General features: G+C 66.2%; 51 protein-coding genes and 1 riboswitch (2 of these 52 only partly in view). Of the genes, 30 read left to right on the top strand and 21 right to left on the bottom strand.

Annotated features, from left to right (window positions below; genetic code table 11):
- From SCA01S_RS13570 to SCA01S_RS13540, 7 genes are all read right to left on the bottom strand, one after another.
- On the bottom strand, window positions 1–206 hold the 5' portion of the coding sequence (locus tag SCA01S_RS13570; RefSeq protein WP_062786364.1) for a division/cell wall cluster transcriptional repressor MraZ. It extends 295 nt beyond the left edge of the window; 206 of the gene's 501 nt are visible here — the first part of the coding sequence; its start codon is at window positions 204–206; its stop codon lies off the left edge, out of view.
- A gap of 401 nt (window positions 207–607) precedes the next feature.
- Window positions 608–958 carry a hypothetical protein gene (locus tag SCA01S_RS13565; protein ID WP_022676167.1) on the bottom strand — a complete coding sequence of 117 codons (351 nt, stop codon included), beginning with the start codon at window positions 956–958 and terminating at the stop codon, window positions 608–610.
- A gap of 14 nt (window positions 959–972) precedes the next feature.
- On the bottom strand, window positions 973–1,971 hold the full coding sequence (locus SCA01S_RS13560) for a cysteine synthase A (RefSeq protein ID WP_062786361.1): 999 nt from the start codon (window positions 1,969–1,971) through the stop codon (window positions 973–975).
- A 62-nt stretch (window positions 1,972–2,033) separates the two neighbouring features.
- Window positions 2,034–2,696 carry a heme exporter protein CcmB gene (ccmB, locus tag SCA01S_RS13555; protein WP_062786358.1) on the bottom strand — a complete coding sequence of 221 codons (663 nt, stop codon included), beginning with the start codon at window positions 2,694–2,696 and terminating at the stop codon, window positions 2,034–2,036.
- Window positions 2,693–3,307: a heme ABC exporter ATP-binding protein CcmA gene (gene ccmA / locus SCA01S_RS13550; RefSeq protein WP_062786355.1), complete on the bottom strand. Its 615-nt coding sequence runs from the start codon at window positions 3,305–3,307 to the stop codon at window positions 2,693–2,695. The genes ccmB and ccmA overlap by 4 nt, the downstream gene beginning before the upstream one ends.
- 4 nt (window positions 3,308–3,311) lie before the next feature.
- A complete protein-coding gene (locus tag SCA01S_RS13545; RefSeq protein ID WP_062786353.1) occupies window positions 3,312–4,115 on the bottom strand; it encodes an SDR family oxidoreductase in 804 nt (267 codons plus the stop codon).
- Window positions 4,112–4,729, bottom strand: coding sequence for a DNA-3-methyladenine glycosylase family protein (locus SCA01S_RS13540; protein WP_022674666.1), 618 nt, complete (start codon window positions 4,727–4,729; stop codon window positions 4,112–4,114). Before SCA01S_RS13540 ends, SCA01S_RS13545 begins: the two co-directional genes overlap by 4 nt.
- Before the next feature lie 127 nt (window positions 4,730–4,856).
- Between SCA01S_RS13540 and SCA01S_RS13535 the strand changes: the two genes are divergently transcribed.
- Window positions 4,857–5,162 carry a 2Fe-2S iron-sulfur cluster-binding protein gene (locus tag SCA01S_RS13535; RefSeq protein WP_022674665.1) on the top strand — a complete coding sequence of 102 codons (306 nt, stop codon included), beginning with the start codon at window positions 4,857–4,859 and terminating at the stop codon, window positions 5,160–5,162.
- A gap of 74 nt (window positions 5,163–5,236) precedes the next feature.
- Here the strand turns inward: SCA01S_RS13535 and argC are convergent, their stop codons facing one another.
- The 3 genes from argC to SCA01S_RS13520 form a co-directional block, all read right to left on the bottom strand.
- Window positions 5,237–6,166 carry an N-acetyl-gamma-glutamyl-phosphate reductase gene (gene argC / locus SCA01S_RS13530; protein ID WP_062786350.1) on the bottom strand — a complete coding sequence of 310 codons (930 nt, stop codon included), beginning with the start codon at window positions 6,164–6,166 and terminating at the stop codon, window positions 5,237–5,239.
- Window positions 6,163–6,531, bottom strand: coding sequence for an SH3 domain-containing protein (locus tag SCA01S_RS13525; protein WP_054130598.1), 369 nt, complete (start codon window positions 6,529–6,531; stop codon window positions 6,163–6,165). The genes argC and SCA01S_RS13525 overlap by 4 nt, the downstream gene beginning before the upstream one ends.
- Window positions 6,532–6,613: 82 nt before the next feature.
- Window positions 6,614–8,011, bottom strand: coding sequence for a leucyl aminopeptidase family protein (locus SCA01S_RS13520; RefSeq protein WP_062786452.1), 1,398 nt, complete (start codon window positions 8,009–8,011; stop codon window positions 6,614–6,616).
- A 56-nt stretch (window positions 8,012–8,067) separates the two neighbouring features.
- On the opposite strand from SCA01S_RS13520, the gene SCA01S_RS13515 reads away from it, so the two are divergent.
- The 5 genes from SCA01S_RS13515 (at window position 8,068) to SCA01S_RS13495 (ending at window position 12,980) form a co-directional block, all read left to right on the top strand.
- Window positions 8,068–8,934 carry a PdaC/SigV domain-containing protein gene (locus tag SCA01S_RS13515; RefSeq protein WP_245652609.1) on the top strand — a complete coding sequence of 289 codons (867 nt, stop codon included), beginning with the start codon at window positions 8,068–8,070 and terminating at the stop codon, window positions 8,932–8,934.
- Window positions 8,935–9,224: 290 nt separating this feature from the next.
- Window positions 9,225–10,055 (top strand): type I methionyl aminopeptidase, encoded by an 831-nt coding sequence (gene map / locus SCA01S_RS13510; RefSeq protein ID WP_062786344.1) that lies wholly within the window; start codon window positions 9,225–9,227, stop codon window positions 10,053–10,055.
- 292 nt (window positions 10,056–10,347) lie between these two features.
- Window positions 10,348–10,686: a P-II family nitrogen regulator gene (locus SCA01S_RS13505; protein WP_022676151.1), complete on the top strand. Its 339-nt coding sequence runs from the start codon at window positions 10,348–10,350 to the stop codon at window positions 10,684–10,686.
- A 160-nt stretch (window positions 10,687–10,846) separates the two neighbouring features.
- Window positions 10,847–12,256, top strand: coding sequence for a type I glutamate--ammonia ligase (gene glnA, locus SCA01S_RS13500; protein WP_022676152.1), 1,410 nt, complete (start codon window positions 10,847–10,849; stop codon window positions 12,254–12,256).
- A gap of 205 nt (window positions 12,257–12,461) precedes the next feature.
- Entirely contained in the window at window positions 12,462–12,980 is a 519-nt protein-coding gene (locus tag SCA01S_RS13495) for a CHAP domain-containing protein (RefSeq protein WP_022676153.1), read from the top strand.
- A 263-nt stretch (window positions 12,981–13,243) separates the two neighbouring features.
- On the opposite strand, the gene SCA01S_RS13490 is transcribed toward SCA01S_RS13495, so the two are convergent.
- A complete protein-coding gene (locus SCA01S_RS13490; RefSeq protein WP_062786341.1) occupies window positions 13,244–15,535 on the bottom strand; it encodes a putative bifunctional diguanylate cyclase/phosphodiesterase in 2,292 nt (763 codons plus the stop codon).
- A gap of 199 nt (window positions 15,536–15,734) precedes the next feature.
- Between SCA01S_RS13490 and SCA01S_RS22290 the strand changes: the two genes are divergently transcribed.
- Together SCA01S_RS22290 and SCA01S_RS13485 are read left to right on the top strand one after the other, a co-directional pair.
- Window positions 15,735–15,884 carry a lmo0937 family membrane protein gene (locus SCA01S_RS22290; protein WP_022676155.1) on the top strand — a complete coding sequence of 50 codons (150 nt, stop codon included), beginning with the start codon at window positions 15,735–15,737 and terminating at the stop codon, window positions 15,882–15,884.
- A gap of 150 nt (window positions 15,885–16,034) precedes the next feature.
- On the top strand, window positions 16,035–17,459 hold the full coding sequence (locus SCA01S_RS13485; protein ID WP_054130603.1) for an aldehyde dehydrogenase family protein: 1,425 nt from the start codon (window positions 16,035–16,037) through the stop codon (window positions 17,457–17,459).
- A 66-nt stretch (window positions 17,460–17,525) separates the two neighbouring features.
- On the opposite strand, the gene SCA01S_RS13480 is transcribed toward SCA01S_RS13485, so the two are convergent.
- Window positions 17,526–17,993: a MarR family winged helix-turn-helix transcriptional regulator gene (locus SCA01S_RS13480; protein WP_062786449.1), complete on the bottom strand. Its 468-nt coding sequence runs from the start codon at window positions 17,991–17,993 to the stop codon at window positions 17,526–17,528.
- A 196-nt stretch (window positions 17,994–18,189) separates the two neighbouring features.
- Between SCA01S_RS13480 and SCA01S_RS13475 the strand changes: the two genes are divergently transcribed.
- The gene (locus SCA01S_RS13475; RefSeq protein ID WP_062786338.1) at window positions 18,190–18,630 is read left to right on the top strand and encodes an organic hydroperoxide resistance protein; all 441 of its coding nucleotides are present in this window, start codon (window positions 18,190–18,192) and stop codon (window positions 18,628–18,630) included.
- Between the two features lie 21 nt (window positions 18,631–18,651).
- Here SCA01S_RS13475 and SCA01S_RS13470 read toward each other — a convergent pair whose 3' ends face one another.
- Window positions 18,652–20,757, bottom strand: coding sequence for a tetratricopeptide repeat-containing sulfotransferase family protein (locus SCA01S_RS13470; protein WP_084390994.1), 2,106 nt, complete (start codon window positions 20,755–20,757; stop codon window positions 18,652–18,654).
- Between the two features lie 497 nt (window positions 20,758–21,254).
- On the opposite strand from SCA01S_RS13470, the gene SCA01S_RS13465 reads away from it, so the two are divergent.
- The 7 genes from SCA01S_RS13465 to SCA01S_RS13435 all read left to right on the top strand — a co-directional run bounded on the left by SCA01S_RS13465 (window position 21,255) and on the right by SCA01S_RS13435 (window position 28,480).
- Window positions 21,255–23,678 (top strand): TonB-dependent receptor, encoded by a 2,424-nt coding sequence (locus SCA01S_RS13465; protein ID WP_157088974.1) that lies wholly within the window; start codon window positions 21,255–21,257, stop codon window positions 23,676–23,678.
- A gap of 407 nt (window positions 23,679–24,085) precedes the next feature.
- Window positions 24,086–24,772, top strand: a complete 687-nt coding sequence (locus tag SCA01S_RS13460) for a TetR/AcrR family transcriptional regulator (protein WP_054130605.1) — start codon at window positions 24,086–24,088, stop codon at window positions 24,770–24,772.
- A gap of 178 nt (window positions 24,773–24,950) precedes the next feature.
- Window positions 24,951–26,153 carry an amine dehydrogenase large subunit gene (locus SCA01S_RS13455; RefSeq protein WP_062786333.1) on the top strand — a complete coding sequence of 401 codons (1,203 nt, stop codon included), beginning with the start codon at window positions 24,951–24,953 and terminating at the stop codon, window positions 26,151–26,153.
- Entirely contained in the window at window positions 26,150–26,728 is a 579-nt protein-coding gene (locus SCA01S_RS13450; RefSeq protein ID WP_245652608.1) for a MauE/DoxX family redox-associated membrane protein, read from the top strand. Before SCA01S_RS13455 ends, SCA01S_RS13450 begins: the two co-directional genes overlap by 4 nt.
- A gap of 6 nt (window positions 26,729–26,734) precedes the next feature.
- The gene (locus tag SCA01S_RS13445; RefSeq protein WP_062786331.1) at window positions 26,735–27,337 is read left to right on the top strand and encodes a thioredoxin domain-containing protein; all 603 of its coding nucleotides are present in this window, start codon (window positions 26,735–26,737) and stop codon (window positions 27,335–27,337) included.
- A gap of 37 nt (window positions 27,338–27,374) precedes the next feature.
- Window positions 27,375–27,923 carry a methylamine dehydrogenase light chain gene (locus tag SCA01S_RS13440; protein WP_022676185.1) on the top strand — a complete coding sequence of 183 codons (549 nt, stop codon included), beginning with the start codon at window positions 27,375–27,377 and terminating at the stop codon, window positions 27,921–27,923.
- 11 nt (window positions 27,924–27,934) lie between these two features.
- Window positions 27,935–28,480: a hypothetical protein gene (locus tag SCA01S_RS13435; RefSeq protein WP_062786328.1), complete on the top strand. Its 546-nt coding sequence runs from the start codon at window positions 27,935–27,937 to the stop codon at window positions 28,478–28,480.
- Between the two features lie 31 nt (window positions 28,481–28,511).
- On the opposite strand, the gene SCA01S_RS13430 is transcribed toward SCA01S_RS13435, so the two are convergent.
- Window positions 28,512–30,257, bottom strand: a complete 1,746-nt coding sequence (locus SCA01S_RS13430) for an amidohydrolase (protein WP_062786325.1) — start codon at window positions 30,255–30,257, stop codon at window positions 28,512–28,514.
- A 94-nt stretch (window positions 30,258–30,351) separates the two neighbouring features.
- On the opposite strand from SCA01S_RS13430, the gene SCA01S_RS13425 reads away from it, so the two are divergent.
- The 3 genes from SCA01S_RS13425 (at window position 30,352) to SCA01S_RS13415 (ending at window position 32,926) form a co-directional block, all read left to right on the top strand.
- Window positions 30,352–31,518, top strand: a complete 1,167-nt coding sequence (locus tag SCA01S_RS13425) for an aminotransferase class I/II-fold pyridoxal phosphate-dependent enzyme (protein ID WP_062786322.1) — start codon at window positions 30,352–30,354, stop codon at window positions 31,516–31,518.
- A gap of 890 nt (window positions 31,519–32,408) precedes the next feature.
- Entirely contained in the window at window positions 32,409–32,588 is a 180-nt protein-coding gene (locus tag SCA01S_RS13420; protein WP_054130888.1) for an SANT/Myb-like DNA-binding domain-containing protein, read from the top strand.
- A 74-nt stretch (window positions 32,589–32,662) separates the two neighbouring features.
- Window positions 32,663–32,926, top strand: coding sequence for a hypothetical protein (locus SCA01S_RS13415; protein WP_028657822.1), 264 nt, complete (start codon window positions 32,663–32,665; stop codon window positions 32,924–32,926).
- Here the strand turns inward: SCA01S_RS13415 and SCA01S_RS13410 are convergent.
- A complete protein-coding gene (locus tag SCA01S_RS13410; RefSeq protein ID WP_062786319.1) occupies window positions 32,916–33,419 on the bottom strand; it encodes an isoprenylcysteine carboxyl methyltransferase family protein in 504 nt (167 codons plus the stop codon). The two genes, SCA01S_RS13415 and SCA01S_RS13410, sit on opposite strands and share 11 nt — an antisense overlap.
- A complete protein-coding gene (locus tag SCA01S_RS13405) occupies window positions 33,416–34,465 on the bottom strand; it encodes a type III polyketide synthase (RefSeq protein ID WP_062786317.1) in 1,050 nt (349 codons plus the stop codon). The genes SCA01S_RS13410 and SCA01S_RS13405 overlap by 4 nt, the downstream gene beginning before the upstream one ends.
- 118 nt (window positions 34,466–34,583) lie before the next feature.
- Between SCA01S_RS13405 and SCA01S_RS13400 the strand changes: the two genes are divergently transcribed.
- Window positions 34,584–36,152: a DHA2 family efflux MFS transporter permease subunit gene (locus tag SCA01S_RS13400; protein WP_084390992.1), complete on the top strand. Its 1,569-nt coding sequence runs from the start codon at window positions 34,584–34,586 to the stop codon at window positions 36,150–36,152.
- A gap of 118 nt (window positions 36,153–36,270) precedes the next feature.
- Entirely contained in the window at window positions 36,271–37,101 is an 831-nt protein-coding gene (locus SCA01S_RS13395) for a 23S rRNA (adenine(2030)-N(6))-methyltransferase RlmJ (protein WP_062786311.1), read from the top strand.
- A gap of 53 nt (window positions 37,102–37,154) precedes the next feature.
- Here the strand turns inward: SCA01S_RS13395 and uvrA are convergent, their stop codons facing one another.
- From uvrA to SCA01S_RS13370, 5 genes are all read right to left on the bottom strand, one after another.
- Complete coding sequence (gene uvrA, locus SCA01S_RS13390; protein WP_062786308.1) at window positions 37,155–40,115, bottom strand: excinuclease ABC subunit UvrA; 2,961 nt, start codon at window positions 40,113–40,115, stop codon at window positions 37,155–37,157.
- A gap of 113 nt (window positions 40,116–40,228) precedes the next feature.
- Window positions 40,229–40,966: an ABC transporter ATP-binding protein gene (locus tag SCA01S_RS13385; RefSeq protein WP_062786306.1), complete on the bottom strand. Its 738-nt coding sequence runs from the start codon at window positions 40,964–40,966 to the stop codon at window positions 40,229–40,231.
- A 13-nt stretch (window positions 40,967–40,979) separates the two neighbouring features.
- A complete protein-coding gene (locus SCA01S_RS13380; RefSeq protein ID WP_062786304.1) occupies window positions 40,980–41,963 on the bottom strand; it encodes a FecCD family ABC transporter permease in 984 nt (327 codons plus the stop codon).
- Window positions 41,960–42,874 (bottom strand): ABC transporter substrate-binding protein, encoded by a 915-nt coding sequence (locus tag SCA01S_RS13375; protein ID WP_054130618.1) that lies wholly within the window; start codon window positions 42,872–42,874, stop codon window positions 41,960–41,962. Before SCA01S_RS13375 ends, SCA01S_RS13380 begins: the two co-directional genes overlap by 4 nt.
- A 33-nt stretch (window positions 42,875–42,907) precedes the next feature.
- Entirely contained in the window at window positions 42,908–44,788 is a 1,881-nt protein-coding gene (locus SCA01S_RS13370) for a TonB-dependent receptor plug domain-containing protein (protein WP_157088973.1), read from the bottom strand.
- A 123-nt stretch (window positions 44,789–44,911) separates the two neighbouring features.
- Window positions 44,912–45,081: riboswitch (cobalamin riboswitch) on the bottom strand.
- 175 nt (window positions 45,082–45,256) lie between these two features.
- On the opposite strand from SCA01S_RS13370, the gene SCA01S_RS13365 reads away from it, so the two are divergent.
- The 9 genes from SCA01S_RS13365 to SCA01S_RS13325 all read left to right on the top strand — a co-directional run.
- On the top strand, window positions 45,257–46,564 hold the full coding sequence (locus tag SCA01S_RS13365; protein ID WP_062786298.1) for a cell wall hydrolase: 1,308 nt from the start codon (window positions 45,257–45,259) through the stop codon (window positions 46,562–46,564).
- A 190-nt stretch (window positions 46,565–46,754) separates the two neighbouring features.
- Complete coding sequence (locus SCA01S_RS13360; protein WP_231627520.1) at window positions 46,755–47,144, top strand: hypothetical protein; 390 nt, start codon at window positions 46,755–46,757, stop codon at window positions 47,142–47,144.
- Between the two features lie 335 nt (window positions 47,145–47,479).
- A complete protein-coding gene (gene mdh / locus SCA01S_RS13355) occupies window positions 47,480–48,442 on the top strand; it encodes a malate dehydrogenase (protein ID WP_022675965.1) in 963 nt (320 codons plus the stop codon).
- Between the two features lie 283 nt (window positions 48,443–48,725).
- Window positions 48,726–51,563, top strand: coding sequence for a 2-oxoglutarate dehydrogenase E1 component (locus SCA01S_RS13350; RefSeq protein WP_062786295.1), 2,838 nt, complete (start codon window positions 48,726–48,728; stop codon window positions 51,561–51,563).
- A 45-nt stretch (window positions 51,564–51,608) separates the two neighbouring features.
- A complete protein-coding gene (gene odhB, locus SCA01S_RS13345) occupies window positions 51,609–52,880 on the top strand; it encodes a 2-oxoglutarate dehydrogenase complex dihydrolipoyllysine-residue succinyltransferase (RefSeq protein ID WP_054130621.1) in 1,272 nt (423 codons plus the stop codon).
- A gap of 124 nt (window positions 52,881–53,004) precedes the next feature.
- Window positions 53,005–54,420: a dihydrolipoyl dehydrogenase gene (gene lpdA, locus SCA01S_RS13340; RefSeq protein WP_062786293.1), complete on the top strand. Its 1,416-nt coding sequence runs from the start codon at window positions 53,005–53,007 to the stop codon at window positions 54,418–54,420.
- A gap of 142 nt (window positions 54,421–54,562) precedes the next feature.
- Entirely contained in the window at window positions 54,563–56,035 is a 1,473-nt protein-coding gene (locus SCA01S_RS13335) for a DUF4403 family protein (RefSeq protein WP_062786290.1), read from the top strand.
- Between the two features lie 22 nt (window positions 56,036–56,057).
- Window positions 56,058–56,768, top strand: coding sequence for a trimeric intracellular cation channel family protein (locus SCA01S_RS13330; RefSeq protein WP_157088972.1), 711 nt, complete (start codon window positions 56,058–56,060; stop codon window positions 56,766–56,768).
- A gap of 128 nt (window positions 56,769–56,896) precedes the next feature.
- Window positions 56,897–56,986, top strand: the beginning of a protein-coding gene (locus tag SCA01S_RS13325) for a transglutaminase family protein (protein ID WP_062786287.1). It continues 3,324 nt past the right edge of the window; only the first 90 of its 3,414 coding nucleotides appear in the window; its start codon is at window positions 56,897–56,899; its stop codon lies beyond the right edge, outside the window.

Below are 56,986 nucleotides of genomic sequence, written 5' to 3'. Positions count from 1 at the left end.
GCAATGCGGGCGGGAAAGGTTTCCACGCGGGACAGCCCGAAACCGGTGAGGCAGGGGAACTTGTGATGGCGATCGAGGCAAAGCAGGCGCTGGCCCTGCGAAGCGTCTTTCACGGTGGCGCGGAAGTCTGCGGGCAGGACGAAGCGGTTCTTCTCGCCACGCGGCGAGAAGCCCTGCCCCCAATAGTTTGACGGTGCTCCCGCCACGTCCCGTCACCACCTTGCCCGCCGGACAAAAGCTCCCCGTCGACGGCTGATGTGCGCACACCAGCCGAACCATCCCCCACGGATGCGACATGAAAGTTTGTCCCGATGGCGCCATGCTATCGCGGGACGCCCCGGGCGAAAAGGGGAAATTGCGGGAAAGAACGGTCAGAAGCTGATTCGATTGAGGTTTTTTATGGTATTTTACGCTTAACCATAGATATGTTCACTTTATGTTTCACATTGAAGCCCTTGGAATCCCGCCAGTTTCCGAATCACGCCCGTAATGGAGATGGTTTTTCGCGCGCTTTCCCGTGAACGAACGGGAATGATCGGCGGTTTGGCCCGTGCTTTCCCCGAACAGGGCGGATTTGCCACCTGGGGGCAATCCGCAGTGCGGCGGATCAGTGCTGCTGGCTGGGGTTCTGTTGCGCGGGGGCGGCGCCCACCGGCAGTTCGGGGGCCACGCCCATGTCGACCAGCGGGTCGTTGGCGGCCGTGGCGCTCGCTTCCACCGTGGGATCGAGTGCGGCCGCGCGGTTGGCCAGGGTCACCCGCTCCATGACAACATTGGCCAGGCTGATCAGCAGGATGATCCCGCCCAGGCCAAACAGCCCCACTTGCAGGCGATAGACCGCCTGCGCGCGCAGTTCGCGGGGCGAAAGCGGGACATGATGCACCGGCGCGATCGGCGCAGCCGATGCGGCCCCGAACGGGGTCAACTTGCGTTCGCGATGCAATCGGAACAGCGCCATCGCGCGGCTATAGCTTATTGCTCAAGCCACGGGAAGATGGGCAGCCCCTTGGCGCGCAGCCATTCGGGATTGTAGAGCGACGAGAGATAGCGGAAGCCGGTATCGCACAGGATCGTGGCGACGCGCGCGCCAGGGCCGAGCTGCTTGGCCAGCGCCACTGCGCCTGCCACGTTAATCCCGCTCGACAGGCCCAGGCACAGCCCTTCCTCGGCCAAGAGGCGCTCGACCCAATAAAGCCCTTCCTGGTCGGAAATGCGGAACTGGGTATCGATCGGCGCGCCTTCGAGGTTGGCAGTGATGCGCCCCTGGCCAATGCCTTCAGCGACCGAAGACCCTTCGGCCTTGAGTTCGCCATGGGCGTAATAGTTGTAGAGCGCGGCGCCGTGGGGATCAGCCAGGCCCACGGTGATCTTTTCGTCAAAGGCCTTGAGGCCCATGCCGGTGCCGGCGATCGTGCCACCGGTGCCGGCCGCGCAGATGAAGCCATCGACGCGGCCATCCATCTGCGCCCAGATTTCGGGCGCAGTGCTTTCAATATGGGCGCGGCGGTTGGCAATGTTGTCGAACTGGTTGGCCCAGATCGCGCCTTCGGTTTCCTCGGCAATGCGGCGCGAGGTGTGGACGAAGTGGTTGGGATTGGAAAAGGGCGCGGCCGGCACCAGCACAAGCTCGGCCCGCAGCGCGCGCAGCGTATCCATCTTTTCGCGCGACTGCGTCTCGGGCATGACGATCACGCTTTTGTAGCCCAGCGCATTGGCGACCAGCGCCAGGCCGATGCCGGTGTTGCCCGCCGTACCTTCCACGATCGTGCCGCCCGGCTGCAGCGCGCCGCGTTCCTCGGCATCGCGCACGATCCACAGCGCGGCGCGATCCTTGACCGAGGCACCGGGGTTGGCAAATTCGCACTTGCCATAGATTTCGGCGCCGGCGGCCTCGCTCGGGCCGGCCAGGCGCACGAGCGGGGTATTGCCGATCAGGGAGAGGCTGTCAGGGACGATCGCAGAACCAGTCATGCCTTGCGAGGTAAGGGGCCATGACGCAAACGGCAACCCAATTGCGCTTGGGGCAGGCAAAGCTATTCGCGTGCCGCCCGGATCGCTGCCGCCCCGGCAAACGGCGCCACGGCCAAGGCCACCAGGCTGCACGCCGCCAACAGGCCCAGGCCGCCCTCGCCCCCCGGTTGCAGCGAACCGGCCCCGAAAATCAGCAGCGGCACGGTCAGCGGAATGGCCAGCAGCCCGCCCAGCGCCGCACCGGCGCGCAGGCCGGCAGTGAGCGCGGCGATCGTCACGCCAATCGCCGCAAGCCCCGGCGTGCCGAGCAGCAGACCCCATTCGACCAAGGCCAGTTGCCCGGCATCGAGCGAGAGCAGCCCGGCTGCCACGGGCGCGGCGAGCAGCAGCGGCACGCCAAAGCTGATCCAGTGCGCCACGATCCGCACCATCAGCAGCACTTCTTCCGACAGGCCGCGCAACGCCCACTGATCGAACAGCCCGGCTTCGACATCGGGCTCTACCAGCCGATCAAGCGGCAGGATCGCGGCCAGCAGCGCCGCGACCCAGATCACGCCCGCCCCGGTGCGAGCCAGCAGGCGCGCATCCGGCCCCACGGCAAAGGGATAGAGCATCGCCACGGCGAGGAAGAACAGCAGCGGCAGCGCCGCCCCGCCCCGCCCTTGCGCGCCGCGCAGCAGCAGCGCCAGATCACGGCGGAAGATTGGCCAGATGCGCGCGATCATGCCCAATCTCCATCGCCATCATCGCTTTGTGGCGCGGGCACGTGATCGGCCATGGCCAGGGTCTGCACCCCGGCCAGCGCCAGCGGCTGGTGCGAGGCGATGACGACCAGACCACCAGCGGCGCGGTGCGCCTCGATCGCGGCTTGGGCCCTGGCCGCCCAGGCCGTGTCGAGGCCATTGAGCGGTTCGTCGAGCAGCCAGATCGGCGCCTGCGCCGCAGCCAGGCGCGCCAGCGCGGCGCGCTTCTTCTGCCCGGTGGAAAGATAGCGAACCGGCACATCGGCCAGATCAGCCAGGCCGAAGGGATCATCCAGCGTGGGTACGGTGGCATCGATCGCATGCCAGAACGCCAGCGCCCGGCCCAGCGGCTGATGCGGATCGAGCGCGAGCCGCTCGTCGACCAGGGCGACGTTGCCAGCGCGCTCCACGCTGCCGGCAAAGGGCCGCATCAGCCCCGCCAGGATGCGGATCAGGCTGGATTTGCCGATGCCATTGGCGCCGGCCAGATGCAGCGCCTGCCCCGCTTCCAGCGCAAAGCCCACGCCGCGAAACAGCACGCGATCGCCACGCCGACAGGCAAGGTCATGGGCGGCAAGATGGGGCGCGATCATGTGATCAAGCCGTAGCCGTGCCACCGCCCCGCCGCAACCGGCGGCGCAGCGTGCCCGGCAGCCAACGCGCGGCAAAGGCCAGGCGCCGCGCCGTGGGGCCGACCAGCATATGCAGGCGCGGCCCATGCACCGCCTGCCACGCCGCCTCAGCCACGGCATCGGGCGTGCCGATCTCCAACCCCTGGCGCACCACTGCGTCTGTGATCGTGCCGGGCGTGGCGGCATTGGGTGCGTGTTCGAGCAGCGGCGTGGCGATGAAGCCAGGCATGAGGCTGCGCACGGCAATCCCATCGCCCGCCCATTCGGCGTCGAGCGCCTCGGTCAGCGCGCGCAGGCCCGCCTTGGTGGCGGCATAGACCGACGTGCCCGGCGTGCCATAGAGCGCAGCCGCGCTGGCGGTGTTGAGCAGGCAGGCGCCCTGCCCCGCGGCCGCCTTGAGCCAGGGATAGGCCGCCCGTGCGCCCAGCGTGGCACCGGTCAGGTTGATCGCGATCACCCGTTCGATTTCGTCCACCGTGCACTGCGCCAGGGCGCCGCCCAGCGGCACGCCGGCGTTGTTGGCGACGACATGGATCGCGCCGCCCCCTGCCGCTGCAGCCAAGCCCAAGGCAATGTCCCACCCAGCGGCATCGCGCACGTCGAGCAGGTGAGCTGACCAACGCCCGGCCGGCAGAAGCGCACCGGTCTGGGCCATGCCGGCGCTATCGACATCGGCCAGCGCCACAAACCAGCCTTCCCGGGCAAAGCGGATGGCGATGGCCCGGCCGATGCCCGACGCGCCACCGGTGACGAAGATGCATTTCGTCATAGCGCGGGATTGGCATAGCAATGCCAGGTAAACAGCGCGAGGGCGCCGCGATGCGGGCGCCAGGGCTCGGCCAGAGCGCGCGTTTCCTTCTCGCTCGGCCGTTCCGGCAGGCCCAGCAACTTGCCCAGGCCAACCTGCACGGCAAGGTCTCCTGCTGGCCAGATATCGGGCCGCCCTTCGGCAAACAGCAAATAGATTTCGGCAGACCAGCGGCCCACGCCCTTGATCTGCACCAGTTGGGCAATGGCCGCCTCATCATCATCGGGCAAGGCCGCCAGATCGAGCGCGCCCGATACCACCAGTTCGCACAGCGAGCGGGCATAGCCCTGCTTCTGGCGAGACAGGCCACAGCTGCGCAGCGCATCGAAATCGGCCGCGAGCAGATCGGCCGGCGGCATGTCGGGCCCCAGCAGCGCTTCGAGCCGCGCCCACACCGATGCGGCTGCCGCCACGCTCACCTGCTGCCCGACGATGGTGCGCAGCAGCGTACGGTAGCCGGTTTCGCGAATGCGCGGTTCGGGATAGCCGACTTTGGCCAAAGCTGCGGCAAAAGCCGGGTTCTGCGTGGCGAGATGATCCAGTCCCGCCGTGATCGCCTGGTTAGAAAGTCCCATTCGGCGCTGCATCCCTTCGCACATGCTCAAATTTTTCTGGCCAATATTTTCCCAGGGCATTAGCAGCCGGGACGAAGGGCGAACAGAGATCGATGCGAATCCCGCCCACCATGAGGAGCTTTAGACAATGCCGAAGCTTGTTGTCGTCGATCGTGCCGGTGCCGAAAAGGCCATCGAAGTGGATAGCGGCCTTACCGTGATGGAAGCCATCCGCGATAACGGCTTTGACGAATTGCTTGCCCTGTGCGGCGGGTGCTGCTCGTGCGCCACGTGCCATGTCTATGTCGATGATGGCGCCGACGCGCTGCCGACGATGAGCGAAGACGAGAACGACCTGCTCGACAGCTCGGACCACCGCACCGCCACGTCGCGCCTGTCGTGCCAGCTGCCGGTCGTCGATGGCCTCAAGGTCACCATCGCGCCGGAAGACTGATCTTTCGCGTGTTGACGTAAAAAAGGCGCCGGGGCATCGCTCCGGCGCCTTTTTTTGCGGATGAGGATCGCGAATTACAGCGACAGACCCGCGGTTTCCGGCAGGCCTGCCATCAGATTGAGCGTCTGCACCGCCGCGCCGCTGGCGCCCTTGCCCAGATTGTCGAGCCGGGCGACCAGGCGCGCCTGGGTGCCGTCCTTGCTGCCGATCACGCTGAGCGCAAGGCCGTCCCAAGCCTGGGCGCTGCGGCGCATCAGGAATTCGCCGTCGGTGGGCGCGCCTTGCGTGACGCTGACGATCGGGCTGCCGGCGTAGAATGCGGCCAATGCCTCGAACAGCGCCTGGGGCGATCCGGCCCCCGGCATCGCTTCGAGCGAGAGCGGCACTTCCACCACCATGCCGCGCAGCGCCGGCACCACCGCCGGGCTGAACAGCGGAGCGACCGAAAGACCGGCATAGGCAGTCATTTCCGGCACGTGCTTGTGCCCGAAGGCCAGGCCATAGCCGCGCCAGGCAATATCGGTATCGTCTTCGAAACGGGCGATCAGCGCCTTGCCGCCACCCGAATAGCCCGAAACGGCGTGCACCACATAGGGCCAGTTGGCCGGCAAAAGTCCGGCGCGCACCAGCGGTGCGACCAGGGCGATGAAGCCGGTGGGATAGCAGCCGGGATTGGACACGCGGCGTGCATTGGCCACGGCATCGCGGCTGATCACTTCGGGCAGGCCATAGGTCCAGCCCTCGGCCACGCGGTGCGCGGTGGAGGCATCGATCACCCGCGTGGTATCGTTGGCGATCATCGCCACGGCCGCGCGCGCGGCATCATCGGGCAGGCACAGGATCACCACGTCGGCGGCGTTGATCGCCTCGGCCCGGGCGCCATCATCCTTGCGGCGCGCTTCGTCCAGCGTGATCAGCGCAAATTCGCTGCGGCCGGCGAGCCGCTCGGCGATTTCCAGGCCGGTCGTGCCGGCGGCGCCATCGATGAAAACCTGCGTGGTCATGCTACCAACTCCAGCGCAGAAAGCGGCACATAGCCCACCAGGCCGCCTTCATCCGATGCCTGGCCCCAGGCCCAGCCGCCGGCCATGTCGAGCACGGCAAAGGTTTCGCCCGCCGGCAGTTGCGCGATGGCCTCGGCATCGCTGCGGCCGGCCTTGAGCAGGGCCGTTTCAGCGACCACGCGGTGCGGCATCGGCACGGCATAGTGCGGCACGAAGACGCGGCCAGCCAGGCGGACATGCGCCAGATCGCCCCGAACCGGCAGGCGCAGCGGATCGACCTTGGCCGAAGGGCCGGACAGAGCCAGTTCTCCCTCGGGCGCTACGGCCGGGGAAACGACAAGGGCAAGATCGGATTCGGCAGACAAGGCGGGTTCCCGGACATTCGCAAAGGCGCGCGCTTAGCCGCCCTTGCCCCGGGATTCAAGTTTTGCGCCATCCGCGCCGCGTTCAGCCCGCCGCGTAGCGCCCCTGCAGCAGGCCCCAGGCCGCGCGCAGGCCCAGCGCTTCACCACCCTTGGGCCGGCCCGGCTTGCCCACCGGGCGCCAGGCAAAGGTATCGAAATGCAGCCAATCGATCCCCTCGCCGACAAAGCGATCGAGGAACAGCGCCGCCACGCTGGCCCCGGCAAAACCATTGCTGGGCGAATTCTGCAGATCGGCGACATCGGATTTCAGCCATTCGCGATAGGCATCGTGCAGCGGCAACTGCCAGCACGGATCATCGCGCCCGATCCCGGCGGCGAGCAGAGCCTGCGCCGTCTCGTCGCGCCGGGCAAACATCGCGGGCAGATCGGGGCCAAGCGCCACCCGTGCCGCGCCGGTCAGCGTGGCAAAGTCGATCACCAGCTCGGGCTTGGCTTCGCTTGCACGGGTCAGCGCGTCGCCCAGCACCAGGCGCCCTTCGGCATCGGTGTTGGTCACTTCCACGCTCAAGCCCTGGCGCGTGCGCAGAATGTCTCCTGGGCGGAAAGCGTTGCCGGAAATGGCATTTTCCACTGCCGGGACCAGCAGATGCAACCGCACCGGCAGGTTTTGCCCCATGATCAGCCCGGCCAGCGCCAGGGCATGGGCCGCGCCGCCCATATCCTTTTTCATCAGCGCCATGCCCGAGGCCGGCTTGATATCGAGGCCGCCGGAATCAAAGCACACGCCCTTGCCCACCACGGCCACGCGGGGATGGCTTGGGTTCCCCCATTCCAGCTCGATCAGGCGCGGGGCATGGCTGCGCGCGGCGGCACGACCCACTGCGTGGACCATCGGATAGTCCCGCTCCAGTACGTCGCCGGCAATCACATGGATCGTGGCGTGGTGCGCCTTGGCCAGCGCGCGGGCTTCGGCCTCCAGTTGCGCCGGGCCCATGTCTTCGGCGGGGGTATTGACCAGATCACGCACCATGGTGACCGCCGCCGCTTCGGCCAGGGCCAGCGGCAGGGCGCGCACCGCGCTGGTCAGCAGCACGCGCGGGCCGGGCTCGCTGCCCTGGCTGCGATAGCGATCGAACCGGTATTGCGCGGTGACCCACCCATGCAGCGCGGGGGCAGCATCGCCCACGCCGGCCAGGCGATAGGTGCCGGCAGGCAGCCGCTCTGCCGCGCGGGCCAGGCACCAGGTGCCGAGCTTGGCGCGATCGGCGACGCCCGCCACCGCGATCCAGCCATCGCCATCCCCCTCGGGCACGACGGCCACCTCGCCGGCAGCGCCAGCAAAGGCTTGTGCGGTCAGCAGCGCGCGCGCCTGGCCGCTGCGGGCGCGCAGCCAATCGGGCATGCTCGCCTTGTCGACAATGTGCAGGGCAATCGCGCTCTGGTCGCGATCGGGCTGGATCAACGCGTTCTTGTCGGTCATCTTGGACCAGACCTTGGCGCAGGACGGCGCCAAGATCGAGAGGAAAATGCCCCGCGATGCCCCTTATGCCAGCCCCCCGCCACTCTGCCCTGCTGCCTGCCCTGATGACCCTGGCCATGCTTGCCGCCTGCAACCGCCAACCGGCAACGCCCGCCCCGGCCAGCCAGGCCGCGCCGGCCGACACGACCACGACCACGGCCACGGCCAGCGCCACCACCAGCCACGCCAGCGCCCAGGCAACGCAATCCTCCACCGCCGGGCATGCGGTGAAGGAAAGCACCGATGCCTATGAATTCAGCTATTCCTGGCCTGCCGCGTCCGATGCCCAGCCCGCCCTGCGTGCCCGGCTGGCAGCAGACGAGGCCAAGCAGCGCGCCACGCTCAAGCACGATGCCGAGCAGGGGCAGAAGGAAGCGGCGCGCGACAAATATCCGTTCCATGCCTTTGGCCATTGGCAGGAATGGCAGGTTGTCGCCGACTTGCCCGATTGGCTCAGCCTGTCGAGCCTGGTCGGCAACGACAGCGGCGGCGCCCATCCCAACTATGGCTATGCCGCGATCCTGTGGGACAAGCGCGCCGGCCAGGCCCGCAATGCGCTAGACCTGTTCACCGCCCGCGCCGCGCTCACCGGCGCGATCCACGCCGATTTCTGCAAGGCACTGGACGCGCAACGCGCCAAGAAGCGCGGCGGCCATGCCAGCCTGGGCGGCGACAGTGGCTTTGACGCCTGCGTCGATCCCTTGGCGCAGACGGTGATCCTGGGCTCGCGCGGCAAGAAGGCGTTCGACCGCATCGGCTTCCTGATCGCGCCCTATGAAGCCGGGCCTTATGCCGAGGGATCGTATGAAGTGACGCTGCCGGTCACGCCGGCGGTGCTGGCGGCCGTGAAGCCGGAATGGCGCGGGGCTTTTGCTGTGCAGTAAAGTGCGGCTCGCGACTACGGGGTTTGTTGCGCCGACAAAGAAGCTGGACCCCGGATCAAGTCCGGGGTGACGATAGTCTTTATGGTGATTTTTTCTTCGTCACCCCGGACTTGATCCGGGGTCCAGCTATCTGCTTTGCCAGCCTCATGCGATCTTCGCGCACAAAGCCACGTAGCGAAATGCCATCTTCGTGCCTTCGTGGCTTCGTGTGAAGATATCCTGCCAGCTGGGCAGCCTGCGCCGCACGATCCAACCTCGCAATTTCGCGCGCGCCCCGCTATATCGTGGCGATGACCGAATATGTGACCGTAGACGACACCGAAACCGTCCTGCGCGACGGAACGATCAAGCTCCATGGGCCCCCCGGGTTCGAGGGCATGCGCAAGGCCGGGCGCCTGGCGGCCGAAATCCTTGATGCCGTGGCGCCGCTGGTGCAGCCCGGCGTGACCACTGCCGCCATCGACGATGTCGTGCGGCAGATGACGCTCGACGCCGGCGCGGTGCCGGCGACGCTGGGCTATCGCGGCTATGCGCATTCGTGCTGCATCTCGATAAACCATGTGGTGTGCCACGGCATTCCGTCGGACAAGACCTTCAAGGACGGCGACATCGTCAATATCGACGTGACGCCGCTGCTCGATGGCTGGCACGGCGATACCAGCCGGATGTATCTGGTTGGTGACGTGCCGTTGAAGGCGCGCCGCCTGGTCGACGTGACCTATGAGTGTCTAATGATCGGCATCGAGCAGGCCAAGCCCGGCGCGCGGCTGGGCGATATCGGCGCGGCGATCCAGGCCCATGCCGAAAAGCAGCGCTATGGCGTGGTTCGCGATTTCTGCGGGCACGGCCTGGGCCGCCTGTTCCACGATGCGCCCGAAGTGGTGCACGCCGCGCGCGCCGGCACTGGCCCGGTGCTCAAGCCCGGCATGTTCTTCACGATCGAACCGATGATCAATCTGGGCAAGCCCGCCGTGAAGATCCTCGACGATGGCTGGACGGCCGTCACGCGCGACCGTTCGCTGTCTGCTCAGTTCGAGCATTCGATCGGCATCACCGAAGACGGCTGCGAGATTTTCACCACCAGCCCCAAAGGCCTGCACAAGCCGCCTTACGCCGCCTGATCTCACGCTCTGCCCAGGCAGGAGCTGCCCAAAAAACAGGCAGCCCCTGCCTTTTATTTAAGCACTTTTCCGTCGCATCTGCGCAACAACCCGCATGATTTTGCACAGGGTTGGGTTGCATTCTTTCTTTCCCCCTGAATTTCCCGCTTTCGCACCGGGCGGCAATGGCCTAGGGCACTGTGCTTAACAGTGGCACGATTCTTGTTAGGATCGGGTCTGCGGACACGAGGAACATGCGCCTGCCCACACTTTCGTGGTGCAGCGCTGCATCAGGTGCAGGGGTCAGGAACCGGTGAAGAAGATCGAAGCGATCATCAAACCCTTCAAGCTCGACGAAGTGAAGGAAGCGCTGCACGAAATCGGCGTTTCGGGCATCACCGTGACCGAAGCCAAGGGTTTCGGCCGCCAGAAGGGCCATACCGAGCTCTATCGCGGCGCGGAATACGTCGTCGATTTCCTGCCCAAGGTGAAGCTTGAGGTTGTCGTGGCCGACGCCCTGGTGGAGCGTGTGGTGGAAGCCGTGGCGGCTGCTGCACAGACCGGCCGCATCGGCGATGGCAAGATCTTCGTGATCCCCATCGAAAGCGCCCTGCGCATCCGCACCGGCGAACGCGACAACGACGCGATCTGAACGAATTTCGCCGCAGCGTGCGCCTGGTCTCCACCCTGGGTGGAGGGCAGACCGGCGGTGCGGCGGGTGAAGCGGGGGTGGCCTTGGGACGGGCGGCCTCCTTTTCCAACCACCCCTGAAGCCCGCGTCTTTATCCAGCGGGCAAACAGAAGGACCAGCGATGGCAAGTGCAAAGGACATCCTCGCCCGTATCAAGGAAGAGGAAATCGAGTGGGTTGATCTCCGCTTCACCGACCCCAAGGGCAAGTGGCAGCACCTCACCATGGTGTCGTCGGTCCTGGGCGAAGACGAACTGGAAGACGGCCTGATGTTCGACGGCTCGTCGATCGAAGGCTGGAAGGCCATCAACGAGTCGGACATGATCCTCAAGCCCGACCTCGACTCGGTCTATGTCGATCCGTTCTCGGCCACGCCGATGCTGATCATCAACTGCGACATCGTCGAACCGTCGACCGGCGAACTCTATTCGCGCGATCCGCGTTCGACCGCCAAGCGCGCCGAAGCCTTCCTCAAGTCGACCGGCATCGGTGACACCGTCTATGTCGGCCCGGAAGCGGAATTCTTCCTGTTCGACGACGTCAAGTTCTATGACGGCTATGACGGCAACGGCTTCAAGATCGACGACATCGAGCTGCCGACCAACTCGAACAAGGACTACGAAGCCGGCAACCTGGCGCACCGTCCGCGTGCCAAGGGTGGCTACTTCCCCGTCGCCCCGGTCGACAGCTGCGTCGACATCCGCGGCGAAATGGTTTCGACCATGCTCGAAATGGGCCTGCCCTGCGACAAGCACCACCACGAAGTGGCCGCCGCGCAGCACGAACTGGGCCTGACCTTCGGCACCCTGGTGCAGACGGCCGACCGCATGCAGATCTACAAGTACGTCGTGCAGCAGGTCGCGCAGGCCTATGGCAAGACGGCCACGTTCATGCCCAAGCCAATCATGAAGGACAACGGCTCGGGCATGCACACCCACATCTCGATCTGGGATTCGGGCAAGCCCCTGTTCGCTGGCAATGGCTACGCCGGCCTGTCGGACATGTGCCTGTACTTCATCGGTGGCGTGATCAAGCACGCCAAGGCGCTGAACGCGTTCACCAACCCCACCACCAACAGCTACAAGCGCCTGGTGCCGGGTTATGAAGCGCCGGTGCTGCTGGCCTATTCGGCCCGCAACCGTTCGGCCTCGTGCCGCATCCCCTATGGCGCCGGCGCCAAGGCCAAGCGCGTGGAATTCCGTTTCCCCGACGCGATGGCCAACCCCTACCTCGCCTATGCCGCGCTGCTGATGGCTGGCCTCGACGGGATCAAGAACAAGATCCACCCGGGCGAAGCCATGGACAAGAACCTCTACGATCTGCCGCCGGCCGAACTCGCCGCCGTGCCGACCGTGTGCGGTTCGCTGCGCGAAGCGCTGGACTCGCTGGCCGCTGACCACGACTTCCTGCTCGATGGCGGCGTGTTCACCAAGGACCAGATCGAAAGCTACATCGAACTCAAGTGGCCCGAAGTGTTCCGTTGGGAAACCACGCCTTCGGCCGTCGAATTCGACATGTACTACAGCTCGTAAGCGAGCTGGCCTTGCCGCAGCGATGCGGCAGGCACGAAAGACAGACGCCCGGACCCAAGCGGTCCGGGCGTTTTTCGTGTCCGCCATGCTGCATTGCGAAAGTTATCCACAGCCAGGATGAATGCAGGATAAACGGCCCGGCGCGAGCGGTGAAGCGTGGGAACCCCCGGTTCCAGAATCCGCCGCAAACCCTAAGGTGCAGGCCATGCTTCGCACCGCACTCACCGCCCTGGCCGCCTTCGCTTCGCTTGCTGCACTGCCGAACGTGGCCCATGCCCGGCTCCAGTGCGTGACCTATGCCCGCCAGGTTTCCGACGTTCAGCTTTCGGGCAATGCGCGCGATTGGTGGGGCAATGCGGCTGGCACCTATGCCCGCGGGCAAGAGCCCAAGGCCGGTGCCGTCCTCGCATTCCGCGCTTCACACTCCATGCCCTATGGCCACGTCGCCGTGGTCAGCAAGGTGGTCGATGCCCGCCACGTGATGATCAACCATGCCAACTGGTCGCGCCCTGGCATGGTCGAACGCGGCGTGATGGCGGTTGACGTGTCGGCCGCTGGTGACTGGTCGGAAGTGCGCGTATGGTACGGCCCGACCCAATCGCTCGGCATGCGCCCCTCGCCCGCCTTCGGCTTCATCTACCCCCACGGCGCCCCCGCCAGCGCCGCCCCGGTTACCCAGACCGCCGCGATCGAATTGGCCATGGTGGACAAGGCGCAGGGCTGAACGCTCCGCGCTACGCCGAAGCAACAAAGCCGCCCGTTTCGGGCGGTTTTTTGTTGGGCGGAGCCGATTAGGTAGCGGGACCCCGGATCAAGTCCGGGGTGACGATAAGTAAATATATTCGTTGAAAATCTTCGTCACCCCGGACTTGATCCGGGGTCCCGCTATTCTGCGCCAGGCACTGGCCAAGCGCATGGTCTGCACTCCCCCTCCGACGGACCTGCGGTCCGCCACCTCCCCCACGGTGTGAGGAAGGATCCGGGGTGTCAGATCGCCTGCTGCATGTGCTGGGCGGCGTTGCGGGCCAAAAGAGCGCAGGCCTGATCGGCCGGCAGCGCGGGCCAGAACAGATGCCCTTGCACGAACTCGCACCCGGCGGCGTGGACCAGGCGGCGTTGCAGCTCGGTTTCCACCCCTTCGGCCACCACTTTCATGCGCAGGGTCTGCCCCAGCGCGACGATTGCCCCCAGGATCGATTGCGCATCGAGGTCGCTTTCGATGTTCTGCACGAACGAGCGATCGATCTTGATGCGGTCGAACTGGAACGAGCGCAGGTAGCTCAGCGAGGAATAGCCGATGCCGAAATCATCGAGCGCGATGCGGAAGCCCATGTCCTGAAGCGTCGTGAGCGTTTGCGCCACATGGTCGCTGCGATCGAGCATCACGCCCTCGGTCACTTCCAGGATCACTCGCTGCGGCGAGATGCCGGTTTCCTGCACCAACGCCGCGATCGTTTCGATAAAGCCCTGGGCCATGATCTGGATCGGCGAAAGATTGATCGAGATATCGGCGGCAGGCCAGTGCCGGCACTGCATGAACACACGGCGCAGCATCCAGGTGCCCAGCGGCACCATCAGCCCGGATTGTTCGGCAATCGGCACGAACACGCCCGGCCCGATATCGCCGCGCTCGGGGTGCGGCCAGCGCAACAGCGCCTCGAACCCTTCGATCTGCCACGTGGCGAGATCGACGATCGGCTGGAAGTGCGCCTCCAGTTCGTCGTTGGCGATGGCGCGGCGCAGTTCCAGCTCCAGTTCGCGCGCCAGCCGCTCGGTGGCGTCCATGCCGTTGGTATAGCAGCGATAGCGCGCGCGGCCGCCCTGCTTGGCCCGGTAGAGCGCGATATCGGCGCGGCGCAGCAGTTCGGCGGCATCGTCGGTTTGCCCCGGCCCCCAGCTGATCCCGCATGAGCATGTCACGCCCAGGCTGTGCCCGGCGATGATGAACGGATCGGCCATCAGGCCCACGATCTGCCGCCCCAGCGCATTGGCCGCACCCAGCCCGCCCGTGGTGCGCCGCAGGACCACGAACTCGTCGCCGCCAAACCGTGCGATGAGATCAGTCTGCAGCAATCCGTCGCGCAGGCGCTGCGCCACCTGGGTGACCAGTTCGTCGCCCACATGGTGCCCCATCGTGTCGTTCACGGTCTTGAACGCATCGAGATCGATATAGCCCACGAACACGTCGCCCTGGCCGCCCGCCTGACGCTGGCGGTTGGCATCGGCCAGTTCCTCGCGCAGGCGTTCGGCAAAGTGCAGGCGATTGGCCAGGCCAGACATGGGATCATGCAGTGCGTTGTATTGCGCCTGGGCTTCGCTCAACTGCAGATGCTGCGTGGTGGCGCGCATACGCCGCACGATCATCACGCCACCGGCCAACACCGCCAGGAACAGGAAAATCCAGGTGGCGAGCAGCGGCGCCGTGCCACGCCAGATGGCTGGCCCAGGCAATTGCGGGGTCCACACGAAGAAGCCCACCCGCGTGCCATCGGCGCTGAAGCGCGGCAGGGAATTGACCGTGCTCAGCGGCGGCAGCGTGCGCACGAAGTGAAAATCGGGCAGCAGCAGATCGGCCGCCAGCGCGTGCAGCACGCGATCATCGACCAGGCGCAGCGAAACGAGATAGCGCGGCTCGGTCGTGAGCAACGCATAGTTCCGATCGGGTACGATGGCCGCGGCGGTCAACAGCATCAGCCGGCCGTCATGCCAAACCAGCGACGACCCCCACCGTGAAAGCGGCGCGCCGCGCGCATCGAACGGCCACAGCGCCCCGCCCACGCGGCGAAACTGCGCCACCTGGCCATAGACGCGGCGGTTGCTGCGCGCCTGGGACAAAACCGATTCCACCTGCCAGCGCGCCTTGGCATAGGGATAGTCGGGCATCACCTGGCCATGCCGCCAGCCGCGCACCAGCGTGCCGTTGGGTTCGACCAGCATGGTCTCTTCGGCGCCCTGGTTGGTCCACGGGAACACGCCCAGTTCGCGGTCCATCCATGGCAGATCAGTGTGCCGCACGGCATGCTGGACCGAATCATCCCACACCAGTTGCCCGGTCTGGCCGATGATTACCGTACGCACCCGCGTATCGAGATAGCGCGCGACCATCTCGCGCTCATCCTTGCGGGTAAAGGCGTCGACCACATGGATGGAATGATTGAGCGCTGCCATTAGCGCGCCCGACAAGGCCAGCAGTGCCGCGAACGTGGCACCGACAATCCAGCCCGTGCGCTGTTCCTCGCTCAACCTCGTGTCCCCCGGCCCGTGGATCTGGCGCGTCACGCACCAACCACTTGGGAAGCGTGGAGGAATATTACCAATAAATGGTTAGCGCCCGCCCCAAGCCTACGGTGAATCGCCTATTCCCGACGATTTTCAAATTCGGGAACCAGCCCTTTGGTGCACCGTTTACCAGCCACACAAGGATGCCAATCCGCGCCACCGCCACAGGCGGGGCGCCACCCGTTCCAGGAGCCCCGCCATGCTTTTGACCATCGCTCTCGTTCTGCTCGTGCTTTGGGCGCTGGGCGTCTTCGCCTTCAAGGTGACCGCCGGCGTCATCCACATTCTGCTGGTGCTCGCCCTGATCATCGGTCTGGTGCAGCTGTTTACCGGCCGCCGAACCGTCTAACGGACGCGCGTTTCGGGTTTCACGCCGTGCACAACCGTTTGGTCGTGCACGGCGCGAAACCCTATCCATTCTGCACAAACCCTCCGCTTGCCATCGCCGCCTGCGCTCCCTAAAAGTTAGCTTACCTAACTTATTGATTGGAGAAGCGCGATGCGCGAACGCCTTCAGCATTATATCGATGGCCAATGGGTCAACAGCCAGGGCGGCCGCCGCCACGAGGTGATCAACCCGGCGACGGAAGAACCCTGCGCCGCGATCACGCTCGGCACTGCTGCAGACGTTGACGCTGCCGTGGCCGCTGCGCGCCGCGCCTTCAAGACCTTCAGCCGGACGACTCGCGAAGAGCGCCTTGCGCTGCTCGACCGCGTCGTTGCGGAATACAAGAAGCGCATCCCCGATCTGGCCCACGCCATGGCCGAGGAAATGGGCGCGCCGTTGAGCTTTGCCAGCACGGCCCAGGTTGGCGCCGGAATCGGTGGCTTCATGGGGACCATCGCGGCCCTCAAGAACTTCCAGTTCGTGGAAGACAATGGCGCCTTCAAGGTGGCCCACGAGCCGATCGGCGTGGTCGGCCTGATCACCCCATGGAACTGGCCGCTTAACCAGATCGCGCTCAAGGTGGCGCCAGCTCTGGCCGCCGGCAACACCATGGTGCTCAAGCCTTCGGAAGAATGCCCCACCTGCGCCGCCATTCTCGCTGAAATCATGGACGCCGCCGGCGTGCCGGCAGGCGTGTTCAACCTGGTTCAGGGCGATGGCCCCGGTGTGGGCACGGCGATCAGCAGCCATCCCGATATCGACATGGTCAGCTTCACCGGCTCAACCCGCGCCGGCATCATGGTGGCCAAGGCGGCGGCCGACACGGTCAAGCGCGTGCACCAGGAACTGGGTGGCAAGTCGCCCAACCTCGTGCTGCCCGATGCCGATTTTGCCAGCCAGCTGCCGGCGACCGCCTCTGGCCCGCTGGTCAATTCGGGGCAAAGCTGCATCTCCCCCACGCGCATCCTTGTCCCGCGTGAACGCCAGGCCGAGGCCGCCGCGTTCGTCAAGGCAATGTATTCCGCCGCCAAGGTCGGCAATCCGCTGGAGGAAGGCAGCCACCTCGGCCCGGTGGTCAACAAGGCGCAGCACGACAAGATCCGCGACCTGATCCAGTCGGCGATCGACGAAGGCGCCACGCTGGAATGCGGCGGCCCTGACCTGCCGGCCGAGGTCAACCGCGGCTATTACATTGCGCCCACGCTGTTTTCCAATGTCACGCCGGACATGCGCATTGCCAAGGAAGAGATCTTTGGCCCGGTGGCGACGATCATCCCCTATGACAGCCTGGACGAGGCGATCGAGATCGCCAACGACACCAGCTATGGCCTTTCAGCCTGCATCACCGGCGATCCGGCCAAGGCGGCAGACGTGGTGCCGGCCCTGCGCGCCGGCATGGTGGCGATCAACAACTGGGGCCCCACTCCCGGCGCCCCGTTCGGCGGCTACAAGCAATCGGGCAATGGCCGTGAAGGCGGGCTCTATGGCCTGAAGGACTTCATGGAAATGAAAGCGATCAGCGGCTTGCCTGCGTGATCTGCATTCCGGCCAGAGCCACGCGTGATCGTGCGGCTCTGGCCATGCCAACACCAGCCGGGGATTTCAGGTGGTCGACTTGCGCAGTTCGCTGCCCAGCCGGTCGATCGCCGCCTTCATCTGCTGCAAATCGCCCAAGGGCATGTCGAGCGCGGACAGCACATCGAGCGGCACGCATTCCACCTGGGCCACCACCTCTGCGCCGGCCGGAGCGAGCGCCACGCGAACCACGCGCTCATCCTCCGCGTCACGCCGGCGCACCACCAGCCCGGCAGCCTCCATCCGCTTGAGCAGCGGCGTGAGCGTGTTGGATTCCAGGAACAGGACTTCGCCCAGTTCGCCCACGGTGCGGTCTTCCGCCTGGGCCAGGGCCACCAGCACCAGATATTGCAGATAAGTGAGGCCGTGGGGCGCCAGCAGCTGCTTGTAGAGCCGGTTGAACGCCAGTTGCGCCGCATAGACCGAAAAGCACAGCATGTTGGCAAAGGGTTTGTCAGCCGTGCCGGTGGCCAAGGGTGGTCCGCCGGCCGCCATCTGTGCCGCCAGCTCGGCAGCCGCCTGGGGGCCGGAAAGCGCGGTATCGAGCGGGTCTGACGGGGTCTGTTCCATATCGACAAGATAAATCGCGTGCGATCAAATCGCAAGTGCTTGACCTTTCCGCGCGACTCACCTATTTAGGTCGTACACGATTTAATCGTTTTCGATATTAAACCGCGAAAGGAACTCTGTCATGTCGATCAAGCCGCTTTACACCGCCCATGCCAAGGCCACTGGTGGCCGCGATGGCCGCGCCACGATTGCCGAAGACGGCGTGAACAATGGCCTGGACATCACGCTGGCCACGCCCAAGGAACTGGGTGGCAATGGCGCCGGCAACAACCCCGAACAGCTGTTCGCCGCCGGCTATGCCGCCTGCTTTATCGGCGCGATGAAGTTCGCAGCCAGCCAGGACAAGGCCCTGCCCCGCGTTCCGGCTGACATCGCGGTGGATTCGGCCGTCGGCATCGGCCCGCGCAGCGATGGCGGCTTTGGCCTGACTGTGGCCCTGACCGTGCACCTGCCCGGTGTCGATCGCGCCGCAGCCGAAGCGCTGGTGGCCAGGGCCGATGAAATCTGCCCCTACAGCCACGCCACGCGCGGCAACATCGATGTGACGCTCAGCGTCGCCTGATGTGCACGGCGGCCGGCGGGGTCACCATCCCGCCGGCACGTCGGGATAGCTGTCGAGCACCGGGCCAAGCGCCGCGCGCAGCGGATCGAGCCAGGGCTCGAACCGCTTCCAGTGCTCCACCGCATCGGTATAGATCGGCTGGCGCACCTGCTCCGAACTGGCGGTGCGCACGGCGCGGCGATTTTGCCAGAACGCCAGGCAACCTTCTTCGAACGGCACCCCCACCGCACCCAGCAAGGCCCGCACCTGGCCCGGCGTATCGGCCACCATTGCTTCATAAATCACACGGTGCACCGCGCCGGGTATGGCCCGATCGAACGCGGCCATCTGCCGCACATAGGCGGCATAGTAGTGCCCGATCTCGCTCAGGTCATAACTGAACACCTGGCCGCGGGCGAAATACTGCTTCCACCCCGAAAAGCAGCAGCCGAGCGGATGGCGCCGCGCATCGATCACCGTCGCATTGGGCAGGATCAGGCGGATCAGCCCCACATGCTGCCAATTGTTGGGCATCTTGTCGACGAAGTAGGGACGATCGGTCTTGCGGTGGATGCGCGTGCGCTCGATATATTCCTCGCCCATCCGGCGGCAATCGTCCGATCCAAGCGCGGCGAGCAGCGCTGCCATGTCGGCAAACTCGCCCCCTTCGCCGTCATTGGCATCCACCCGTGATTGCAGGCGGTCGGCAATCAGCATCATGTCGGGCAGTTCCATCGTGCCCTCGATCTGCGAATGGCTGGCCAGGATCTGCTCCACCAGCGTCGATCCGCTGCGCGGCAGGCCCACCACGAAGATGGGATCGGCGGCCGGGCAGCCCCAGCTGGCCCGCTCTGCCAGAAACTTAGGCGTGAACAGGGCGGCATGGCGATCGACCGCGGCGGCGGTGCGCGCCGGATCATAATCCAGCACGCTGCGGCGCAGGGCATTGCCGCGCGCATAATGGGCAAAGGCGCTTTCGGCAGCGGCGGGATCGTCGCGGCTCAGGTCTTCAAAGGCCTTGCCCAGGGCAAAGTGCATCTGCGCCACATCTTCGGCACGCTCATCCCCCACAGCATCGTGAGGCAGGGCCGCGCGCATCGCGGCGATATCGGCCTGTTCCAGTCGCACGGTCTTGAGGTTGGCCAGGCTCCACCACGCCTCTCCCGTTGCCGGATCGAGCGCGGCGGCGCGGCGATAGGCCTCGATCGCGGCGGCCTGGTTGCCGATGGTCTTTTCAACGTGGCCGAGATTGAGCCACACCCGTGGCCGCCCAGGATCGCGCGCCAGGATGGCACGATAGAGATCGCGCGCGCCCTCCTGGTCACCAATGCGCACCAGCAACGAGGCCTTGAGCATGGCATGGCCGCCATGCTCGGGATCATCGGCCACCAGGCGGCTGGCATGGTCCAGCGCCTCGGCCACATCGGGCCCCATGGCCAGGATGCGCACCAGCAATTCACGTGCCGCCACGAAAGCGGGCGCGCGCGCCACGGCGGCACGCAGCAGCGGCAGCGCCGCCTCGATCTCTCCCTGCCGCCACAGCACCTCGCCCAGCAGGCGCAGCGCGGCAGGATCGGTGGGGATCATCGCCAGGCGCGCGCGGACATGGGTTTCCGCCTCGTCCAGCCGCCCTTCCCCCATGGCCAGGGCGGCCCGCAGCAGCACGGGGTCCTTGGCCGCAGCCTCGATACCGGCAACTTCGGCCTGGCCGGCGCCGGCTTCGTCACCGCTGGCGCGCAGCAGCGTGGCGAGCGCCTGCCAGACATGGGCCAGATCAGGCTTGAGCGCCACGGCCCGGCGCAATTGCGCCATCGCTGCGGCGTCTTCGCCCAAGGCCGCAAGCGTCAGCCCCAGTTCGGCCGCCGCAGCTGCCGCGCGCGGCTGGCTTGCCACCAGCGCGGCAAGCACGCCGCGCGCCTCGGCCAGGTGGCCCAGCACGCGCAGGGCCTGGCCTTCGAGCAGAATGGCGTGAGGGTGGCCCGGCACCGCGCGCAGGATCTCGCGCGCCTGCGCCAGCGCCAGCGCGGGCTGGCGCGCCATCAGGCGGGCCGCATGGCCCAGCGCCGCATCAACCGTTCCGCTGGCCGAACCACCCGCATCAGCAGGTGCGGTTCCCACGCCATGCCGGCCGGCCACGTCATTTGCCATCACAGATCCTGCCTTGCGGTTTTGCCCCGATCAACATGACCGGAAACATGACATGCCCGCGCGATTACGCAACTGCGAACAGCTCGTCCCCCAGACCGGCTCAATCGCCCGCACAATCTGCGATGCCAGATCGCTGAATTTTGTTGACAGCCGGCGTTTTGCTGGCACTATCCGCAACAAGATAGTGATTGAGACCGCGCCGCATCGCGGCACAATTGTGTAGAATCAACAGCTTGCAATCGCTGCGCTGCAATGCCGCAGATCACTCGCGCTGTTGGCGGCATGGCGCGCCACGGCAATCGGGCGCCGCAAGGGTTTGATCGCACAGGTGCGCAAATCGGCACGGCGACTGCACAAAAAGCGGCATAATTACAACACCGCCGCCAAGATCATCACCAAACGATAATCATAAAAACGAGCGTTCGCAGGAAGACGGCAGAAAAAGAACTTCAGGCCATCAGGGGGCATGAACAATGGTGTTTGAACAACGGTCGCAGATGAGGCGTGCACTGGGTATTCTCGGCGCCTCGACCGTCCTTTCCAGCATGGCGCTGCCGGTTGCGGCCTTGGCCCAGTCGGCACCCGCGCCCGCCCCGGCCCCCGATGCGGCCGCTGCAGACAATGGCACCGGCGGCCTTGGCGAAATCGTGGTCACCGCCACGCGCAAGGCCGAAAGCGTGCAGAAGGTGCCGATCTCGATCCAGGCGCTGGGCGCGGAAAAGCTGGAACAGCACCAGGTCAGCACTTTCGCAGATTACGCCGGCATGCTGCCCTCGGTCAGCTTTTCCGGGCTCGGGCCAGGGCAGAGCGAAGTCTATTTCCGCGGCATTGCCGTGGATGGTGGCGCACTGTCGACCAGCGGCACCTATCTCGATGACGTGCCGATTTCGCAGCCGGGGCGGATGCCCGAAGTGCACATCTACGATATCGAGCGGGTCGAGGCGCTGTCGGGCCCGCAAGGGACGCTCTATGGCGCCGGCTCGCTGGCGGGCACGCTGCGCATCATCACCAACAAGGCCAAGATCGGCAAGTTCGAGGCCGGCACCGATGTGCAGGTCGATGCCTATGGCAAGGGCGCGGCCGGGGCGATGGTCGAAGGCTTCGTCAACATCCCGGTGAACGAACACATCGCCGTGCGCATGATGGGCTTCTACGATCACGAGGGCGGCTACATCGACAACACCCACGGCACGTACACCTATCAGTTGGGCGATGATGATCCCAACACGACCTATACCGTGGACAACGCCACGCTGGTGCAGAAGAACTACAATCCGGTCGATAGCTATGGCGGTCGCGTCAACGCCACGATCGAGGCGGGCGACTGGAAGCTCTATCCTTCCGTCACCTATCAGTATCTCGATGCCAAGGGCTTCTTCAACTATGATCCGCGCGTCGGCGATCTGCAGGTGCACGATTACAGCCCGACCGAAAATGTCGACAAGTGGGTCCAGGCCTCGCTGACCATCCAAGGCAAGATCGGCGATTTCGACCTGGTGTCCTCGTCGGGCTATTTCCGCCGCAAGATCCACAATACCAGCGACTACACCTATTACTCGGTCCACTATGACCAGCTTGGCCCCGGCTATGAAAACTACCTCAAGTTCCGTGACAAGAGCGGCAACTTCATCAACCCGACGCAGTCCTATATCGGCCGCCTGACCCAAACCAAGGTGACGCAGGAACTGCGCCTTTCGGTGCCCAAGGAATGGGGTTTCGACCTGACCGTAGGCGGCTTCTTCCAGTTCCAGAAGATGGCCCAGGACGACGATTACCAGATCCCCGGCCTGAGCCAGATCGACCTCGCCACCTCATGCGCCGATGGCTGCCAGTGGAACCCGGCGATCAAACGCGACGCGTTCTACAACCAGGATCTCAACCAGCGATTCCGCGACTATGCGGTGTTTGCCGAAGGCACCGTGCCGATCACCTCGCAGATCAAGTTGACCGGCGGCATCCGCGTGTTCAAGGCCAACAACTCGGTCTATGGATTCAGCGGCGTCGCCAGCCAGGCGCTTAAACTTGGCTGTACCGTGCCGTTCCCGGCCGACCAGCGGTTTTCCTGCGTCAACAACAACAAGCCAGCCTACAACGAGACCGGCGAAACCCACAAGGCGAGCGTCACCTGGCAGGTCACGTCCGACAAGATGGTCTATGCCACCTATTCCACCGGGTTCCGCCCTGGCGGCACCAACCAGTTGCCAGAGATGGGCACTTACAAGGCCGATCGGCTGGCCAATTACGAAGTGGGCGTCAAGACCAGCTGGAACAACAAGCTGCGCTGGAACGCGGCGGTCTATTATGAAAAGTGGACCGGTGTGCAATACACCGTCATCCCGCTGGGCTTTTTCGGCAATGGCGGCACGGTCAATGCCGGCGCGGCGCGGGTGTTCGGCATCGAATCCGATTTCGATCTCAAGCTCGGGCAGTTCACGATCAGCGGTTCCGGGTCATACAACGATGCCAAGCTGACGCAGGATTTCTGCGTGCTCGACCCTGCCACCCTCACCCCGATCAGCGATTGCACCGGCAAGCCTGACGAGATCGCCGCCGCCAAGGGCACGCGCCTGCCGCGCCAACCCCGCTTCAAGGGCCAGCTTTCGGCGCGGTATGAAGGCGATCTGGGCTCGCTCAACGATTTCGCGCAAGTGACCATGCACGCCCAGACGCTGTCGACCTCCAACCTCGACACCTACAAGAACAGCCTCTTGGGCAACACGCCGGGCTTCGTCAGCTTCGATTTCTCCACCGGCGTGTCGAAGGACAACTGGACGCTGACGGCCTTCATCGAAAACGTGTTCGATCGCCGTGGCGAGCTGTCCAAGAACACGTTCTGCGCGATCGAATACTGCTCGGGCTCTTCGCGCACCATGCCGATCAAGCCTCAGTATTTCGGGCTGAAATATTCCATGCGCTATTGACGCGGCGCTCTCGCCAACCGCTAGGCGGCGTGGACAAATTCCACAGCGCCACGGCTGGAGGCAAAAACCGCCAGTTCAAGGAGGCGAGGAAACGTAATATCGGCAATATTGCGTGACGAGCCGACGCGGAAATGGCGGTTTTTGGTCCAGCCCCGCAGGGGTTGCTCTATAAAAGGCCCTGGCAGCGTTGCTCGGCCTTGCAAGAGGCCCACTCTTGCTTCGTCCTCGCGCCTCCCCAGGGCCTTTTATAGAGCAACCGTGGCGTTGTGGAATTTGTCCACGCCGCCTTGAGCACTTTCCACCCTTGCCCCCGTCGCGCCCCCGGCACGGCGGGGGTCGTTTTATCTGCCGGCGCAGCTGCCACGGACAACTGGCCGTTTCGCTCTGCCCGTGGTAGCCTGGCGGGAATGACACCAGCAGACCGTGCCATCACCACCCCGCGTCCCGGTGGCTATGCCCGTGGCGCGGCCACGGCCGAAGCCATCGTCAAGGCCGCGCACAAGGTGCTGATCGAGGAAGGCGCCGCGCAGTTCACCGTGCGCCGCATCGCCGCCGAATGCGGGATGAAGGTGGGCAATGTCAGCTATCATTTCCCGCGCAAGGAAATGCTGGTCCAGCTCATGCTCGACGACATGCTGGAAAGCTATGACAAGGTACTCGACAACGAGGTGCGCCAGCCCGGCCTTACCGCGCAGGAGCGGCTGCGCCGTGTGATCGCGCTGTGCCTGGAAGATATTGCCGGCATGCGCACCACGCGCCTGTTTACCGAACTGTGGGCCATGGCCAACCACAACGCGGTGGTGGCAGAGCGGGTGGCGCAGTTCTATGCCCGCGTCCATGGGGTGATCTGCGAATATGTCAGCGCGCTGAACCCCGCGCTGTCTGCGGCCGAAACCCAGACCGTGGCGCTCTATATCAGCGCCTCGATGGAAGGGGCGACACCCTTTCTCGGCTATCGCAAGCCCTGGGCCGATCGCATGCCGGCGTTCATCGCGATCGCCGGCAAGGCGCTGGTGGAACTGGCCTGTACCATCACCCCGGACGACATCGCCGGGCTGGGCATGCCCACCCGCGATCCATGTGATGCCAGATAGCGCGAAAAGTTTTGCGGCACCTGCGAATGTCGCTTGACTGAAATAGGACATTCGTCAAAACTTGTGATCGCAATGGCATGTGGGGGCATGCCGGACTCGGGCAAACACCCGGTCCTTCGCGCCCTTGCCAATGCCGCGATCACCACGGGCTGTCACATTCGAACAGGGGCCGGCCACGATGACGTTTGCTGCCATCAAGGGGCGTTTTCTCGCAACTGCAACACTGGCCGTGGCGCTGGCCGGCGGCCTGCCTGGGGCGCTGGCGCCGTCGGCCATGGCGGCCCCGGTCGCCGCACCGATCGCGTCGGTGGAACCCGAACAGTCTGACGTGGCGCAGTTGACGCCGCCCAAGACCAGTTGGTTCTTCATCAACGGCGGGTTCACGTCCAATTCCTCGGTCATCTACGATACCGTCAGTGGCAAGCTGATCGGCCACGTCGAAACCCCGCAATTGACCGACCTGGCGCTCGATCCTGCGGGCAAGTTCTATTACGTGTCGTCCACCTTGTGGACCAAGGGCCTGCGCGGAACGCGGCAGGACTATGTCTCGGTGTTCGACAGCGTCGATCTCAAGCTTCAGGCCGATATTGCCATGCCGGGCCGCCTGCTGGTGGGCGGCCGGATGAACAATTTCGTGGTCAGCCCCGATGGCAAGTTCGGCTATGTCTACAACATGAGCCCGGCCTCTTCGGTCAACGTGATCGATCTGACGGCGCGCAAGTTCGTCAAGACGGTGGAACTGCCCGGCTGCGCCAGCCTGGTGCCGGTGCCCGGCGTGGGCCTGTCGGCGCTGTGCTCCGATGGCTCGCTCGCCACGCTGAGCCTGGCTGGCGGGAAAAGCCAGATCACCCGCAGCGATCCGTTCTTTTCGGCCACCGACGATCCGATCTTCGACAATTTCGAAGTCGATCGCGGGCACAACCAGATCGTGATGCTGAGCTATACCGGCAAGGTCTATACCGCCACGCTGGGGACCAAGCCGGTGATCGCCGCGCCGTTCTCGTTGCAGGAAGCCGCCGGCGTGCCGGCCGGATCGGCCGCGCCCAACCAGGTCAACTGGTATCCAGGCGGGGTGCAGCAGATGGCCCTGCACCGCGCCACGGGTCAGGTCTATATCCTGATGCACATGGGCGAGTTCTGGTCGCACAAAGCCGGCGCGAGCGAAGTGTGGCAACTCGACCTGGCGAGCCACAAGGTGGTCAAGCGCATGGCCGTGCCCGGCGAACCGCGCATGATTGCCGTGACGCAGGAAGCCGCCCCCCACCTGGTCTTCGCTGGCGAGGACGAGACGGTCTATGTCTATGACCTGGCCACCGGCAAGCAGGCGTGGAAGCTGGATCATGCCGGCAATGGTGTGATCACGGTGGCGCAGCCGCAGTGATCGCGCTCGGCGCCCCGGATGCGGCTCCTGCGGCGATCGGCCTGATGGCCGTGGCGCTGACCGGGCGCATTGCCACGGTAGGCGTGGGGCTGGTGTTCGTTTCGGCGGCAGCGGGCAAGCTGCGCCATCGGGCTTTGCTACCCGGCGTGATCGCCAATTACCGCCTCTTGCCGCCGGCCCTGGTGGCGCCTGTGGCCAGCGCCCTACCCGTGGCAGAACTGGTCCTGGGCGCCTGGCTGCTGTCTGGCCTGCTCGCGCCGCCAGCAGCCGCGCTTGCCGCGCTGCTGCTGGGCATTTTCGCCTGGGCCATGGCGGTCAACCTGCGGCGCGGGCGTGGGCATATCGATTGCGGCTGCGGCCATGCCGCGCTGCGCCAGCCGCTGGCCTGGCCGCTGGTCATGCGCAACGTGGTGCTGGCCGCGCTGCTGCTGCCGGCCCTGGCCATGGCGCCGCTGCCGGGCCAGGCCTGGCTGCTGGGCGCGGCTGGCGGGATCGTGCTGTTTCTGTTGGTGCAATTGTTCAATGCGATCGTGGCCCTGGCGGGTTCTCCGCTGGCCCCGGCGCGAAAAGGGTAGCGGGCGATGATGACGGCTCTGATCGTTTCACAAGGCATTTCCTGGGTGATCATCGCACTGCTGGTGGTGGCGCTGCTGGCCCTGGCCCGCCAGGTGGGCGTGCTGCACATGCGCGTGGCCCCGGCCGGCGCGCTGACCACGGCGGGCGGCCCCGCCGTGGGGGCAGCCAGCCAGGCCGTGGCCAGCCACACACTCGATGGCGCGGCGATCAGCGTGGGCGGCGCGGCCCCGGGCACGCCGCTGCGCCTGCTGATGTTCGTGTCTGCCTCGTGCCCGCTGTGCAAGAACCTGATCCCCATGGCCAAGTCCTTTGCCCGCGACGAGCGCGTGGCGCTGACCTTCGTGGGCGACGATACGGTGGACGCGCAGCGCGAGATGATCGCGCGCCATGGCCTGGAAGCCTATCCGTTCGTCAATGGGCCGGAAGTGGGCCAGGCCTTTGCCGTGGGCAAGCTGCCGTTTGCCGTGCTGCTCGATGACCAGGGCGTGGTCCTGTCCAAGGGGCTGGTCAACAGCCGCGAGCACCTCGAAAGCCTGGTGATTGCCCACGAAATGGGGGTTCATTCGGTGCAGGACTATGTCGCCCGCATGCATGGCGCGGTGGCCTGACGCAAACGCTACGAGAAAAGTTCTAGGGGCAACGATCATGATCCATTTCGATGCTGACAGCCTGGGCGAAAAGGTCTTGCGGCGCTTTGCCGGCGGCACGTCGCGCCGAGGCATCCTCGCCCGGCTGGGCACTGCGCTGGTGGCCGCGCCGCTATTCCCCGTGCTGCCGGTGAGCCGTGCCAATGCCGCGCCGGCCAAGCCCGATCGAGGGCCAGAGGCGAAGACCACCTTTGCCCGTGGCGCGCAGGTAACCGACAACACCAAGTGCGATTACTGGCGCTATTGCGCGATCGACGGCGCGCTGTGCACCTGCTGCGGCGGTGGGGTACACACCTGCCCGGCCGGGGCCGAACCCTCTCCGGTGTCGTGGGTGGGCACCTGCGTCAATCCCGAAGACGGCAAGTCGTACCTGATCGCCTATCGCGATTGCTGCGGCAAATCCTATTGCAACAAGTGCAATTGCGACAATGCCGACCGCGAAACGCAGATCTATGTGCCGCAGCTCAACAACGATATCATCTGGTGCTTCGGTACGCAGAGCATGGAATACCACTGCTCCACCGCCGTGCTGGTCGGCGCGGCCTGAGCGCAGCGGCCATGAAGATCGCGCGTCTTTCCCTGCTGGCGGCCACGGCATTGCTCAGCGCCAGCCTCGCCACGCGGCTAAGCGCGGCGCACGATGCCGCGCCCGCCCCCGCTGTGGCGCAACCGGTGATGGAAGATCCCAACCAGGCGCGGGTGGATTATATCGAGAATTGCGGCGGCTGCCACGGCGTGAACGGCAGCACGGTACCCGCGCAGCTGCCCGAACTGCTGGGCCGCGTCGGCTGGTTCATGTGCACGCCCGATAGCCGCGCCTATCTGCTGCGCCTGCCCAACGTCGCGCACAGCCGCATCCGCGACAATGCCGAGCTGGCCGATCTGATGAACTACGTGGTCTTCGTGCTGGGCGGGCATAGCGTGCCAGCCGGCACCCGCCCGTTCACCGCCGATGAAGTGGGCCGCGAGCGCCAGCATGCGCTGTCCAACGCCTCGCTTACCGCAGAGCGGCTGCGCCATGCCACGACTGCGGTAAAGCAGTGTCATGCCCCGCAGGATATCACGCTGCTCTATCCTGGCTACAATCCCGCGACGGCGCACTGACCCGCGCCGATCGGCGCGGGGCCGATGCCCGTCAGCGACGCAGGCGACTGTCGTAGACCAGCTTGCCACCCACGAACGTCATATCCACCTTGCCCTTGAGCAGGGCTTCGGGTGGTGCGGTCAGCGGATCGAACGGCAGCACGATCATGTCGGCCAGCTTGCCCGGTTCCAGCGTGCCCTTCTGGCTTTCTTCCCAAGACAGATAGGCGCCATTGGCGGTGTACATGCGAATCGCCTCGGCACGTGAAACAGCTTCTTCCGCGTCGTGCACCACGCCGCTGGGTCCCTTGCGGGTGATCGCGGCATAGAGGCCGACGAGCGGCCCCACCGGCAGGTTGTCGCTGCCAAAGGCCATGAACAGGCCGAATTTCTTTACCGGCGTGGCCACCGCATTGTTATGCGCCAGGCGCCAATCGTCCAGCACCTGGGTGTAGCGGTCTTCCAGGTTGTAGAGAAAATTGGGCTGCTGGGCGATCATCACCTTGTCGCGCGCCATGGTCTGCATCGTGGCATCGGGCGGCATGATCGTAAAATGATCGGTGAACCAGCGGTGGTCAGCCGGCATCTTGCCCTGCGCCGCCAGGCGTTTGAGCGCCATGTCATAGGCGTTGACGGTCTGCACGATGGCCGCGTCGCCAATGCAGTGCAGGCCCATCTGCCAGCCGGCCGCGGCCGCGGTATCGACCATCTCCTGAAGCTGCGCGTCGGTGAAGCGGCCCTTGCCGCGAAAGCCAGGCTGCCCCTTGTAATCGGCCAGCAGCCACGCGGTGGGGCCGGTAAAGCCGCCGTCCACCGCGTTCTCGCCAATCGCGCCCAGGCGCACATGATTGTCACCATAACCGGTGTTATGCGGGAAGGCCTTGAGCCGCGCGGCGCCGGGATAGCTGATGTACATGGTCACGCGCGGCAGGCGGTCACCCATTTCCGCATAGAGTTCGCGCGCGCGGCGAAAGGTCATTCCCGCGCCCAGCAGGTCCAGCCCCTGCTCGCCGGGCGCCGGGCCGCCCGCACCATAGGGCTCGTCGTCGATCGATCCGCTGGCATCGTGGAAACTGGTAATGCCCAGCGCCAGGATGGAGCGGAGCCAGGTGACCGTCGCCGGCTTCATCACGTCCCAGCCGGGCTGGGGGATCAGGCGCAGCACCGCGCCATAGCTTTCGCGGATGATACCGTTGGGCTCGCCATTGGCATCATGCTCGATCAGCCCGCCGGCGGGATCGGGCGTGTTGCGGTCGATCCCCGCCAGCTTCAGCGCGAGGCTGTTGGCCACGGCCGAATGCGATCCGGCGCGCACCAGCAACACGGGATTGTCAGGCACGGCCGCATCGAGATCGGCACGGGTTATGTTGCGCTTTTCCGCAAGGTTGGCTTCCTGCCAGCCATAGCCGGTGATCCATTGCCCTGGCCCCAGCGCGCGGGCCTTGTCGCGCAGCATGCCCTGCACCTGTGCCATGCTGGTGGCGCTGGCCACGGCAATGTCGCTGGGCTTGATCGGCGCGGGATGCAGATGCGTATCGATGAAGCCGGGCATCAGGGTGCGGCCTTTGAGATCGACCACATCGCGCGCCGCAAAGCGCTTGAGCAGCCCTTCCCCGCCCACCGCGACAATACGATCGCCGCGCACAACCACAGCCGACGCCACGGCGAAGCGCTTGTCCACCGTCAGCACCTGGCCATTGTGCAGGATCAGGTCTGCCATCTGGCGCGCCTGCGCCCCACTGGCGCCGCACAGCACCAGTGCCAATCCCGCCACGCCTGCCTGCCACGCCTTGCGCATTGCCTTGCCCCCGGTTCGCCTGAAAGAGGCTAGCAAATTGTGATCTCAGTGCAACAGGCTTTGCGTCGGCGCATCGGGTGCCTAAGATCGCGGGATGACCGCGCCTTCGCTGAACCCGCTCTATGCCACCATGCCCACCACGATTTTCGAGGCGATGTCGGCCCTCGCGCGGGAGCATGGCGCGATCAACCTCGGCCAGGGCTTTCCCGATGGCCCGCCGCCGCCCGCCCTGGCGCAAGCCGCCGCGCGCGCCATGGCGGAACGATCGCAGCAATATCCCCCGATGGCCGGCGTGCCCGAACTGCGCGATGCGGTCGCCGCGTTCTATGGCCGGCGGCAGGGCCTGGCCCTGGCGCGCGAGCATGTCATCGTTACGTCGGGCGCGACGGAGGCGGTGGCGGCGGCGATCCTTGCCACTGTCCGCGCGGGAGACGAGGTGCTGGTGCTGGCGCCGGCCTATGACGCCTATGCCCCGCTGGTGCGCCGCGCTGGCGGCGTGCCGGTGTTCGTGGGCCTGGCGCCGCCCGATTGGGCCATGCCGATCGATGCGCTGCGCGCCGCGGTCACGCCGCGCACGCGCGCGCTGATCCTCAACGATCCGCTCAATCCCACCGGTACGGTGACCAGCGCAGCAGAGCGGGCGGCCCTGGCGCAGCTCTGCGTTTCCGCCAACCTGATCGCCATCTGTGACGAGGTGTGGGAGGTGGTGCGGTTCGATGGCCTGCGCCATGCCTCGCTGATGGCAGAGCCAGGCATGGCCGCGCGCACGATCAAGGTGGGATCGGCCGGCAAGATCTTTGGCGCCACGGGGTGGAAGGTGGGCTGGCTCGTGGCCGATCCGGCACTGGCGACGGTGGTTGCGCGCGCGCACCAGTTCCTGACGTTCACCACCCCGCCGATGCTGCAATGGGCCGTGGCAGAGGGATTGGCCGATGATGCCCTGATCGATGCCCAAGTGGCCGATTGGGCCGCATCGCGCCAGGCGCTGCTGGAAGCGCTGGCCCACCATGGCTTTGCCACCCTGCCCGGCAGCGCCACCTGGTTTTCGTGCATCGATCTGGCGCAGAGCGGCGTGCCCCTGGATGATCGCACCTTCGCCACGCGCGCCGTCGCCGAAGCGGGCGTGGCAACCATTCCGCTTTCCGCGCTGTGGGAAGGCCCGCCCGCGCCGCGCCATATCGTGCGGCTGTGCCACTGCAAGCCGCCGCCCATGCTGCGCGCCGCCGTGGGAAAGCTCGCCGCGTGGCGCGATGGTTTGTGACAGGTTGAACCGCTCGTCCCGCCTGTCAAACCATCCGCAAAATTCCCTCTTGCGCGACTCGAAAGACAGGCGCAGCATCCCTTCATCGACAGGAAAACGTGCCGCCGATCAGCTGGTACAAGCCGATGATTTACGGCGCTATTTTCTTGAAGTGCAAGCCTTTTGCCAAACGGAACACCGGCCATGTCCGCTCGTGCCTTCACGGCATGGTGAGCGGGTGTGACGGCGCCCGCGAGGGGGCTTGCGGCAATGGTTTTGTGCGCAGCAATTCCGCCTTGGCTGGTGTCTGGACACGCGGCCTGGAACTGTTTCGCAACCACCATATGCCTGTCCTTTGCCCCGGCGGGGTCCGTCCCGTGCGTTCTTGATCGGCGCGCGTGGGAGCGGTGCTTCGAGGCAAAGGCCACGCCCGTGATGCCGCCCGCAAGCGGCGTTGCGCAGCAGGTCAGGCCTCGCTCTTCCCCGAGCGGGCGATACGGACCGTGCACGGGAGCTTTGGCGCCGCCTGGCCATGCCGGACGCCGCCAACGGCCCAGGGGCTTCGTGCCCTGGAAGGCCCCCGCCCTCGGCCCGTCGGCCATGGCCGAACACAACGCCGGTTAAACGGCCACAGGCGCATTGGGGGCCGGCAGCGATGCCGGCCCCCGTTTTCTGTGGCTTATACCAACCTGCACGGTTTCCAACCCATGAGGATTGCGCTCCCCCGTTCGTTGGCGAGGAGCGGCCGCAGCAGCGATGTGGGCGCATCGTTGCAAGGTCGCGACAAAGTCCAACGGACGGGGGAGCGCAACCCTGCGGGCGCCTTCTGGCGACCTCATGGGTTGGAAACCGTGCAGGTTGGTATTACCGTTTTCTTGGACAGGCGCCCCGCCATGCCCTACCGCGCGGCCATGGCCGAAAAGTTCGAACGTCATCGCCAGCCCTGGACTCCTGCTGAACTCCAGAAGCTTCACACCCTCGCCAAAAAGGGCATGGGCCTCAAATCCATTGCCAAGGCGCTCACCCGCACCGAGGAATCGGTCAAGGATCGGGCCAAGGCCGATGGCCTGAGCATTGCCAAGCTGCGTTGACAAGCTTGGGTTCAGGCAGTCCAATCGATACGGTGGGCCGTCGCAACTGCACCCTGTTTGCAAGGAAACCGTTCATGAATGCACGTGCTGCCAGCGTTATTCTGGGTCTTGGTGCCATGCTGATCGGCATGAGCCAGACGCCCGCTTTGGCCGAGGCTGATCCCGGCAAGAAGGCCTGCGTGCAGGAAGCGCGGCGGCTGTGCCCGGCCGAGATGAAATCGTTGAGCCGCAAGAAGGTGGAAGCCTGCATGATCGCCAAGATCAATGAGACTTCCCCCGTGTGCCACGCCGCGATGCTGCGCATCCGCGCAGAACGCCAGGCGGCCGCTAAGCGCTGATTCCGGCGCTGCCGTAGAGCGCGCTGTTCTCTGCCCTGATCCGCACCGTCAGCATGGCGGCGTTGAGCACAGTAAACAGCAGCGCTACCCACACCAGGCCAAACGTCAACGGCAGCACCGCGATTTCGGCGGTCACCACCATGTAGTTGGGGTGGCGCACGAAACGGAACGGCCCACGCTTTACCAGCGGCGCGTCACGCGTGACGATAATGCGTGTGGTCCAGCGCGGGCCCAGCGTGGCCAGCACCCACACCCGCAGCAGCTGCAGCACGGCAAATACCGCCAGCAGCGGCAGAAAGATCGGGCGGCCACCCACCGTGAACCACAAGACCGCCAGCCATGCGGTGTGCATGGCCACCATCACCGGATAGTGATTGGCGCCCACTTCGCGCGCGCCTTGCGCCATCAGGCGCGCGGTGTTGCGCCGGGCGATCACCAGCTCGCTCAGGCGTTGCAGCGTGACAAAGGCCATGATGGCATAGGCCGCGTTCATGCCGCACACCGCAGCGTGAGCGACGACGCAGTAAACCCCGGCCCCAGCGCGCTCATCACGCAAAGCGGCGGCAGCCCCTCTTGCCGATAGCGATCCAGCACGAACAGCACCGTTGGTGCAGACATATTGCCGTGATCCCGCAAAACCTCGCGCTCCTTGACCAGTGCGCCTTGTTTCAGAGCAAGGGCGCTTTCCAATGCATCGACCACCTTGGCCCCGCCGGGATGGCAGATGAAGCGGTCAACGTCCTCGATCCGCAAGCCTTGCGGGGCAAGCATCTCCTCCATCGCCTGGCGCATTTCCTGCCGGGCAAAGGCGGGAATGGCCCGGTTGAGCACGACGCCCAGGCCGGTTGGCTCTGCCTGCCAGCCCATGATGTCGAGCGTGTCGGGCCAGGTCTTTTCGGCGCTGGCGGTAATCTCGGCAAAGCCGCCCTCGCCGCTGCGCAGCACGCAGGCCGCAGCCCCGTCGCCGAACAGCGCGGTCGAAACGATATCGGCCTTGTCCGCCCGGTCGGTGCGCAAGGCCATGCTGCACAGCTCCACCGTGACGAACAGCACATGCGATCCGGGCGTGGCGTGGGCGAGCTTGCTTGCCAGGCCCAGCCCGGTTGTGCCGCCGGCGCAGCCCAGCCCGAACACCGGCACGCGCACTACATCGGTGCGGAACAGCATCCGTGCCATAGCGCGCGCCTCCAGGCTGGGGGTGGCGATGCCGGTGGACGACACGGTAACGATGGTATCCACCTGGTCGGCGCGCAGATCGGCCTGGGCCAGCGCCTGCTCCGCCGCCGCGACCCACAGATCGAGCGCCACCTCCAGATAGACCGCGCTGCGTTCGGCAAAGCTGCGTTCCTGGCGATACCAGGCCACCGGCCGCGCCAGTTGCCGGGTGTGGACACCGGCGTTGGTATAGACCGCGGCCAGCCGCTCGAAATCGGCGAAATGCCCGCCAATGAGCGTACGCGCCGTGGCGATCGCCTCTTCCTGGGGCAGGATATTCGGGGGAGTTTCGGTGGCAAGCGAGAGAATTGAAACGGGCAGCATCTACGGTATCGCCTGCAAGACCGGCGAACCGGTGAAAAAGGTGCAGCCCGAAACGATTTTGACGAGAGCGAGTTCCTTGCCTGCGATAGGACAGGGGCGCATTCGCACAGGAGAATCGATGGCTGGACGCATGGTTGGCACGGACGCCCCGAGCCTAGGCGAAAGAGACGGCGCAAGCTATCGCGAATGGATCGGCTTTATCCTGATGTGCCTGGGCATGTTCATGGCCATCCTCGATATCCAGATCGTCGCCACGTCGCTGCCCGCCATCCAGGCGGCGATCGGCATCGCGCCCGATCGCATGGTGTGGGTGCAGACCGCCTATCTCACTGCCGAAATCGTCGCGATCCCGCTGACCGGGTTTCTTACCGCGCGGCTCGGCATGCGCTGGCTATTCGTGGCGGCGGCCTGCCTGTTCACACTGGCTTCGGCAGGGTGCGCGGCCAGTGGCGGCTTTGCCCAGCTGATCGCCTGGCGCGTGGTGCAGGGTTTTGCCGGCGGAACGCTGATCCCGGCGGTGTTTGCCGCGGTGTTCCTGCTATTTCCGCCGCGTAGCCAGGGCCTTGCCACCACGATCGCCGGCGTGGCGGCGGTGCTGGCCCCCACCATCGGCCCGATCGTGGGCGGGTGGATCACCCAGTCCTATTCCTGGCACTGGCTGTTTCGCGTCAACATCGTGCCCGGCATCGTTGCCAGCCTGGGGGTGCTGATCTTTCTGCGTGGCAAGGAAACCGGGCGGCAGGCTGGCCGGCCGATCGACGCGCTGGCGCTGGTGCTGCTCGCCGCCGCGCTGGTGGCGCTGCAACTCGGCCTCAAGGACGCGCCGTCGCGCGGGTGGGCAGACCTGCGCGTGGTGGCACTGCTTTGCGCATCGGGCATCAGCGCGATAGGCTTTGTCTGGCGCACGATGACATCCTCTGCCCCGCTGGTGGAACTGCGCTGCTTTGCCGATCGCAACTTCACCATCGGCTGCCTGCTCAGCTTCGTTCTCGGCTTCGGGCTGTTTGGCTCGACTTATCTCATGCCCTTCTTCCTGGGCCTGGTGCGCGAACACGGCCCGCTGCGCATTGGCGAGATCATGCTGGTAACCGGCTGCACGCAGCTGCTGGTCGCGCCGATCGCAGTCTATGCCGAACGCCGGATGGACCCGCGCCTGCTCGCCGGCTTTGGCTTCGTGCTGTTCGCCATCGGCCTGCTGCTCAGCACCGGGCAGACCGAGCAGACCGATTTCCGCGCGATGATCCTGCCCCAAATCGTGCGTGGCGCCGCCATCATGTTCTGCCTGCTGCCGCCAACCCGCATGGCATTGGGGCGGCTACCCGATCGGCTCGTGGCCGATGCCAGCGGGCTGTTCAACATGATGCGCAACCTGGGCGGCGCGGTCGGCCTGGCGCTGATCGACACCACGATTTTCAGCCGCGCCGCCACCGCCAGCAACCACATCGCCGACCAGTTGCGCGCCGGTGACGTGGCCACCGCCGTGCGCATCGGCATTCCGCGCGACGCCTTCCTGGAACAGCGCGGCCAGCCGCTCGACGATTTCACCACCGAGATGGTGCGGCCCCTGGTGGAAAAGGCCGCGCTCGTTCCTGCGGTCAATGCCGCCTGGCTGCTATGCGGCGTGCTGGTCGCGCTCGCGGTCCTGGCGCTGTGGTTCGTGCGCCGGGATACGGCGCTGCGCGACTGACACGGCTGGTCTGGTGAAGAATGACGTCGCAGGCTAAGGGCGCTGTCGCAGCGGTGCGACCAGGGCGTGCCAGCCCGCGTGCCCGCCTCTCGGCAGACCGTCAGGATTTTGAAGCAGCATGAATTACCGCCATTCCTTCCATGCGGGCAACAGCGCCGATGTCGTCAAGCATGCCCTGCTGATCGCGCTGGTGCGGGCCTTGCAGCAAAAAGACGGCGCGCTGACCCTGATCGACACCCATGCCGGCTGCGGGATTTACGACCTGCGCGGCGATGCGGCCCAGCGCACCGGCGAAGCGACGCAGGGCGTTATGCGGGCCTTTGCCGACCAGAACCCCCTGCTGGACGACTATCGCGCCGCCGTGCAGGCCGTGAACGAGGGCGCGGAGCCACAGCTCTATCCCGGTTCGCCACGGTTTCTTGCGCAACTGCTGCGGCCGCAGGATCTGCTGATCCTGAACGAAAAACACCCGGACGATGCCTATGCCCTGCGCGGCGCAATGCGCGATACGCCCGCCGCCGTGCATCAGCGTGATGCCTATGAGCTATGGCTGGCGATGGTGCCGCCCCGCACCGCGCGTGGACTGGTGGTGGTCGACCCGCCTTATGAACAGACCGACGAACGCGCGCGGATCGTCACGACGCTTGCCGCAGCCCAGCGCAAATGGGCCCATGGCGTGACGGTGATCTGGTATCCGCTCAAGGACCGCGCCGCGCATGTCCGGTGGAAAGAACAGCTGCGCAAGCTGCGCATCCCGAAACTGCTGACCATCGAACATTGGCTCTATGATGCCGACCAGCCGGGCATCTACAACGGGGCCGGGCTGTTCATCGTCAACCCGCCCTACGCCTTTACCCAGGCACTGCCGCCCATGCTCGAAGCGCTGCGCGCCGCGCTGGCCCCGGAAGGGCACCGGGGCGAGCTTGCCGCCGCCTGGCTGGGCGCGTGATCGGGCGGCCTGCCGCGTAGCCCCTCGCCGCACGGCGGCGAGGGGCCTGTCGCTCACCGCTTCAGCAACGGCGCCAGATAGTGCCCGGTAAAGCTCGCCTTGTTCTTGGCGACCTGTTCCGGCGTGCCCACGGCCACCACTTCGCCGCCGCGCACGCCGCCTTCGGGGCCCATGTCGATGATCCAGTCGGCGGTCTTGATCACATCCAGATTGTGTTCGATCACCACCACGCTGTTGCCCTGCTCCACCAGGCGGTGGAGCACTTCCAGCAGCTTGCGCACGTCTTCGAAATGCAGGCCCGTGGTGGGCTCATCGAGGATGTAGAGCGTCTTGCCGGTGGAGCGACGGGCCAGTTCCTTGGCCAGCTTCACGCGCTGCGCTTCGCCGCCCGATAGCGTGGTGGCCTGCTGCCCCACCTTGACATAGCCCAGGCCCACTTCGCCCAGCATGGCCATGCGATCGCGGATCGGGGGCACGGCCTTGAAGAACTCCACCGCGTCTTCGATCGTCATGTCGAGCACGTCGGCGATGGAGTGGCCCTTGAACTTCACCTCCAGCGTTTCGCGGTTGTAACGCTTGCCGCCGCATTCCTCGCACGTCACGTAGACATCGGGCAGGAAGTGCATCTCGATCTTGATCAGGCCATCGCCCTGGCACGCCTCGCAGCGTCCGCCCTTGACGTTGAAGCTGAACCGCCCGGCCTTGTAGCCGCGCGCCTGCGCCTCGGGCAGGCCGGCAAACCAGTCCCGGATCAGGGTGAACGAACCGGTATAGGTCGCCGGGTTGGAGCGCGGGGTGCGGCCAATCGGCGACTGGTCGATCTCGATCACCTTGTCGCAATGCTCCAGGCCCTTGATCGCGTCATGCGCGCCGGCCACCACGCGCGCGCCATTGAGCACACGGGCAGCACCGGCCTGCAGCGTATCGATGGTGAGGCTGGACTTGCCCGAGCCCGACACACCCGTGACGCAGCAGAACGTGCCGAGCGGAATCTTGGCCGTCACGTTCTTAAGATTGTTGGCCCGCGCGCCTTCCACCACCAGGGACAAGCCATTGCCCTTGCGGCGCTTCTTGGGCACCTCGATCCGGCGCGCGCCGGTCAGGTATTGCCCGGTGAGGCTGTCGGGATTGGCGAGGATATCGTCGAGCGTGCCCTGGGCGACGATCTCGCCGCCGTGGACGCCCGCGCCGGGGCCGAGATCGACGACATAGTCCGCCGCGCGGATCGCGTCCTCGTCATGCTCTACCACGATCACCGTGTTGCCCAGGTCGCGCAGCCGCTTCAAGGTTTCGAGCAGGCGGTCGTTGTCGCGCTGGTGCAGGCCGATCGACGGTTCGTCGAGCACGTAGAGCACGCCCGACAGGCCCGAACCGATCTGGCTGGCCAGGCGAATGCGCTGCGATTCCCCGCCCGACAGCGTGCCCGAGGTGCGATCGAGGTTGAGGTAATCGAGCCCGACATTGTTGAGGAAGCCAAGACGCTCGTTGATTTCCTTGAGGATCGCCTTGGCAATCTGGCTCTGCTGGCTGGTCAGCTTCGCGTCGAGCGTGGCGAACCATTCCAGTGCATCGCTGACCGACAGGCGCGTGCTGGCAGAAATGTCGTTGCCCGCCACTTTCACGCTCAACGCCTCGGGCTTCAACCGCGCGCCGTTGCAGGTTTCGCAGGGCTGCGCGGTCTGGAACTTGCCCAGTTCCTCGCGCATCCAGGCGCTTTCGGTTTGCAGCATGCGGCGATTGAGATTGCCGATCACGCCTTCGAACGCCTTGGAAACGGTGTAGCTCTTCTTGCCGTCGATGAAGGTCAGCGGCACGGCCTTGCCCGCCGTGCCATGCAGGATCACGATCTTCACCTCGCCCGGCAGCTTGTCCCACGGGGTATCGAGGTTGAAGCCGAAATGATCAGCCAGGCTGGCCAGCACCTGCATGTAATAGGGACTGGGCGGGTTGGACTTGGCCCAGGGCACGATCGCGCCCTGCTTGAGGCTCAAATGCTCGTTCGGCACCACCAGTTGCGGATCGAACAGCAGCTTTTCGCCCAGCCCGTCACACGCCGGGCACGCCCCCTGCGGCGCGTTGAACGAGAACAGCCGCGGTTCGAGCGCGTCGAGCGTGAAGCCCGAGACCGGGCAGGCAAACTTTTCCGACAGGACAATCCGGTTGTCGGGCAGGCCGGCGCCCTTGAGTTGGCCTTTCGCTGTGCCTTTCTTGGCCTTTTCCCGCGCCGCCTCGCCATTCAATTCAGCCACGGTCGTGTCGGCCAGGTCGATGAAGACCAGCCCATCGGCCAGCTTGAGCGCCTGCTCGAAACTGTCGGCCAGGCGCGTCTGGATGCCGTCCTTCACCGCGATGCGGTCGACCACCACCTCGATATCGTGCTTGTACTTCTTGTCGAGCGCGGGGGCGTCTTCGATCGCGTAAAGCTCACCATCGATGCGCACGCGGGTGTAGCCCGCCTTCTGCCACTCGGCGAGTTCCTTGCGGTATTCGCCCTTGCGGCCGCGCACCACCGGCGCCAGCAGATAGGCGCGCGTGCCTTCGGGCAGGGCCATCACGCGATCGACCATCTGGCTGACGGTCTGCGCGCTGATCGGCAGGCCGGTGGCCGGCGAATAGGGCACGCCGATCCGCGCCCAGAGCAGGCGCATGTAGTCATAGATTTCGGTGACCGTCGCCACGGTGGAGCGCGGGTTGCGGCTGGTGGTCTTCTGCTCGATCGAGATCGCCGGCGAGAGGCCGTCGATGTGCTCCACATCGGGCTTCTGCATCATTTCCAGGAACTGGCGCGCATAGGCCGACAGCGATTCGACATAGCGCCGCTGCCCTTCGGCATAGATCGTGTCGAACGCCAGGCTGGACTTGCCCGAACCGGACAGGCCGGTGATCACCACCAGGCTGTCGCGCGGCAGATCAACATCGATCCCCTTGAGGTTGTGCTCGCGCGCGCCGCGCACGGAAAGGGTGGTCAGCGCGGAGCGAGCGGCACCGGGCGCACGTGTGGGGGCGGTCGACATGAAGGGCAATGTTCCAGATTTGTTCGATTCACGCAAGCCTGTCGCAGCGCAGCAAGAACCGCGCAAGATGGCTCGGTGGGCAAGGGCGATTGGCCCCTGATGTGGGGAGCCGATCAGCCGATCGCAAGCGCGCGGCTGCGCCCATCGCCCACCCAGCGTGCCTTGACGCCCCAGACCCCGGCCAGCACGCCTTCGGCCAGCGCCAGGTGCGGCGCGCCGTTGGCGGCCACGGTGCCACGGTCGAGCACGATGACGTGATCGGCATGGTTCATCGCCAGGGCCAGATCGTGCAGCACCACCACCACGCCCACGCCCTGCCCTGCCAGGCGGCGAAAATGGGCGAGCAGCGCCTGCTGGTGGGCCAGGTCGAGCGCAGCCAGCGGCTCGTCTGCCAGAATCCAGCGCGGCTGTCCGGCCAGGACCCGCGCCAGCAGCGCGCGTGCCCGCTCCCCGCCCGACAGCGTGCCCACCTCGCGCCCGGCAAGGCCGGTAAGGTCAAGTGCCTGCAAGGCTGCCATGGTTGCGGCCGCGTCTATCCGCATCGGTGTGCGGTGCGGCAGGCGGCCCAGCCGCACCAGCGTTTCCACCGTCACGTTCCACGCCACCTCGCCCGCTTGCGGCAGATAGCCGATGGCAATGGCGCGTTCGCGCGCGGTCAGTTCGGCCAGGCGATGCTGCCCCAAAGACACGTGCCCGCCATCGGGCTCTTCCAGGCCAGCAAGCGCCGAAAGCAGCGTGGACTTGCCTGCTCCGTTCGGCCCGCAAATCGCGGTCAGGCGTCCTGGCGACAGCCCCACGCGCACATCGCGCAGGCGGCCCACCATGGTGACGGCATCGGCAACAAGATCCATAGCCCCGGGCCTCTCAAGCCAGGCCGCGCCGCAGGCGCAGCAAAAGATGCAGGAAGAACGGCGCGCCCAGCAGGCTGAGCGCTATGCCCAGGCGCAGCTCACCGCCCGCCAGCGGCAGGCAACGGCACAGCGAATCGGCGAGCAGCAGCAACAGTGCGCCGGCCAACGCGCTGGGCAGCAGCAGGCTGGATGGGCGGCGATCGGTGAACGGGCGCACGATATGCGGCACCATCAGCCCGACAAAGCCGATGACCCCGGCCGCCGAAACCCCGGCACCCACAACCAGGCCCACGCCCACCACCATCAATCCGCGCAAGGCCACCGGATCGAGGCCCATCGAGCGGGCCGCCAGTTCGCCCAGGGTGAGCGCATCGAGCGCCGGCCCGGCACGCCACAGCAGCACCAGCCCCAGCGCGGTGAGCGGCGCGGCCAGCGCCACATCGTGCCAGCTGCGATCGGTCAGCGCGCCCATCAGCCAGGTGACAATCTCGGTCAGGGCAAAGGGATTGGGCGCCAGGCTGATCGCCAGGCTGGTCAACGCGCCGGCGAGGCTGGACAGCATCATGCCGGCCAGCGTGAACAGCGCCACGCCCCCGGCCAGGCCCGTGCGCGGTCCCGACGCGATCAGTGCCAGCAGCACCATGCCCCCAGCGGCGCCCGCCAGGGCCATCGCCGGCAGCGCGAAAGGCTGCACCGCAAAGCCGGTAAACAGCGACAGCACCGCACCTAGCGCGGCGAGCGGCGCCACCCCGAACAGGCCGGGATCGGCCAGGGGATTGCGCAGATAGCCCTGCATCGCCGCACCCGCCGCGCCCAGTCCGGCCCCGACGATCACCGCCAGCACCGCGCGCGGCAGGCGCAGTTGCGCCAGGATCACCGTGGCATTGGCACCGGCCGGATCGAACGGATTGATCCACACCTGCCCGGCCAGCAGGCACAGCGGAAACAGCACGAGCAGCAAGCCACCCAGCACCAGGGGCAAGGCAGCACGGTTCATGGCATCGCTTCCAGCTCTTGGCGCACCGCCACCATGCGGTTCAGGAACCGGGGAATGGTTGGGCCGCCGCAATAGATCAGGTTGGGGGAAATCGGCACGCGCGCGGTGTGGCGCAGCGCCGCCAGCGCGGGATGGAACAGCAGGCGGTCTTCCTGCGGCGCGGCCTGATCGGCCAGGGTGCCGCGCGGGGTGCCCACGGCCATGATCACGCGCGGCGGATCGGCCAGCATGCGCTCCAGCGACAGGCGTTCGGATTGGCCCAGGCCGCGTTGCGCACTGAAATTGGCAAAGCCGGCACGCATCATCAGGTCTGATGCCAGGGTATTCTGGCCCGGCACCAGGCCGCCCGGTTCCCACAGCACGGCCGTGATCGGCGCCGTGCCCGGCGGCGGCGCCGCGGCGGCGACTGCGCGGTCGATCCGCGCGATCAGCGCGGCGCCGCGCGCCGGCTGCCCGGCCCAGCCGGCCAGGCTGCGCACCTGGGCGCGCGCGGCATCGAGCGATTCGGCAATGCCCACCGTTTCCACGCGCAGGCCCAGCCCGCGCAACGCCGCCAGCGTGGCCGGATCGGCATAGGTGCTGGTCACCACCAGATCGGGATGCAGCGCCAGCACGCTTTCTACCGCGCCATCGGTGGTGGCAAAGCGCATGGCCTGCGCCACGTCCATCGAGGTTTGTGCCGGATCGCGGCTGTAGGAAGACAGCGCCAGGATCTGCGCGGGATCGGCCACTTCTGCCAGGATCGCATCGCTGCAAGGGTTGAGCGACACGATCCGGGGCAGACGATCGGTGGCCTGCGGATCGGCGGGAGCCACCTGCGCGCACCCGCCCAGCATCAGCGCCAGCACCACGGCACCGCGCCCCATGCGCCGGCAGAGCAAGGCAAAGTCAGGCACGATGCGGCCGCTCACGGCAAAGCCATTCCTCCAACCGGCGCAACGCCATCAGTACCGCAGGCGAACGCCACCGAACACGGAACGACCCAGCGCGCCATAGCCCGCTGCCGTCACCAGCGGCCGATCGAACACGTTTTCCACCCGGCCGAAAAGTTCGGCCTGATGAAGGATCGGCAAACTGGCGCGCACGGTGGTGACGCTACCGCCCGCCAACTTGATCGAATTGGCCGCGTTGTCAAAACTTTCCGACTGGAAGCGCAGGTCCGCGGCCAAGGCCAGCCCAGCCCAGGGCGTGGTCCAATCGAGCGAGGTGGTCAGCGCGTGGCGCGGGCGGCGCGCCAGGTCGTTGCCGAATGTGGTGGCGCCAGGCGTGCGATCGGTCGCCTCGGTATAGGCATAGGCGATCGTGCCCTTGACCTGGCTGCTGAGCGCGGCGCCCACATCGAGCTCGACGCCTTGCGCGCGCGCCTTGCCGACGTTGTCATAGACGCCATAGGCATGGCCCTGGCACAGCGCGGTTTGCGCCATGAAGCACGAGACATAGGCGATCAGATTGCGGGTATCGCGGCGGAACAGCGTGACCCCGGCATGGAAGCCGCCATCCTGGCTGGTGTAGACCACGCCCAGGTCATAGCTGCGGCTGCGTTCGGGATCGAGCGCGGCATTGCCGTAATCGGGCGAAAGCAGCTGATAGAGCGTGGGCGCGCGGAAGCCTTCGCCATAGCTGGCATTGAAGCGCAGCCCGCGCACCACTTCCACCGTGCCGTTTGCCCCCAGGCTGACATTGCTGCCGAACTGGCTCTGTTCGTCATAGCGCACGCCGGCGGCGAGGCTGGCCTTGGCGGTGTACCAGCCAAGCATGGCATGGCCGCTGGTCAGGTGCGCGTTCTGGCGCGTGTCATAGGTGCTGTCGAACCGGGTCCATTCGCGATCCGCCCCGAAATCGAGCGCGAAATCAGCAGGCAGGCTATAGCGGCCGTTCAATTCCACCCGCTCGCTGCGGCCATTGTAGCCATATTCGAAGGCGTTGTCGGCCCCGCCGGTGTAATAGCGGCGGCGCGTGTCGGACAGGGCATAGCCAGCATCGAGCGTCAGCGGACCGCCGGCATAGTGCAGCCCGGCGCGGCCGAAGAACTGCCGCGTGGTGGTGTATTCCGGCGTATCGGCAAAGACATAGTCGGGCGCGGGATAGCCATCGATCTGGGTCTTGCCATCGGCATAGCGGGCATTGGCGACCAGCGAGAGCGTATCGGTGAGGTTGACCCGCGCCTTGCCGCCCACGCGCCACTGGTCATAGCCATCGCGCTCGGTCCCGCTGGCAGCGGCCGAAATGCCATCGGTGGTGGCATAGCCGCCATCGATCGAGAAGGCATAGCGGTCGCGCTTCACGCCGGCTGCGGCATCGGCATCATAGCTGCGGCGCGAGCCGGCCTCGGCCGAGGCTTCGACGCCATCGATCTCGCGCGTGGTCACCGCGATCACCCCGCCGATGGCAGAGCTGCCCCAGACCACCGAGTTGGAGCCGCGCAGCACTTCGATCCGCTCGATCCCGCCGCTGGTCAGCGTGCCAAAATCAAACCCGCCCGACGGCGCCGAAGGATCTTCCACGCGCACGCCATCGACCAGCACCAGGGTGTGCTGCCCTTCCCCGCCGCGCAGGCGCACGGCAGTTTGCGCACCCAGCCCGCCGGTGCGCGACCAGGTCAGGCCCGGCACGCGATCGAGCACGCGGGTCAGGTCAACGCCCTGCACCGCCTCGATCGTCTGCAACTGCAACACGGTGATGGCCTGGCCGGTCTGGTCGAGCGACAGGTCGTTGCCGGTGGCCAGCACGGTGATCTGCGCGCCATCGGTGACGGGGGCTTCATCGGCATAGGCAGGGGCGGCCAGCATCATGGCAGTGGCCAGCGCAACAAGCGATGTCTTCACGGTTCTTTTCCTCCCGGCCCATGGACAGTCTCGCCGTCCATGGCGCGAGGGTCCGCCGGGCCCTGGCGGAAGACTCGTCACGCTTGCGCCCGGTACACCCCGCCCGGCCGCGGAACGACCACACACCGGCAGGTTTCCTGGCTCATCCGAAGTCAACGCGACACGCCGGCCTTCCCAGCCCACCAAGGGGCCAGTGGCGCGCAAGGGCGCGGCGCTCGTCCGGAAACAGTTGCGGGGGCAGCGCCGGCTGGTTCCGGCTTCCCTCTTAGCCCGCGTGGTTGCGGGCACCGGTGGCGTCAGCCCGGGCGGATAGCGACACCTGCACCAAGGGGCAAGCCCGCAGCCATGATTAACCAACCCGTAGCAGCCTGTGCCTTATCGGGACGAGGACGATTCCTGCCGTGCATGGTTGCAGTGCAACGCGTAACGCACCATGGCGCAGACCAAGCCTGCCCTGTTTCACGCCCTATGCCAGACCCGATTCCCTTCACCGGCGCCACGCCCACCCTTCCGCCCGAGGCGCTGATGCCGCCGCCGGGGCCGGAAGAGCGCGTCGCCCTGGCCGGGCAGCGGCAGGCCGATGGCGCGCTGATCGCGGCGCTTACCCTGCCGCCGGTGCGCCCACGCGATTTTGCCGCCCGCATCCGCCGCCGCGACATGACCTCGTGGCGCCACCAGCATCGCGCGCCCTCGCGCCTGGCCGAGCGGGCCGCCGGCATTGCCGCGATCGGCGCGCTGGGCCTGGTGCTCGGCGCGGTCGGCTGGGGTTCGCCCGGCAGCGATGCCGCCGCCGCACAGGATCGCAACGGCGGGCTGCAACCTTTCGAGCGGGCGGGCGAAAGCTTTCCCGGCTCGGCGTTCTACTATGTTTCGGCGCAAGACAGCGGCCTGCTTGCCCCGCAGGACGCCGCCCGTGCCTGGGACCGGCAGGTGGCCGCAATCCGCAGCGACGCCGATGATGGCACCACCACCGCGCCCTGGTCTGCCAATCCAGCAGCGCGGCCGCTGTTTGCCACCGGCAGCGGCGAAGACCGCTGGCGCGCGCTGCAATGCCTGACCACCGCGATCTATTACGAAGCCGCGTCCGAACCCGATGCCGGGCAGCGTGCGGTGGCGCAGGTCGTGCTCAACCGCGTGGCGCACCCGGCCTTTCCCAAGACGGTTTGCGGCGTGGTGTTCCAAGGATCGGAACGCCCCGGCTGCCAGTTCAGCTTTGCCTGCGACGGCGCGATGGCGCGCCGTCCGGTGCAACAGTTCTGGGACCGCGCCCGGCGCGTGGCAGCCGATGCCCTGGCGGGCAACGTGTTTGCCCCGGTGGGCCTGGCCACGCATTACCATACCAGCGCGGTCCATCCGCTATGGTCAGACAAGCTGGCCTTCATCGGCACGATCGGCGCGCATCGCTTCTATCGCTGGGCCGGATCGGCCGGCCAGCCCGCCGCCTTCAACGCCAGCTATCGCGGTGGCGAGCCGCTGGCCGCGCCCCATCCGCGCAGCTGGGTGCCGGCCGCGGCCGACGTGGCCGATCCGGTCACCCTGGAAAAGGCGTTCGAGGAAGGCCGCATCAGCGCGCTCGAACACACCGGTGCTTCGGCCGGCGCCACGACGGGCACGGCCACCGGGGGCCTGGGCGAATCGCCCCAGCGCGCGATCCCGGCCAGCGCCGCGCCGCAACTGGCAGCGCCCCTGCCCGGCGCCCCCAGCCCGCAGCTTCGCCCAGAAGCGCGGGAAACCTATGAAAACGCCGGAAAATGGATTGCCCAGCCGCATGGCTGAAGGCTGATTGAACCCGGCCAGGCGCTGCATCGGCACGCTTGGCCGCGTCTGCGGGAACATCAATGTCCCGTTTACCGTCTCATCTCACGCCCTGTTAGCGCAACGCCCCGTAGAAGGACGGCAGAGCCGCCAGGAAGTTTACCCCGAAAACGGCTTTGAACACGAAAAAAGCCGAATTTTCGGTGTCGCGATGAAGAACGGAGACCACCCGCGCATGCTGCGTTTCGCCCCTCGCTATGGCATGATCTCGCCCTGTCTCCGCCGGCCCGCCGGCCGCGTGCCGCGCCCTGCCAACGACAATCCGGCCTGGTCGCTCCAGGCAGCCCAGGACTATCCATCGCCGGTACGCGCCATGGCCGGGCGCCTCGCTGATCGACTGGCCGAAGACGCCCTGCTGGCCGAAGCGCTGCGCCTGTTTGCCAGCCATGGCCATGCCGCCGCCGGGCAAGCTGCCCGCGCCGCAACCCGCGCGGCGATGGCCGGGGACGCGGAACAGGCGGATTGGTGGGCGCAGGTGTGCCACACGCTCGATCGCCGCAAGGCCATTGCCCTGCGCCGGGAACTTGCCGGGCTCGGATGAATTTCACGCAGCAAGCCGAGACGGCTGCGCCCATCGCCGGCACGCCTGAAAAACCCGGCGGCCGCACCGTTCTGAAACGCGGCAAAGGGCTTGCCTGTCGCATTCGTATGAACGGTAGATTTACCACTTAACGCTATTGCGAACTGATATCGAAGAAACCCGCAGATGCGGGGTTTTTTGCGGTTGCAATCCCTCTCGGGCAGGCCTACGTGCCCCTCCACTTGCCGGCAACCCTTCCCGTCTCGCGGGCGCGGGGGGACCTCCATCCGGGGGCTTGAGTCGGCAACGCTTGAACGCTTGTCCCGCGACGACTCCGGGAAAGGACCGTAAAGCACATGGCACGCAAGAAGATCGCGCTCATCGGCGCGGGTAACATCGGTGGCACTCTGGCGCATCTGGCCGCGCAGAAGGAACTGGGCGACATCGTCCTGTTCGACGTGGTGGAAGGCGTTCCGCAGGGCAAGGCCCTCGATCTCTCGCAGTGCGGCCCGGTCGAAGGCTTTGACGCCAAGATCATCGGCACCAACGATTACAAGGACATCGCTGGCGCAGACGTCATCATCGTGACGGCTGGCGTGGCGCGTAAGCCCGGCATGAGCCGCGATGACCTGCTCGGCATCAACCTCAAGGTGATGAAGTCGGTCGGCGAAGGCATCCGCGACAACGCGCCCGACGCCTTCGTGATCTGCATCACCAACCCGCTCGACGCGATGGTCTGGGCGCTGCGCGAATTCTCCGGCCTGCCCGCCAACAAGGTGGTCGGCATGGCTGGCGTGCTCGACTCGGCGCGCTTCAGCACGTTCCTCGCCTGGGAGTTCGGCGTTTCGGTGCGCGACGTGAACTCGTTCGTGCTGGGCGGCCATGGCGACACCATGGTTCCGGTCGTGGAATATTCCACCGTCGCCGGCATCCCCGTCACCGACCTGATCAAGATGGGCGCTTCCACCCAGGAAAAGATCGACGCGATCGTGGCCCGCACCCGTTCGGGCGGCGGCGAGATTGTCGGCCTGCTCAAGACCGGTTCGGCGTTCTATGCCCCGGCCGCCTCGGGCATCGCCATGGCCGAAGCCTACCTCAACGACCAGAAGCGCATCCTGCCCTGTGCCGCCCATGTCGATGGCGCCTATGGCGTTGACGGCCTCTATGTTGGCGTGCCGGTAGTGATCGGCGCTGGCGGCGTAGAAAAGGTCATCGAGATCAACCTCGATGAAACCGCCAAGGCCAACCTCCAGGTCTCGGTCGACGCGGTCAAGGAACTGCTGGTGGCGTGCAAGGGCATCGATCCCTCGCTCGCCTGATGGCAGCATGGTTCGCGGCCGTCCTTTCCCGGGCGGCCGCGGCACCTTCTACCGGGCTGTTTTTCAGGCCGGCAAAAGCGATAAGACCCTTTGCGAAGGGCGCTGACCAGACGCCATTAAGGATACCTGGCCCATTGCGCGCAAGGCATGCGCAGGGCGGCCGATCCGGCCATGGCGGCGGGAAAGCGATGACAGTCACAGGCAGGCTGCGCCGGTATGCACTCTGCCCACAACCTTTTTCCGAAGCCCCTCCCCTCCCCGGGGGCACAGGAGTGAATTGACCATGGCACAGGACGTGCACGAGTACGAAGTTGATCCTTCACAGGATGCGCCGCAGCAGGGTCCGTCCTGGCAGTCCAAGCGCTGGCCGATTACCGACGCGCTCGCCGGCGATGATCTGACCCGTGCGCTCGATCCCATGACCATCAAGGTCGAGGTCGCCAAGGCCGCCAAGAAGGCCGGCGCCGCGCTGGACGAAGCCGCGCTGGAACAGGCGGCCAACGACAGCCTGCGCGTGATGCTGCTGGTGCGCACTTATCGCGTGCGCGGCCACCTGGCGGCAGACCTTGATCCGCTGGGCCTGTCCAAGCAGTACCTGCCGGCCGACCTCAGCCCCGAATACCACGGCTTCCTGCCCAAGGACATGGATCGCAAGATCTATCTGGGCGGCACGCTGGGCCTGCAATGGGGCACCGTGCGCGAAGTGGTCGAGATCCTGCGCAAGAACTATTGCGGCAAGGTCGGCCTGGAATACATGCACATCTCCGACGTGGAGGAGCGCAAGTTCCTGCAGGACCGCATCGAAGGCGGCGACAAGTCGATCGACTTCACGCCCGAGGGCAAGAAGGCGATTCTGTCGGCCGTGGTGCGCGGCGAGCAGTACGAGAAGTTCCTCGGCAAGAAGTATGTCGGCACCAAGCGCTTTGGCCTGGACGGCGGCGAGTCGATGATCCCCGCGCTCGAAGCGGTGATCAAGTACGGCGGCCAGCGCGGGGTGAAGGAAATCATCTATGGCATGGCCCACCGCGGCCGCCTGAACATCCTCGCCAACGTGATGGCCAAGCCCTATCGCGTGATCTTCCACGAATTCTCGGGCGGCAGCGCCAACCCCGAAGATGTGGGCGGCTCGGGCGACGTGAAGTATCACCTGGGCACCAGCACCGACCGCGAGTTCGACGGCACCAAGGTGCACATGAGCCTGCTGCCCAACCCGTCGCACCTGGAAACGGTGGACCCCATCGTGCTGGGCAAGACGCTGGCCCAGCAGCAGTTCCGCGATGACGTGGGCCCGGGCAAGCACAAGCAGGTGCTGCCGGTGCTGATCCATGGCGACGCCGCCTTTGCCGGCCAGGGCATCGTCTGGGAATGCTTCGGCTTTTCCGGCGTGCAGGGCTACAACACCGGCGGTTGCATCCACTTCATCATCAACAACCAGATCGGCTTCACCACCAGCCCGCAGTTCTCGCGCGGCTCGCCCTACCCCTCTGACGTGGCCAAGGGCGTCCAGGCGCCGATCATCCACGTCAACGGCGATGATCCCGAAGCGGTGACCTTCGCGTGCAAGCTGGCGATCGACTATCGCCAGCAGTTCGGCCGCGACATCGTGATCGACATGTGGTGCTACCGCCGCTTCGGCCACAACGAAGGCGACGAGCCCTCGTTCACGCAGCCGCTGATGTACGCCAAGATCAAGAAGCATCCGGCCGTCTCGACGCTCTATGCCGAGCGTCTGGCCGCCGAGGGCGTGATCGACAAGGGCTGGAAGGGTGACGTGGAAGACCACTTCACCGCCACGCTCGAAAACGAGTTCGAAGCCGCCAAGAGCTACAAGGCCAACGAGGCCGACTGGTTCGGCGGACGCTGGGCAGGCCTCAACAAGCCGGCCGACCCGGTGACGGCGCGCCGCAACGTGGCCACCGGCATCGAACAGAAGCTGTTCGACAGCCTGGGCCGCACGCTGACCTCGGTTCCCGAAAGCCTGACCGTCCACAAGACGCTGGGCCGCGTGCTCGACGCCAAGCGCGAGATGTTCAACACCGGCAACGGGTTTGACTGGGCCACGGCCGAAGCGCTCGCCTATGGCAGCCTGGTCACCGAAGGCTACAACGTGCGCCTTTCGGGCCAGGATTGCGGCCGCGGCACGTTCAGCCAGCGCCACGCGGTGTGGGTCGACCAGACCGACGAGCACAAGTATGTGCCGCTGGCGACGCTGCCCCACGGCCGCTTCGAAGTGCTCGACAGCCCGCTGTCGGAATATGGCGTGCTCGGCTTCGAATACGGCTATGCCAGCGCCGATCCCAAGACGCTTGTGCTGTGGGAAGCGCAGTTCGGTGACTTTGCCAACGGCGCCCAGATCGTGATCGACCAGTACGTTGCCGCATCGGAAGCCAAGTGGCTGCGCGCCAATGGCCTCGTCATGCTGCTGCCGCACGGCTATGAAGGCCAGGGTCCGGAACACTCCTCGGCCCGCCTTGAGCGCTATCTCCAGCTCTGCGCGGAAGACAACCTGCAGGTGTGCAACATCACCAGCCCGGCCAACTACTTCCACGTGCTGCGCCGGCAGATGCACCGCTCGTTCCGCAAGCCGCTGATCATCATGACGCCCAAGTCGCTGCTGCGCCACCCGCTGGCCAAGTCGACCGCGGCCGATTTCCTGGGTGAAGCGCAGTTCAAGCGCATCCTGTCCGATCCTTCGGCACCGGAAGACCGCGACACCCGCCGCGTGGTGCTGTGCTCGGGCAAGGTCGCCTATGACCTGATCGAGGCACGCGATGCGGCCGGCATCACCGATACCCAGATCATTCGGATCGAGCAGCTCTACCCCTTCCCGGGTGAGCCGCTGGCCCTGCGCCTGTCGCGCATGACCAATCTGGAAGACGTGGTGTGGTGCCAGGAAGAGCCGAAGAACAACGGTTCGTGGTTCTTTGCCGAGCCGCTGATCGAGGAATCGCTCAAGGCTGCCAAGGGCAAGGTCACGCGCCCCCGCTATGCCGGCCGTTCCGCCTCGGCCTCGCCCGCCACGGGCCTGGCCAAGCGCCACAATGCCGAGCAGGCCGCCTTGGTTGCCGATGCGCTGGCGCTGTCGGTGCGCGAGGAAATCCGCCGCAAGAAGAAGGCCTGACCGGCCGTTTCGTCCACCTGAATTCTCCCCAAGGAACACCAAGTCATGTCCATCGAAGTCAAGGTTCCGACGCTCGGTGAAAGCGTCAGCGAAGCGACGGTCGGCCAGTGGCTGAAGAAGCCCGGCGAAGCGGTGGCTCTGGACGAGCCTATCGTCAGCCTCGAAACCGACAAGGTTGCCGTCGAAGTGCCCTCGCCCGTTGCCGGCGTGCTGGGCCAGATCCTGGTTGCCGAAGGCGAAACCGTCACGGTTGGCGCGCTGCTCGGCACCGTGGAAGACGGCGTTGCCGCAGCCGGCAACGTGCCGGTTGCCCCGCGCGAGGAAAAGCCCGTGCCGCCCGCGTCCGACACAGTGGCTCCGGCCGCCGCGCCGGCCCCGGCTGCTGCTGCGGCTGTCCCTGCTTCGGCCCCTGCTGGTGACGATGCCGGCGCTGCCGCGCTGTCGCCGGCGGTGCGCCGCGCGGTGCTGGAGCACGGCATCGATCCTTCCACCGTCAAGGGCACCGGCAAGGACGGCCGCCTGACCAAGGAAGACGTGCTCGCCGCAGCCCAGGCCAAGGCCGCCTCGCCCGCTCCCGCCGCCACGGCCGCCGTGCCTGCGGCCGTTGCTGCCCCGGGCCGCAACGAGGAACGCGTCAAGATGACGCGCCTGCGCCAGACCATCGCCAAGCGCCTCAAGAGCGCGCAGGAAAACGCTGCCCTGCTCACCACGTTCAACGACGTGGACATGTCGGCGGTGATGGCCGCGCGCGAAAAGTACAAGGACGTGTTCGAGAAGAAGCACGGCGTGAAGCTGGGCTTCATGTCGTTCTTCGCCAAGGCTTCGTGCTTGGCGCTCAAGGACATTCCGGCCGTCAATGCCCAGATCCAGGGCGATGAAATCGTCTATCACGACTATGTCGATATCTCGGTGGCCGTGTCGGCGCCGAACGGCCTGGTCGTTCCGGTGGTGCGCGATGCTGACAAGCTCTCGTTCGCCGGCATCGAAAAGGCGATCGGCGATTTCGGCAAGAAGGCCCGCGAAGGCGCACTGACCATGGAAGACATGAAGGGCGGCACCTTCACCATTTCCAACGGCGGCGTGTTTGGTGGCCTGATGTCCACCCCGATCATCAACCCGCCGCAGTCGGCCGTGCTGGGCCTGCACCGCATCGAGGACCGCCCTGTGGTTCGCAACGGCGAGATCGTGATCCGCCCGATGATGTACATCGCCCTGTCGTATGACCACCGCATCATCGACGGTCGCGAGGCGGTTACCGCGCTCAAGACCATCAAGGAAGCGATCGAAGATCCCACCCGCCTGCTGATCGATCTCTGATCGGCACTGCACGGCGCGCCCGGTGACCACCGCCGGGCGCGCCAGCGTGCATCCACGCGAACTTGTGTGATAAGTCGCGCCAGTCCCGCCACCGTTTTCGGGAACGCGCGAACAGGAGGCCGCAATGGCTGAATATGATTATGATGTCCTGGTGATCGGCGCTGGCCCGGGCGGCTATGTCGCGGCGATCCGCGCGGCCCAGCTGGGCCTCAAGACTGCGTGCGCCGAAGGGCGCGAAACGCTGGGCGGCACCTGCCTCAACGTGGGCTGCATCCCGTCGAAGGCGCTGCTGCACGGTTCGGAAAAGTACGACGAAGCCGTCAACGGCACCTTTGCCAACTATGGCATCAAGACCGGCCCGGTGGAACTGGACCTCTCTGCCATGCAGGCGCAGAAGCTCGACTCGGTCAAGGGCCTGACCGGCGGCATCGAATTCCTGTTCAAGAAGAACAAGATCACCTGGCTCAAGGGCTATGCCACGTTCGAAGACGCGCACAGCGTCACCGTGGCCGGGCAAAAGGTTTCGGCCAAGCACATCGTCATCGCCACCGGTTCGTCGGTCACCCCGCTGCCGGGCGTGACCGTGGACAATGACGCGGGCGTGGTGGTCGATTCGACCGGTGCCCTTGCGCTCGACCGCGTGCCCGAACACCTGGTGGTGATCGGTGGCGGCGTGATTGGCCTGGAACTGGGTTCGGTCTGGCGCCGCCTGGGTGCCAAGGTCACCGTGGTGGAATACCTTGACCAGCTGCTGCCCGGCATGGACGGCGACGTGCGCAAGGAAGCCGCCAAGATCTTCAAGAAGCAGGGCATGGCGCTCAAGCTTTCGACCAAGGTCACCGGCGTAGCCGTCGAAGGCGGCAAGGCGACGCTCACCGTCGAGCCTTCGGCCGGCGGCGCTGCCGAAACGATCGAAGCCGATTGCGTGCTGGTGGCGATCGGCCGCCGGCCCAACACCGATGGCCTCGGCCTCGACAAGATCGGCCTGGAACTGAACGGCCGCGGCCAGATCGAAACCGACCACGATTTCCGCACCAAGGTAGACGGCGTGTGGGCGATCGGTGACGTGATCCCCGGCCCGATGCTGGCACACAAGGCCGAGGACGAAGGCATTGCCGTGGCCGAAAACATCGCCGGCCTGACGGGCATCGTCAACCACGACGTGATCCCCGGCGTGGTCTATACCTTCCCCGAATTTGCCGGCGTGGGCCTGACCCAGGAAGCCGCGCTGGAGAAGGCCGGCGGCGACCAGTCGAAGATCAAGGTCAGCAAGTTCCCCATGCTGGCCAACAGCCGCGCCAAGACCAACCACGAGCCCGATGGCTTCGTGAAGGTCATTGCCGATGCGCAGACCGACCGCGTGCTGGGCGTGTGGGCGATCGCCTCGGTGGCCGGCACGATGATCGCCGAAGCCGCGCTGGCGCTGGAATTTGGCGCTACCTCGGAAGACATCGCCTATACCTGCCACGCGCACCCGACCCATTCGGAAGCGCTCAAGGAAGCGGCAATGGGCATCCGCGAAAAGCCGATCCACATCTGATCGCCTTTTGGCACAACCGATGAAACAAGGCCGCGCCGGGGCAACCGAGCGCGGCCTTTTTCATGGGCGAACGGGCGCCATCATGGCGCCGGGAACTTTGCCCGGTCTTGGTGCGTAGTGCGCCCAAACGGGGCAACAGCACATGACACTCTCGCGTAAGGTCGGCAGCGCAGCAGCGCTGACCGCATCGATCCTGCTGGCCGGCTGCCACCATAGCCCGGTGACAGAGGCGCCGCCGCGCGCCAACGATGCCATCGCCGTGCCGCCCCAGGCCTCGACTATCGCCGTGCCGATCGTCGCCCGGCTGGACGAACTGAGCGCCGCGCTCGAACGCGAGGTGCCGCGCCAATTGTGGTCGATCGACAAGCCCGGGCAGGATTGCCTGGCCTCGCAGCGGGTCAAGGTGCTGGGGGTCAAGCTCAAGACCCCGCGCGTGGAATGCCGCATCGTGGGCGATGTGGTGCGCGGGCCGATCACGCTGGCGGGCCAGGGCCAGGATCTGGTGGTGACGCTGCCGCTGCATGCCACGCTGCGCGCAAAGGATATTGCCGGCGTGTTCAAGCAGGAAACCGCCACCGGTGATGCCGTGGTGCGCGCCCATGTGCGGCTGTCGCTGGCCAACGACTGGAAGCCGCGCGCCACGCTCGATATCCACTATGACTGGACCAATGCCCCCGGCATCGATTTCCTGGGGCAGCGCATCACCTTTACCGACAAGGCCGATGCCAAGCTCAAGGACGTGGTGAACCGGCTGGAACGCACGCTGCCGCGCGAGTTGGACAAGCTGCATCTCGACCGCGAGATTGGCAAGGCCTGGGCCAGCGCATTCACCTCGCTGGAACTCAACCACGCCAATCCCCCGGTGTGGATGCGGGTAACGCCGCACGACCTGCGCTATGGCGGCTATGCCGTGGAAGGGCGGCGCCTGGTGCTGCGCCTGGGCATGCATGCGCAGACCGAAACCTTTGTCGGCAACCGGCCGCCCGATCCGGCGGTGGCGCCGCTGCCGCCGGTGCGCAAGCTGGAAACCACGCCGGGGCGGATGCTGTTCGTCATTCCAGTAATTGCCGATTACCGCGAACTGGAGCCGGTGATCGCCCGGGCCCTGGTCAAGCGATCGGCCCGACCGTTCGATGTGCCGGGCCTCGGCCCGATCACCGCCCGCTTTGGCAAAGTAACGTGCTATGGCACGCGCGGTGGCAAAGTGGCGGTGGGCGTGCAGTTTGCCGTCGATGCCGCGCCCCACACGGCGCATGGCACCGTGTGGCTCACCGGCACCCCGGTCAACGCGCCCAATTCGCGCAAGGTGGGCTTTGCCGATCTGGCCGTATCGGGTGTGACCGACAGCACCGGCACCGATGTCCTGCTGGGCCTCGCCAATGCGCCGGGCCTGTCCGAAACGATCGCAGCCGCGCTCGCCCAGAATTTCGAGAACGACTATGCCAAGCTGATGGGCAAGATCGACCGCGCGCTGACCGAAAAGCGCACGGGCGATTTCATCATCCGCGCGCGGATCGAGGATGTGCGCACCGGCCAGCTCAAGGCAGCCGGCCAGGGGCTGTATCTGCCGGTCGAAGGCACCGGAACCGCCACGGTCAGCCTCGACATGAAGTGACCACCAAGGCAAGGGTGGTGCCATGCCCCTGGTTCCACCCCTGCCCACTTCGCTGCCCCATGCGGTGGCCCCCGCCCTGCCCGCCGTGATTGGCCTTGCCGATCTTGCAGGGATCGCGGTGTTTGCGCTTTCGGGCGCGCTGGTGGCCGCGCGCATGCGGCAGACGCTGGTGACGATGTGCTTTTTCGCGGTGATCACTGGGGTGGGCGGCGGTTCGGTGCGCGATCTGCTGATCGGTGCGCCGGTGTTCTGGGTGCACGATCGCTGGGTGGCGCTGGTCTGCCTGGGCATGGCAGTGCTGTGCTGGCTCACCCCGCACCGCTGGTGGCGCGGCGCCGCGCTGGAATGGGCCGATGCGGTGGGCCTGGGCGCCTATGCCGTGCTGGGCACGACCAAGGCGCTGGCCTATGGCATTCCGCCGGTGCCGGCCTTCATGATGGGGGTGATCACCGGCTGCGTGGGCGGGGTGATCCGCGATTGCGTGGCCGGGCGCCCATCGATCATCATGCGCCCGGAACTCTATGTGACAGCCGCCGCGCTCGCCGCCGCGCTGTGTTCGGCGGGGCAGGCGCTGCACCTGCCCAAGGGCTGGGTCTGGGCGGTATCGGCGCTGGCCGGCTTTGCCCTGCGCGCTGCGGCGATCCGCTGGAAACTGGCGATCCCGGCCTATGGTGGCAGCAAGAAGGCTGACCTTGGCGAGCGGCTTCCACCACCCCCCGACCCCCTCCTCTGAAGAGGAGGGGGAGAACTGACGCTCGGCTCCCCTCCTCTTCAGAGGAGGGGCTGGGGGTGGTGCGAGGCTACGCGCGCCGTTCGATTGTGCGTTGCAGCGCAGCATGAATTGGGGCAACCTCCACAGCCATGATCAAGGCGGGCCTCCATCACCTCACGCGCTATTCCTATGCCAAGCCGGTTCGATTGGGGCCGCAGGTGATCCGATTGCGGCCCGCG

It is taken from the genome of Novosphingobium capsulatum NBRC 12533 (genome assembly GCF_001598375.1).
GTDB lineage: Bacteria > Pseudomonadota > Alphaproteobacteria > Sphingomonadales > Sphingomonadaceae > Novosphingobium > Novosphingobium capsulatum.
This window is presented reverse-complemented; position numbering and strand designations above follow the sequence as displayed.

Bases quoted from the DNA above. Each gene is read 5' to 3' on its own strand.
- SCA01S_RS13565 (WP_022676167.1), bottom strand. From the start codon at position 958: ATGGCGCTGTTCCGATTGCATCGCGAACGCAAGTTGACCCCGTTCGGG.
- SCA01S_RS13560 (WP_062786361.1), bottom strand. From the start codon at position 1,971: ATGACTGGTTCTGCGATCGTCCCTGACAGCCTCTCCCTGATCGGCAAT.
- ccmB (WP_062786358.1), bottom strand. From the start codon at position 2,696: ATGATCGCGCGCATCTGGCCAATCTTCCGCCGTGATCTGGCGCTGCTG.
- ccmA (WP_062786355.1), bottom strand. From the start codon at position 3,307: ATGATCGCGCCCCATCTTGCCGCCCATGACCTTGCCTGTCGGCGTGGC.
- SCA01S_RS13545 (WP_062786353.1), bottom strand. From the start codon at position 4,115: ATGACGAAATGCATCTTCGTCACCGGTGGCGCGTCGGGCATCGGCCGG.
- SCA01S_RS13540 (WP_022674666.1), bottom strand. From the start codon at position 4,729: ATGGGACTTTCTAACCAGGCGATCACGGCGGGACTGGATCATCTCGCC.
- SCA01S_RS13535 (WP_022674665.1), top strand. From the start codon at position 4,857: ATGCCGAAGCTTGTTGTCGTCGATCGTGCCGGTGCCGAAAAGGCCATC.
- argC (WP_062786350.1), bottom strand. From the start codon at position 6,166: ATGACCACGCAGGTTTTCATCGATGGCGCCGCCGGCACGACCGGCCTG.
- SCA01S_RS13520 (WP_062786452.1), bottom strand. From the start codon at position 8,011: ATGACCGACAAGAACGCGTTGATCCAGCCCGATCGCGACCAGAGCGCG.
- SCA01S_RS13515 (WP_245652609.1), top strand. From the start codon at position 8,068: ATGCCCCTTATGCCAGCCCCCCGCCACTCTGCCCTGCTGCCTGCCCTG.
- map (WP_062786344.1), top strand. From the start codon at position 9,225: ATGACCGAATATGTGACCGTAGACGACACCGAAACCGTCCTGCGCGAC.
- glnA (WP_022676152.1), top strand. From the start codon at position 10,847: ATGGCAAGTGCAAAGGACATCCTCGCCCGTATCAAGGAAGAGGAAATC.
- SCA01S_RS13495 (WP_022676153.1), top strand. From the start codon at position 12,462: ATGCTTCGCACCGCACTCACCGCCCTGGCCGCCTTCGCTTCGCTTGCT.
- SCA01S_RS22290 (WP_022676155.1), top strand. From the start codon at position 15,735: ATGCTTTTGACCATCGCTCTCGTTCTGCTCGTGCTTTGGGCGCTGGGC.
- SCA01S_RS13485 (WP_054130603.1), top strand. From the start codon at position 16,035: ATGCGCGAACGCCTTCAGCATTATATCGATGGCCAATGGGTCAACAGC.
- SCA01S_RS13480 (WP_062786449.1), bottom strand. From the start codon at position 17,993: ATGGCGGCCGGCGGACCACCCTTGGCCACCGGCACGGCTGACAAACCC.
- SCA01S_RS13475 (WP_062786338.1), top strand. From the start codon at position 18,190: ATGTCGATCAAGCCGCTTTACACCGCCCATGCCAAGGCCACTGGTGGC.
- SCA01S_RS13470 (WP_084390994.1), bottom strand. From the start codon at position 20,757: ATGGCAAATGACGTGGCCGGCCGGCATGGCGTGGGAACCGCACCTGCT.
- SCA01S_RS13465 (WP_157088974.1), top strand. From the start codon at position 21,255: ATGAGGCGTGCACTGGGTATTCTCGGCGCCTCGACCGTCCTTTCCAGC.
- SCA01S_RS13460 (WP_054130605.1), top strand. From the start codon at position 24,086: ATGACACCAGCAGACCGTGCCATCACCACCCCGCGTCCCGGTGGCTAT.
- SCA01S_RS13455 (WP_062786333.1), top strand. From the start codon at position 24,951: ATGACGTTTGCTGCCATCAAGGGGCGTTTTCTCGCAACTGCAACACTG.
- SCA01S_RS13445 (WP_062786331.1), top strand. From the start codon at position 26,735: ATGATGACGGCTCTGATCGTTTCACAAGGCATTTCCTGGGTGATCATC.
- SCA01S_RS13440 (WP_022676185.1), top strand. From the start codon at position 27,375: ATGATCCATTTCGATGCTGACAGCCTGGGCGAAAAGGTCTTGCGGCGC.
- SCA01S_RS13435 (WP_062786328.1), top strand. From the start codon at position 27,935: ATGAAGATCGCGCGTCTTTCCCTGCTGGCGGCCACGGCATTGCTCAGC.
- SCA01S_RS13430 (WP_062786325.1), bottom strand. From the start codon at position 30,257: ATGCGCAAGGCGTGGCAGGCAGGCGTGGCGGGATTGGCACTGGTGCTG.
- SCA01S_RS13425 (WP_062786322.1), top strand. From the start codon at position 30,352: ATGACCGCGCCTTCGCTGAACCCGCTCTATGCCACCATGCCCACCACG.
- SCA01S_RS13420 (WP_054130888.1), top strand. From the start codon at position 32,409: ATGGCCGAAAAGTTCGAACGTCATCGCCAGCCCTGGACTCCTGCTGAA.
- SCA01S_RS13415 (WP_028657822.1), top strand. From the start codon at position 32,663: ATGAATGCACGTGCTGCCAGCGTTATTCTGGGTCTTGGTGCCATGCTG.
- SCA01S_RS13410 (WP_062786319.1), bottom strand. From the start codon at position 33,419: ATGAACGCGGCCTATGCCATCATGGCCTTTGTCACGCTGCAACGCCTG.
- SCA01S_RS13405 (WP_062786317.1), bottom strand. From the start codon at position 34,465: ATGCTGCCCGTTTCAATTCTCTCGCTTGCCACCGAAACTCCCCCGAAT.
- SCA01S_RS13400 (WP_084390992.1), top strand. From the start codon at position 34,584: ATGGCTGGACGCATGGTTGGCACGGACGCCCCGAGCCTAGGCGAAAGA.
- SCA01S_RS13395 (WP_062786311.1), top strand. From the start codon at position 36,271: ATGAATTACCGCCATTCCTTCCATGCGGGCAACAGCGCCGATGTCGTC.
- uvrA (WP_062786308.1), bottom strand. From the start codon at position 40,115: ATGTCGACCGCCCCCACACGTGCGCCCGGTGCCGCTCGCTCCGCGCTG.
- SCA01S_RS13385 (WP_062786306.1), bottom strand. From the start codon at position 40,966: ATGGATCTTGTTGCCGATGCCGTCACCATGGTGGGCCGCCTGCGCGAT.
- SCA01S_RS13380 (WP_062786304.1), bottom strand. From the start codon at position 41,963: ATGAACCGTGCTGCCTTGCCCCTGGTGCTGGGTGGCTTGCTGCTCGTG.
- SCA01S_RS13365 (WP_062786298.1), top strand. From the start codon at position 45,257: ATGCCAGACCCGATTCCCTTCACCGGCGCCACGCCCACCCTTCCGCCC.
- SCA01S_RS13360 (WP_231627520.1), top strand. From the start codon at position 46,755: ATGAAGAACGGAGACCACCCGCGCATGCTGCGTTTCGCCCCTCGCTAT.
- mdh (WP_022675965.1), top strand. From the start codon at position 47,480: ATGGCACGCAAGAAGATCGCGCTCATCGGCGCGGGTAACATCGGTGGC.
- SCA01S_RS13350 (WP_062786295.1), top strand. From the start codon at position 48,726: ATGGCACAGGACGTGCACGAGTACGAAGTTGATCCTTCACAGGATGCG.
- odhB (WP_054130621.1), top strand. From the start codon at position 51,609: ATGTCCATCGAAGTCAAGGTTCCGACGCTCGGTGAAAGCGTCAGCGAA.
- lpdA (WP_062786293.1), top strand. From the start codon at position 53,005: ATGGCTGAATATGATTATGATGTCCTGGTGATCGGCGCTGGCCCGGGC.
- SCA01S_RS13335 (WP_062786290.1), top strand. From the start codon at position 54,563: ATGACACTCTCGCGTAAGGTCGGCAGCGCAGCAGCGCTGACCGCATCG.
- SCA01S_RS13330 (WP_157088972.1), top strand. From the start codon at position 56,058: ATGCCCCTGGTTCCACCCCTGCCCACTTCGCTGCCCCATGCGGTGGCC.